Origin of the sequence: Staphylococcus microti (assembly GCF_000934465.1) — a bacterium.
Taxonomy (GTDB): Bacteria; Bacillota; Bacilli; order Staphylococcales; family Staphylococcaceae; genus Staphylococcus; species Staphylococcus microti.
This window is the reverse complement of sequence record NZ_JXWY01000016.1, coordinates 1-57,671: the sequence shown is the minus strand read 5'-3', so window position 1 is coordinate 57,671 and position 57,671 is coordinate 1. Positions and strand designations below refer to the sequence as shown.

Genomic DNA, 57,671 nt, shown 5'->3' with positions numbered 1-57,671 from the left:
CTGAGTACTCAAATTATCGGAATTAACGTTGACATATTGTCATTCAGTTTTCAATGTTCATAAATCAAAATTTTCATGGAGCGGGTGATGGGAATCGAACCCACAACATCAGCTTGGAAGGCTGAGGTTTTCCCATTAAACTACACCCGCATGTATTATATTAATTATTATGTTTTAACTTGTTGATGCGGCCGAGAGGACTTGAACCTCCACGGGATTTCTCCCACTAGGCCCTCAACCTAGCGCGTCTGCCATTCCGCCACGACCGCTTGGTAATTAAAACATCATTTTTCAGAACGATATTCATTATATCAGGCGCGATATTTAATGTCAACACTTTTTTAACATTTATTTAATGTTTGTAATGTGTTGTTAACATTTCGTTTTCGCAACGTACTCAACTATACCATGTCTCCAAACGAAAGTCAACATTTATTTCTCAAAATGTTTAACTCGTTTTGTCGACTTTTGTTATTATATAGAATCTCAAATTTAAAGTCAACAATAAACTTCCACTTATTTTTATTATATGAATAAAGCTAGGCACAAGTCCCTTTCTCAGCACTTGTACCTAGCTAAACACGCTTTCTGCCACACTACCTACTTATCCTTATTCGTAATATCCACAAGTTTACCACCGCACTTGCCACAACGCATACGCAATGTATTGACTTTTCGTATACGCATATATCGTGCATGGCAACTTTGACATTGATACACATAGTTGGCACGAGATTCATAACTTTGTATCGGTGTACAAAATCGTGGTGCCCCCACCTGTTGACTCAAGCATTTGAAATCTTTGTCTCTATGCTGATAGCCTTTACCATCAAGATGTAAGTAATAATGGCATAGTTCATGTTTAATAATATCAACAAGTGCCGCTTCGCCAAATGCAACGTATTGCTTTGGATTCACTTCTATATCATGGCTTCCGAGTAAGTAACGTCCACCGGTAGTACGCAATCTCGAATTAAAATAGGCACGATGTTGAAATGGTCTTTGAAAATATTCGAGCGCAATGCGTTCTGTCAACGCTTGTAACGCATTGTTATTCATGTGGATTGATCATTGTCAACGCCACTTTTTGCTTTTGTTCGTCTATGCCATCAATCCATACATCGACAATATCTCCTACATTCACTTTATCCATCGGGTGTTTCACAAATTGCTTAGACATTTTTGAAATATGCACGAGTCCATCTTGTTTCACGCCAATGTCAACAAAGGCGCCAAAGTCTACAACGTTACGCACTGTTCCTGTTAACTTCATCCCTTCACGCAAGTCTTCAATTGATAATATATCTGACTTGAGTTGTGGGGTTTCATAGTCATCACGTGGGTCTCTGTTCGGTGCTATCAGTGACTTTACAATATCTTCAAGTGTGGGTACACCGATATTTAATGTTTCTGCGTATTGAGCAATATTTAAATTTTCCAATGCAGATTTTAATGATTCTGTTCCAATATCATCAACTGTCATTCCTACTGCATCAAGTAACGCATGTGTGGCTTTATAACTTTCAGGATGTATCGCCGTGTTGTCGAGTGGGTCTACGCCATCAACGATACGTAAAAATCCGATACATTGTTCAAATGTTTTATCCCCTAAGCGTTTTACTTTTTTAATTTGTTGATGTTTTGTAAATGGTCCATTTTCTTCTCGGTGTTGCACAACGTTATCTGCAATTTGTTTCGATAACCCGGCAACATGTTGTAAAAGTGTACGCGATGCTGTATTAATATCTACGCCTACTTGGTTTACCGCTGTTTCGACTACAAAGTCCAATGCGTCTGATAACGCCTTTTGATTCACATCATGTTGGTACTGACCTACGCCAATTGATTTCGGATCAATTTTTACAAGTTCACTCAGTGGGTCTTGAATGCGTCGTCCAATGGATACGGCACTTCGCTCTTCTACTTGAAAGTCCGGAAATTCATGACGTGCAATTTCTGATGCGGAATATACCGATGCGCCCGCTTCATTGACGATGACATATTGTAAATCGAGTTGATGTGTTTGTATCATATTGGCTACAAATTGCTCGGTTTCACGACTTGCCGTACCGTTACCAATCGCCACTAAATCTACATTATAGTCTTTAACCATAGCTAAAAATGTTTCTTCTGCCGCTTTAACTTTCGACACGGGTGGATGTGGATACATCACTGATTTTGCCACAAATGTACCGTAAGGGTTGATGACCGCCAGTTTACATCCTGTTCTGAATGCCGGGTCTACCCCTAAAATTTGTTTCCCTTTTAATGGCTGTTGTAATAGCAAATTTTTCAAGTTTTCACTAAATACATCAATCGCTTGTGTTTCAGCACGTTCGGTCAAGTCGCTACGTATTTCGCGTTCAATAGATGGGAAAATCAAACGTTTCATCGCATCTTCAATCGCAGCGATGACAATGTCAGATAATGCATGTGTTCCTTTTACTTCAACACGTTGCACAATTTGAGATAATTTTGTTTTATCTGCTTCCACTTTGACAGATAACACTTTTTCTTTTTCGCCACGGTTCATGGCAAGAATACGATGGTTTGCAGCTCGTTTAATCGGTTCGCTATAATCATAGTACATCGCAAATACCGCTTTTTCATCTTCTGCTTTTTTCTTTTTCTGTGTCACAAGCGAACCGTTATGCCAAACTTCTTTTAAAATTTGCTTACGATATTGTGGATGGTCGGCAATTTTTTCAGCAATAATATCTTGTGCGCCGGCAATTGCCGCTTCAATCGTCGATACTTCATCTGATAAATAACATCTGGCTTGTGTCTCTAGTTCGCCCGGTGATTTTTGTGCCATAATCCATTCCGCAAATGGTTCTAACCCTTTTCTTTTCGCTTCTGTGGCACGTGTTTTTTTCTTTTGCTTATATGGACGATATAAATCTTCCACACGTTGCAATTTTGTTTGTGCTAAGATATCTTTTTTCAACGCATCCGTTAACATGCCTTGTTGCTCAATTGCATGAATAATTTCTTCTTTTCTCTTTTGAAGATTTTCCATATATTGGTAACGATCGTCAATTTGTTTAATCGCAACTTCATCTAATCCGCCTGTCGCTTCTTTACGATAACGTGCGATAAATGGCACTGTGTTTTTCTCACTTAATAATGTTAAAACTGCTTCTATTTGTTTTACTGAATATTGATATTCTTTATGTATTGCTTGAACAAGTGTATCTGTAGTCATGTATGTCACTGCCTTCCTTGTGTGATGTTGATAACGAAATGTACATATACATTAAATAGCAAAAGTGCGTCATAGCGCTCTGCGACATTAATAAATGATGGTCTATATCTACCATTCGATGCCCCACCAATCTCTATCCACAGCTCGCCTTTCCAAAAACAAGCACAATCCTCTCTATTCCTTACATCTCGTAAAGAATAAAAAGTCATTGTGCTATGCTTTCATTTATTTAATTATTGTTTCGCTGCTTGCTGCAACTTTTTAATTGCGGAACGTTGCAGACGTGAAACATGCATTTGACTAAGTCCCACACGTTCGCCTGTTTCTTTTTGGCTCAAGCCTTCAATAAACGTGCATTGAATAATTTCACGTTCTCTATCCGATAAAATAGGCAAAATGCGTTCGAGTATAATGCGCTGTTCTGTTAAGTCATAGTTATCATCTTGACTGCCCATTACATCTAATAATGTTACCGTGGAACCGTCTTTATCTGCTTCAATCGAATGATCCACACTCAATGCGTTGTAGCTTTGCCCCATTTCCATCGCTTCTAAGACTTCTTCGTCAGACACTTCAAGTCGATCAGCGATTTCTCGAATGGAAGGTGAACGTTCCAGTTCCGCCGTCAATTCATCAATCGTCTTTTTTATACGTGGCCCAATCTCTTTAATACGTCTTGGTACATGGACGCTCCATGTTTTATCGCGTAAATAACGCTTTATTTCCCCAATCACTGTTGGTACTAAAAAGGCTTCAAACTTACGATCAAAAGATAAATCAAAACGATTAATCGCACCTATTAAGCCAACCATCCCCACTTGCACAAGGTCTTCATGATGTGACTGCCCTTTTGAATATTTATAAGCCAGTGACTCAATCAAATTTTCATAATGTGTCACTAATTTTTCTTGTGCTTCGACATCTTGATTTTGTTGGTGCGCTAATATCCACGCATTGATTTGTTCAGGCGAAACATTATTCTGAGAGTTCGATGCTTTCGTCATGGGTTTGCACCTGCTCTTTTTTGATATACTTCGTCATACTAATCGTAACGCCCGTTTCTTTACTTACCGTTACTTCATCCATTAATGCTTCAATCAAAAACAGTCCGAGCCCGCCTTCACGTAAAAAGTCGATATTTTCGTTATTTTGGTACGGCCCCAATTGTTGTTTTGTTTCTTGATAATTAAAGCTATCCCCTTGATCAGATACAACGATTTTAATATGCGTCTCACATACTTCAAAGACGATTGTAATATACCCCTTCTCGTCATGATTTTTATATGCGTGTTTGACCGCATTCGTCACCGCTTCACTTACAGCAATTTTTGCATCTTCAATATCGTTATAAGACGCGTTTGCACGATTGAAAACCCCTGATAACGTCAAACGTATTAAGCTGACATACTCAGGCGCAGCAGGTAACCTCATCTCGATAACATCATGTTCATTTGGCATGGTTATTCGACCTCCGTTCCTTGATTCACATGCATTAAGTCATCTAATCCTGTAATGTCAAACAAACGCTTGATGCGATCGTTAACACCTAAGATATAAAGTGCTTTGTCATGTTGATTCAGTGCTTTGAGTGTTCCAACAAACAAACCTAACCCTGTTGAATCCATGTAGGTCAACTCTGTTAAATTCACATGGATGTCATGTGTTCCTTCTTGACGCATTGGCAACAGTACCGCTTCTAATTCTGGCACTGTCGCAACATCTAATTCTCCAGCAACAGTTACTTCATAATAATCATCGTGCGTTTCCGTTTCTATGTTAAGGTTCATTGTTTCATACACTCCTAAAATAGTCTCTGTTAATTATTTGTACCCTATTTTTGTACATCGTAATCTTTTCTTTCCCCATTATTGTGCTCTTTTAATAATCAGTATCGTTAAATCATCACGCTTACTCGTTTCTTGTAAACGTAACAAATCTTCATATAACAGCTGCACAATATCTTGTGGATGCATTTCTTTATATTTAAGAATAAAGTTTAACAGGTAGTTTTTATCAATAAAATGGCCTGATTCATCTCTTATTTCTGTCACACCATCTGTAAAAATAATAATCATATCATTCAATTCAATTTTGATTTCTTGTTGATCATAACGAATATTCGGACTTACGCCAAGCACTCTACCACGTACGGTAATCTCTTCAAACGTATCCGAAGCTGCCCGGAAGACATAGCCTGGTTCGTGACCAGCTGAGCTGCAGTACAAAATATGATTCAAATCTTCATACAAACCATAGAACATCGTCACAAACATATTTTGATTGACGTTCTTCTCAACTACACGGTTCAGGCGTTTCAAGCCATCATTTGGTAGTTGCGAATGGCCATATGAATCCATGCCAAACTTAATCATACTCATCGCAAGTGCTGCTGGGATGCCTTTACCGATAACGTCTGCTACGGCGAAACTCATCGTCCCATCTTTATGATCGATTAAGTTGAAATAGTCGCCACTCACACGCTGTGCGGCAACTGAAATAACGCCGATTTGAATACTATCAAACTGTGGAATATCTGTTTTCAACATCGTTTGTTGTAGGCTGGCAGCGAGCCCCATTTCTTTATCGTGTACTTCCATGCGATCTACTAACCGTTTGTAGTCAGAATAGTTGTAACCGAAGCTCTGAATGACGACTTCAAGCACATCTAAACTTTCCATAACATCTTGCTGACTGAATGATCGTTGTTCGAAATAAGCTTTATGAATATTGACAATTGCTTCAGGTGTAATACTTTCTTCTGGCAAGTTACTGGCAAATGTACGAGCTTTTTCTAATACTGCTTCTTTATTACGATTTTCTAAAAAACTGTCTATTAATTCATAATAGTAGTCTGTCTTTGATTGCGCCAATGTCAGTACTCCTTTTTCCAATCTTATTCCTGTCAAACATACAAAAGAGGGTGCACGAAATCCTATATCACACTGAAATTTCGTCGTCCACCCTCTTACGGTTTATTGACGGGCATAGGACAAAAACACATTTTATGCCATCCAAAACCTGTCATTTAAAACGCCACTATCGTTATATTTGTTGTGCTCAGTAACCGAATAATGGTGTCTCAACCTTATAAAATTACATATGTAAGCCTTTTTTAACGACGGAAAATTAATCGTGTCTAATATGTATGCAACGCGCACAATATCATTCGTCTTATCTTGACTGTATGACTTGTAAGCCTAGGCTAATACCTAATGCATTATTCACTTCTTTCATCTTCTCATCTGATAAAAAAGTCAGTTTTTCTTTTAAACGTTTCTTATCCACTGTTCGTATTTGTTCCAACAATATGACGGAATCTTTATCTAGCTTATACTTCTGCTTCTCGATTTCAACATGTGTTGGTATTTTCGCTTTATTAATACGGCCCGTAATAGCTGCTACGATCACAGTTGGACTATATTTGTTACCAGTGTCATTTTGAATGATTACGACGGGTCTAACTCCCCCTTGTTCAGAGCCCTGCACTGGCGATAAATCTGCTAAGTAAACATCACCGCGTTTCATCTAGTCGTCCTGAAGCTTTGAGAGTAAATGCGATTCATTACAATCGCACGCCTCACATTCTACAGAATACGCCTCTGTGGCTAGGGAGAGATTCAGGTCTGCCATTTGTGCATACCCTTCTTTTAATGACTGTTCTAAATTTTTAAATCTTACTTGATTGAATGCTGACATATTAAGACCCTCCATATCAATTCAACTCATCTAAAAATCCAAGTTAATCACTCACAATGATAGCAAAAAACGATAAAAACCACCATATTATTTTAACAATTCGTTTGAAACCTCTACGTCTTCCCCTGACACATAGACACGAGGAATGCGTCGACCAAAGTTACATAGCACTTCATAATTGATGGTACCTTGTTGTTCGGCAAGTGCTTCTACAGACTGTGGTGAATGTGCACGTGCTTCCATTACCACTACTTTATCCCCTTGTTTTACATGTGCAGGTACACGAATCGCTGTCTGATCCATGCTCACGCGTCCAACAACTTCACATTGGTTACCATTTACATTCATTGTTGCACCTTGCATGCTGCGCAAATAACCATCTGCATAACCGATTGGTAATACCGCAATTGTCATGCGTTCAGACGCTGTATATGTTTCGCCATAACCGATAGATTCACCCGCTTCTAACCGCTTCACTTGTGTAACCGTCGTTTCAACAGAAGCTGCTGGTGTCAGTCGTGCTGTTTCTTTTGCTTCAATAAATGGACTTGGATAGTAGCCATACAATGCAATACCCGGGCGGCACGCATTACAAATTTCAGGATTAAAGCGTAATGTCCCCGCTGAATTTTGAATATGAACATAGCTTGGACGTTCAGTAGATGATACGATTTGCTCGAAACGTTGATATTGTTGTTGTGCTGAGTCATTTTCTTCATCTGCTGAAGCAAAATGAGAAAATACGCCTTCAAAGATGAGTTGATCATACTGTGCAATAAGCGCAATAATCTCAGCATATGTGTCGCTATCTTTAATACCTAAGCGATTCATACCTGTATCCAATTTAATGTGTAACCATAATGACTTTTCATTTGAGTCATCCATATGTTCGATTGCTTCAACAAGCCATTCTTTCGACGGAACAGCAACCGCAACACGATGTTGAATCGCTTTATTAATATTTTCCGGCGGCATACTTGAAAGTATTAATATTTTTTGTTTAAAGCCGTGCATACGCAATTCGATGGCTTCATCAAGCGTTGCCACACAGACAAATGTTACGCCTAATTTAGCAAGATGGTTCGCAACGGTTACACTGCCTAGACCGTATGCATTTGCTTTTACTACTGGCATCATCATTTTATCTGGATGACACTTTGCCAATGCTTGATAGTTAGATGTGATCGCATCTAAGTTTACTGTTAATGTGGTATTTCTATAATATTTCTCAGACAAATTACTGTCACCTTCCTCGTTCTATATCCCTGTTCGTACAATACACCAACTTCTTATTGCTCTAAAATCACTTGGCTCATCGCATAATGTTCTGTATGCGTGATTGAGACGTGCACTTTAAAGCCGTCAAAATGAATCCATGGTTTCCCATGCGCATCATTACCACAATGGATGTCTTTAAAAGCAATCTCTTTGCCAATCCCCGTTCCTAAAGCTTTACTGAACGCTTCTTTAACGGTGAAACGGCCTGCTAAAAATTCCAAACGGCGTTGCGGGTGTGCGAGCGCTTCATATTGTTCGTATTCACCTTGACTTAAAATACGTGTGACAAACTTAGGCTGTTTTTCAACTAACGCACGTATTCGAGCGATTTCAACTAAATCGACACCTAAGCCATAAATCATCACATATCCTCCTCGTTGTTTGAATCTACGTTCTTTATTTTATCATAATTTAGCTCATTTATTTCAGTTGCTTCTTCACTTTCTCCATTCGTGTCATCGTCCAATATACCATTTTGAATAAATTGCTTAATCTTCATCGCTTGTTGTTTGTCGATGAGTTTTATTTCTGTATTGCCACCTGCTGTTGAAAAAGTTAACGTCGCAAGTTGATATTTACGCATAATAAATCCTTCTTCAATATCAATATTTTGAATGCGAAACAATGGGACTTTCGTTTCTTGAACAAAAATAAAGCCTTCTCTTACAACGATGCCTTCTTGTGCATATTGGTAACCGAACACATGGTAGGCGTATAGTGGTTTGAGCCAGACAAAAATAATGGCATATACAATCGCAAGTACAAGTGTCCCGCCACTTATCCACCATAATGCCTCTTTAAATGTAACGAAAAAACTGGCGATAAATGTGATTAGTGCGATGATAACGAGAATTGCTACAACGATCGCGTTTGCCAGACGCATCACTTTCACGCCTTCTGGTGCCATTTTATGAAACCTATGATTCATTGTCATTGTGATTCGCACCTCCTACATACCATGCTTGTAACGTGTTGACGTCTTTTCTATCCGCATATTCCAAACCAACATTCATATAATGTGAACCTTTTGCGAGTGTATAGTAAAAATGATCTAACTGTACACGTGACATCAATGGATGTGTTTTACGTTGCCATCCAAGTACTCTATCTTTTTTGAAATGTGTCGTCTTAAAACCAAATAGTCTCACACGTCGAATCGCTATTTCATCGTCCATGATTGTCCAACCTGATTTTTTAATTGCGATATAACTGATAAGTATGAGATACGTGATGACGACACCGACTGGAATCCATAACCACGGCCAGTAATAATAGTGTACGACTGCCGCACCGATGATTAATACGAGCGACTGAATCCAAAATCTTCTATGGAAACCACGCCACGGTAGCGTAGGTTGCACGTCATGCAAGTCCATATGTGGAATCATTGCTTGTAATACACGATGGGCTTCTCGCTGACGAATAAACGGTAAGACCATGACACGACCGTCTGCAAAATCATTATCTAAATCAATTTCCATATCGCTTGTAATCACGAAATCATAAGATGTAAAACCGAATAATGTACGCAAAAAGCTTTTATGTTCTATAACTGCTTGAATACGTCTCAATGGGACCGTTACATTTTTAACATTTAATAAACCGTAACGAATAGTTAAATAATCCCCTTGGCGTTTTAATGTGTAATTGAAATAACGCATAACCGTAATAATGATACCAATTAAATATGCCGTCAATACAATCACTGCAAGAATAACAACTGTGACAGATATCGCCGTTTTAACCACTTTTTCCAATTCTTCATAAATCCAACCCCAGTCCAAATAGTCTTGAACGGCTGTCAAAATTGGGCTGAGTGTTGCCAATGCGACAAAAATGGCACCGCTCGTCATTGCCATTAATAACAAGTTCTTTGTTGACAAGTGATACAGCAATTCTTCTCGTTCTTCTACGATTGGCTCAGCTGATGCGTCAGTGTCCCCTTGCTCATTCGTTGTCGCCACTTGATTGGTTTCTTTCAAATCTTGTCGCACTTTCTCAAGTTCAGCTTGTACCCATTCACTTTGCTGCTTCGTGATGGTTTCTAGTGCAATCCCATCACTCGGTGTTTGTATTTGTAAACGCACGCCACCGACAATCTGTTGAATGACATTTTGTGAAGTATCCATCGACTGTATGCGTGAAATATTTAATTCTTTACGTTCAAGATTAAATAAGCCAGATGTCACGATAAAATGCTGACCTTCTATCCAATAACGTGTGCGATACGTATTAACCGCATTCGTTATTAAGCTGATAACAAAGAATAACGTGACGAGACCGGGAAAAATATATTTAGTAGGATCTGTATAATCAAAGTCTTTCACCGCAAATAAAATAAAAAGCAAAATGGGGATAAAATTAGATTTTATCGCTGTAAAAATACCCATGACATAAGAAATCGGGTGGAGTCTTTGCGGACTATACATCACTATCGACCTCCTGTAAGTAACTTAAGCAGTGCTGCTCAATACGTGCCACATCTGCTTCATACAGCACAGGCAATGTCATATCATGACCGGCTGTTGTTAATGTTAACGTTTGTAATTGATAACGGCGTAACAATGGGCCATTTTTCCATCGAACAAACTGCAAACGTTCTACTTTAAGAATATCGTGACGACGAAACCAGAAATGACGTTTTACTTCGATTACGTTTTCGTACATTCGATAATATGTATAGTGATATTTAAAGTGTGGTCGTGTGACGCAATAAAGCAATAACATTACAAGCAGTGCAATGACGATATAAAAAAGCGGTTGCCACAACTCAAAATAATGAATGAGTACCAACCCAGCAATTAACGGTATTGCACCGATGATAAATAGAATGGTGTAATAGCGCCTTAAATAACGCTTGGCAATCTCAGGACTTCTATGAAATGTTTCTGACATCGTTGCCTACCCCTTTCAATATTTTGTTTACATTATAACACAAACATTTTTGGCGTTATACAGTCTTCCAAACATATAAAAAAAGGCAAGACAATACCCCGATTGTCTCACCTGTATAGCCATCATTATTTTTGATGATCTGCAAACGTACGACCTTTTTTCACTTTGCCATCACGTTTATTTTTGAAGTTTCCTTTTTTATTGAAACTTTGTTTATGGTTACGGCTGTTTTTGCCGTGGCGTTTATTACCGCCGCCTTTACGGTTACCACCTTTAGGTCCACGTGTTTTACGTGCAAGTGGTTTTTCAAATGTTAATTGTACTTCAACTTCATCATTTGATTCAACAAGCTCTTGTAAAAGTGCTGTCACAAGATCTGATGCTTCATATGTCTCAAGTAACTGCTTAGCAATGCTTTCAACACGTGGTTCTTTGTCGGCAGCCATCCATTTTTCTACCTTGTTTTTAATTTCATCTTCACGTGCTTGCAATACTTCTTTACGATGTGGTGGTCGTAATGCGCGCATTTGACGACGGTTCGCTTGTTCAATTTGACGGATATAGTCCATCTCAATTGGGTTTACGAAAGTTACCGCAATACCATGTTTACCCGCACGACCTGTACGTCCAATACGGTGCGTATAGCTTTCAGTATCTTGAGGAATATCAAAGTTATAAACGTGGCTTACACCCGAAATATCAAGACCACGTGCTGCAACGTCTGTCGCAACTAAAATATCAATTTGATCGTTCTTGAACTTTTTCAAGACTTCTAAACGCTTCGCTTGTGTGATGTCCCCATGAAGACCTTCAGCTTTGTAGCCTTTTGATAACAATGCACTTGTTAACTCATCAACACGACGTTTTGTACGTCCGAATACGATCGCAAGTTCTGGTTGATGCACGTCTAAGAAGTTTGTGAACGTTTCAAATTTCTCAAGTTCTTTCACAATTGTATAATATTCATCAATTTGTGGATCAGAAATTTCGTTATTCATTGTTTTAATAATTTTAGGTGATTTCATGAACTTTTGTACAAGTTCTTGAATCGCTTTAGGCATTGTTGCCGAGAATAGCATTGTTTGACGATTTTCTGATGGCAATTTATCCATAATATAACGCATATCGTCGATGAAGCCCATGTTCATCATTTCGTCTGCTTCGTCTAAAATTAATGTTTCGATTTGTTGTGGTTTCAACGTACGACGGTTCAAGTGATCAATTACACGTCCCGGTGTCCCAACAACGATTTGTGGACCACGTTTGAGTGATTTGATTTGACGGTCAATCGGCATACCACCGAATACTGTTACAACTTGAACTTTTTGTCCGCGACTGAATTCGCGTAATTGTTCTGCTACCTGCATCGCAAGCTCACGTGTTGGCGCTAAAATTAATGCGCGAACGCCTTCTTGACCGATAACTTTTTCAATAAGTGGGATACCAAATGCGCCTGTTTTTCCTGTCCCTGTTTGCGCTTGTCCCAATATGTCAATATTTTCGAGTGCGTATGGGATACTGTCTTTTTGGATGGGGGTTGGCTCAGTAAATCCCATTGCCTCGAGGGTTTCAGCTGTACGTTCTGAAACGCCTAATTCTGTAAATTTTTGCAAAGTAATTCTCCTTTTTATTTCGAAATTCTCATATAAGTTTGTCAAATAATTTTAATCTAACTTCTACATATTACCACCTAAGGACTAATATCGCAATAAATGGAAGTAAGTCTCTCACATTGATCAAGCCAAAAACAATAGGTTTTACCATTTTGTATTTCTTTGTCTATAACATGCGAAAGCTTACAGCAACGCAGAAAAAATGACCTTAACAGCTACCAACGCAGTCATTAAGATCATTTTTTATAAATATTTATTTTTAAACAGTAATCAATGCCTCTACAACTTCTTCTAATTTCATGCCACGAGAGCCTTTCACTAATACAACGTCTTCGCTTTCAAGCATGGCTGATAACGTCTCAATCAATTGGTCTTTAGAATCGAAATGTTTCGCTTGGCGCACGTATGGTGCACCCGCCTTATTTAACGCTTCTGATGCTTCTCCATATGTGAAGAGCACATCAATTGCCTTATCAGCTAAGTAGCGACCGACCTCTGCATGTAGCGTCGTTGATTGTGGTCCTAACTCTAAAACATCGCCAAACACGAGTATTTTACGTCCAGCCATTTGCGTTAAAGTATCAATCGCTGCTTTCATACTTGTCGGACTGGCATTGTACGCATCATTAATAACCACGGCACCATTTTGTGCTGTGAATCTTTGCATGCGCATACCTGTCAATTCAAGCTGTTGTAACTGTTGTCGAATCGTTTTATCATCGACACCCAACGCTTTTGCAACTGCAATGGCATAGGCAGCATTTTTCATATTATGCGCACCTAATACAGGAAGCTGATACGTTTCTTTACCATTTAATATGAAAGTGATACCTGATGCATCGTGTGCAGTCACTTCACATTGAATGGCATTCGTTTCGGCTGTGCCAATCGCTGTCGCATCCAATGACGCTACGCCTTCCACCAACTCAGCAAGTAGTGGTTCATCGCCATCATAGAACAAGCGACCATTCGTCTTCAAACCAGAAATAATTTCAAACTTTGCTTGCGCGATACCTGCACGAGATCCTAAATCTTGCATATGTGATTCGCCAATATTTGTAATAATTGCAAAGTCAGGTCGTGCAATGTCTGACAAAAGTTCAATCTCGCCAAAACCAGACATGCCCATTTCTAAAATGGAAACTTGCGTATCTGATGATAACGCTAAAATCGTTAACGGCATGCCGATTTCATTGTTGTAGTTACCTTGTGTTTTTTGCACTTTGTAGTTGGCTGACAAGACGTTTTCTAACATATCTTTTGTCGTCGTTTTGCCGTTTGATCCTGTCACAGCGATAACAGTCGGGTCTACTTCACGCAAATAAGCTGCTGCAAGTTGTTGTAATGCTTGCAACGTATCTTCTACATAAATTACAGGTCCTTCTGACGGCGCAGTCACTTCACTATGCTTATCAAAAAATGTTGCTGCCGCGCCATCTTGTAACGCTTGTGCACTAAAACGATGCCCGTCGACACGTTCCCCATTAAAAGGAATGAATAATTGTCCCGCTTCGATATGACGTGAATCGATTGTCACACCTTGAATCATGACGTCTAAGTAGCGGTCGTCTATTTCACATGTGATCCATTGTGCAAGTTGTCTCAAGCTGATGTTTATCATTGTTATAACCTCTACTCGTCAATACGATATTTGTTCAAATGCTTATCTGCATGGCGCTCTTTTGCAAGTTCAATTAATTTCGTAATCAATTCTGAATAAGGAATGCCCATGTTTTCCCAAAGTTTTGGATACATGCTGTATGCGGTAAAGCCTGGCATCGCATTTGTTTCATTGATATAGATTTGTTGATCTTCCGTTACAAAGAAGTCTGCACGTAATAATCCTGAACAATCTGTCGCTTTAAACGCTTCAATTGCCATATCACGTAACGTCATTTGTACCTCTTGATCCAACTCAGCAGGAATACTTAACTGTACTTTGCCGTCTTTATACTTCGCTTTATAGTCGTAGAAAGAAACGTCTTTAATAACTTCACCTGGCCATGTTGTTTCAGGGTAGTCATTACCTAATACTGCTACTTCTACTTCACGTGCATTGACACCTTGTTCAATCACTAACTTACGGTCGAATTGGAATGCTTCTTCAATCCCACGAATAAGTGCTTCTTCATCTTCACATTTGCTAATCCCTACACTTGAACCTAAGTTCGCTGGCTTAACAAATACTGGGAATTCTAATTTATCTTGTACTAATTTTAAAATATTATGTTGATATTTTTCATATTCGCTACGTAAAAAGCTCACATATGGTAATTGTGGTAAACCTCTATGCGCAAATAATTGTTTCATCACAAGTTTATCCATTGAACTTGCCGCTGCGAGTACACCGTTACCAACGTAAGGAATATCGAGTACTTCAAATAAACCTTGAATCGTCCCATCTTCACCATTTGGTCCGTGTAACAATGGGAATACTGCGTCATAGCGTCCACCTTGGCTTGACGTTGTTAACATTTCTGAAATTTGACCTTCTTCAACTTCTTCTAAACGTAACGCATCAATATCTGTTACTTCATCTGTAATGTTTTCTTGCTTTTTCCATTGTCCATCGTTTGTAATATAAATAATGTCTATTTGATATTGCGATTTATCAATTGCGTTCAATACATTCTGAGCTGTTAAGATCGAAACATCATGCTCGGCGCTCTTCCCACCGTATATAATACATAAAGCTTCTTTTGACATAGTTCCGCCTCCAAAATAATTTATACAAAACCATATTACCACGCCGTCTCTTTATTATGCATTTATTTTTGTACAATATTAGCAATTTTATTACATGTTATGTAAAATCGTTATATAATAAACCTTAAAGAAATTTTTTAGCATAAAGGAGATTGCAATGGCTTCTTCACGTCAACAAACGCAAAAATCATTTTTTCGCCGTTTGGATTGGAAACTCATTAGTTTAATTTTAATACTCTGCATCATCAGTGTCACAACGATTCATTCTGCAATGGGTGGTGGCCAATACAGCGTGGACTTCGGTGTCCGCCAAATATTTTATTACGTTTTAGGTGGCATCATTGCTTTTATGATTATGCTCGTATCGCCTAAAAAAATTCGTAAACACGTGAATATCGTCTACGGTATTTTCGTTGTTTTGTTAATTGGCTTGATCATCTTACCTGAATCAAGTTTTACACCGATTATTAACGGGGCGAAAAGTTGGTACCGCCTAGGACCTATCAGCATTCAGCCTTCAGAATTTATGAAAATCGTCTTAATATTAGCGGTATCCAAAGTCGTTGCACAGCACAATCGCTTCACATTTAACAAGTCACTGGAAACAGACTTCATGTTGCTCGTTAAAATATTTGGTGTGACAGTCATTCCAATGGGACTCATCTTATTACAAAACGACTTAGGTACCACACTCGTGTTACTCGCTATTATTGCAGGTATTGTCGTTGTCAGTGGTGTCACTTGGAAAATTCTAGCCCCATTGTTCGGCTCAGCCATTGTACTCGGTGGCGGATTAATATTATCGATCATTTACAATCCAAGCATTATTGAAAATATTTCCGGTATTAAAACATACCAGCTTGGCCGTATTAATTCTTGGTTAGACCCATATGCTTATAGCACAGGAGATGGCTTCCACTTAACCGAATCAATGAAAGCCATCGGTTCAGGTCAATTAATTGGGAAAGGGTTAAACAATGGTGAAGTGTACATTCCAGAAAACCATACAGACTTTATCTTCTCAGTTATCGGTGAAGAATTTGGTTTTGTCGGCGCGGTAATTGTACTCGGTATTTTCTTATTACTCTTACTGCACTTAATTCGACTTGCAAGTTCATCAGAAGACCTATTCAACAAATCATTTATTATCGGTTATACAAGTCTTCTATTATTCCATATCGTCCAAAATATCGGCATGACGATTCAATTACTACCGATTACAGGGATCCCGCTTCCGTTTATTAGTTACGGCGGAAGTTCGTTATGGAGCTTAATGGCAGGTATCGGTGTTATTCTGAGCATTCATTATCATGCACCTAAAAAATATGACGCAACAGCCATCCAGTCACGTACGACAAGATAACAAAAACCACTTCTTGCAGCTTGGTAAGAAGTGGTTTTTTATCGTTCTATGAAATTGTGTTACTTCAGTTTTTCCGGTGCGACAGTTGTGTTCGGCAGTGATCTCATGATATCCAATCGTGATTTCGTCTTTTTCACTGTAACCCCAATTGATGATAACATTTTCACCACATTGTATAACTTATCGTTAGGTTTTGCCATATTATCACCCCAAATAGTCAACCTATTACTGCCATCATACCGTAAAATCGACATCATTACTATGTTAAATTAAAATTAATTCTTTTTATTTTGAAATGTGTTTTAATCTTAATGCGTTTAATACAACAGATACTGAGCTAAATGCCATTGCTGTTCCTGCTAACCACGGTGCTAAAAAGCCCATTGCCGCAAACGGAATACCGATCATGTTGTAACAAAATGCGAAAAAGAGATTTTGTTTAATGTTACGGATTGTGAGATGACTCAATTTAAGCCCTTCTGCCACATGTTGTAAGTCGCCTTTCACAAGCGCAATATCGGCAGATTCTAATGCGATATCAGAGCCTGAACCCATCGCAACACCAATATTACTTTTCATTAAAGCTGGCGCGTCATTCAAGCCATCGCCAACCATCATGACTTGATGTCCTTTTTGTTGTAAATCATCGATCACTTGTGCTTTTTCTTCCGGTTTAACACCAGCAATCACATTTGTAAGACCGAGTTCACGACCAATCGCACGTGCTGTCGTTTCACTATCGCCACTCAACATAATCAACTCGTAGTTAGGCTGAAGTGTTGCCAGCACTTGTTGGGCCTCCACTTTCGGTTCATCACGTATACCTAACACTAATTCCAAATGGCCGTCCACTGTCATGGCAATCACCGTTGCACCTGATTGTTGTAAGTCCGTCACTGTTTGACGTGCCACTTCATCAACTGTTGCATGCTGTTCTACAAAGCTGATTGCACCGATAACGACTTGATGTCCTTCAATAACACCAGAAATACCATTACCTGTATGGGTCGCATAATCCTCAACCGGACGAATTTGTTCATGTTCAAAATAGCGAACGACCGCTTTGGATAATGGATGTTCGGATTGTTGTTCCAAACTTTTAATGTAGCTACCTACAACGTTATTGGCCGTTAAGCGATGTTCGGCAATCACTTTAGGGTCGCCCACTGTTAATGTGCCTGTTTTATCAAATACAATCGTATCAATATGATGCGTTTGTTCTAAAGCTTCTGCTGTTTTAAATAAAATGCCTGCTTCTGCCGCACGTCCAGATCCTACCATAATAGACGTAGGTGTTGCCAAGCCAAGCGCACATGGACATGCGATAACAATGACCGCAATAAAGATTTCCAATGCTTGTGATAACTCAAACGGTGTAATCCAAAAGTACCATACAAGAAATGCAAGGAATGCGAGTGCTACGACAACAGGTACAAAGACGTTTGACACTTTGTCTGCTAAACGTTGAATTTGTGGTTTATCGCCTTGTGCTGATTCAACGACTTGTATAATTTGATTTAACACCAAATCTTCGCCCGTATGCGTCACTTGTACTTTAATAAAGTTCTGTTGGTTTAATGTACTGCCGATAACGGTATCGCCTTTCACTTTATCAACCGGAATACTTTCACCTGTTAACATCGACTCGTCAACCGTTGACCAACCTTCAATAATCGTACCGTCTAGCGGAATTTGCTCTCCACTACGTACGCGGACAATATCGCCCACTTTTACCTCTTCAATTGCGACACGTTGAATCTCGCCATCTCGCTCCACTTCAGCATCACGAACTTGAAGCGCCGCCAATTTTTCAATAGCGTCACTCGCATGCCCTTTCGCACGTTTTTCAAAATATTTACCTAATAAGATAAGCGTAATAAGCACTGCACTCGTTTCAAAGTAAAGCGGCACGTGTCCCATGTCGTGAGCATGTGCAAACATTAAATAAATGCTATAAAAATATGCTGCAGAAGTCCCCATCGCAACAAGGACATCCATATTTGCACTTTTATTCGATAACGATTGGTACGCCCCTACATAAAATTGCCAACCTAAACCAAATTGGACAGGTGTTGCCAAAATTAATTGAAACCATGGATTCATAAATAAATCGGGCACTGGGACAAAACTTAAAAATGAAAAATGTCCAAACATCGTATACAGCAACGGTAACGATAAAATAAGTGCCGCAATAAATTTATACTTTTGTTGTTTTAGCTCACGTGCTTTTCGTGCTCGTGTTTGTTCTTGCGTTTCAATTGGATGTGCTTGAAAACCGATTTTAGCAATGCGCTCAAAAATCTCATCTTGGCTAATTTGAGCAGGGTCATAGCTGACAGTCCCTTTCTCCATCACAAGATTAACATTAGCAGATTCTATTCCCGCCTCTCGATTCAACGTACGCTCAATACGTGTCGCACAGGCTGCACAGTTCATACCAGATATTTTAAAAGTCTCTTTATTCATGATTATCCACTCCAATACCTACTAGGGGTATATTGTTGTTTTAAAGAAAGAGCGGGCTAAGAGGCTATTCATTTTTCAGGACATGCATGATTGATATCCTAGCCTCTTCAGTCACCCACTCATTGAATTGTTACTTCACATCATAACCTGCATCGTAAATGCGTTGTTTTACATCATCTAATGCTGCATCGTTTGTTACTTCAACATCCACTTTATTCTCAGCTGGAAAAGCTTCCACTGTCACAACATCTTTATTTTCTTTCACCGCTGTTTCTACCGCATGTTTGCAATGATCACAACTCATACCTTCTACTGCAATTGTATGTTTCGCCATATTAATTCTCTCCTTTATATGAATTGATAACAGCATAACCCGCATCATAAATTTCTTTTTCCAATGTATTAAGGTTCGCTGGGGTTTGATACCTCAATTTAACCTTCTGTGCATCCATATCAATCTCGACCGACTCAACACCGATCATATTCTGCAATCGTGTTGCCAGTTGGACTTTTTGTTCCTGCGTTTGCAAACCCGATATGAGTACCGTACTCTCCACTTCTTGTCCACCTCCTAATCTTTCATTAGCTTTTGGAATGTCACTAATAATTCATCCATCGCTTGTTGCTCATTGCCCGCCTCAACTTTGTGCATAATACACCCTTTCATATGGTGTTCTAATAACTTCGTCGCAACGCCATTAAGCGCTGAACGCGTCGCACGAATTTGCGTAAGCACATCATCACAATAAACATCTTCTTCTATCATACGATTAATCGCACGAACTTGACCTTCAATACGATTCAATCGAGATTGCAAGTTACGCTTAGTTACTTCTGAATGATTCGCATGCTCTATCATCTTATCACCCGCAATTTTTTAATTTCTGTTCGTTATACCTTTATAATATACCCCATATAGGTATATGTCAAATATAAAAATTTACTCATCATTTCTTACAAAAAGTGATACAATGTGAAAAAGATATAAAGAAACGGAGCTGAGCATATGAGCGAATTAATCATATCCTTTTTAACAGATGGCAATGCAATCGCCAATTATATTTTTATCGGTCTGTTTCTTCTGAATTTATCATTCGTCTTCACGATTATTTTCATGGAGAGACGGAGCGCTGAGTCCATCTGGGCATGGATACTCGTACTAGGTTTAATCCCAATCATCGGTTTCATCGTCTACCTATTATTCGGACGTCAAATACAACGTAAATCTCTGTTTAAACTAGATGAGTCTGATCGTATCGGTTTAGAACGCATTGTAAATGAACAGCTGCAAGAACTTAAAGATGGTACATTCCATCCGAACAATCCACATTTACAGTCATACAATCATATGATTCAAATGTTGCTATACAATAATGCAGCGTTCTATACAAACCACAATGAAATTGAATTAATTACAGACGGACATGAAAAATTTGATCGTTTGAAAGAAGACATTCGACAAGCTAAAAAATATGTTCATATTCAATATTACATTTTCCGTAATGATATGTTGGGCAGTGAAATTCTAGCACTCTTAGAACAAAAACTTGATGAAGGTCTTGAAGTGAAAATGTTATACGATGACATGGGCTCTCGTACATTGAAACTTCGTGATTTTAAAGCCTTTCGTGAAAAAGGTGGACAAGTCGAGTCGTTCTTCCCATCAAAATTACCACTGATTAACTTGCGTATGAACAATCGTAACCATCGTAAAATCGTCGTTATTGATGGCACAATCGGTTACGTAGGTGGCTTTAATGTCGGTAAAGAATACTTAGGTTTGTCTAAAAAATTCGGTTACTGGCGTGATACACACTTGCGCATTCAAGGAGAAGCCGTCAATGCTTTGCAATTGCGTTTTATTCTCGACTGGAATTCACAAGCACACCGTAACAACATTGAATATGACGACAAATACTTCCCAGAAAATCATGTGAATACCGAGCATAATACCGGCGTACAAATCGCATCAAGCGGTCCCGATGAGTCATGGGAACAAATCAAATACGGTTACCTTAAAATGATTTCAATGGCAAAAGAATCTATTTATATTCAAACACCGTATTTCATTCCAGACGGTGCCTATATGGATGCGTTAAAAATCGCAGCACTCGGTGGCGTAGATGTCAATGTGATGATTCCGAACAAACCGGATCACCCTTTCGTTTATTGGGCAACATACAAAAACGTCGCAAGCTTGTTAGAAGCGGGTGCACGCGTTTACATGTATGATAACGGCTTTTTACACGCTAAAACGATGACAATCGACGATGAAATTACCAGCGTCGGTACAACCAATATGGACCACCGTAGTTTTACATTGAACTTTGAAGTGAATGCCTTTATTTATAATGAAGATTTCGCTAAAAAAGTACGTCAAAGTTTTGAAAAAGATTTAGAAGTTTGTTCCGAACTTACACAAGAACGCTATGAACAACGTGGGCTATGGATTAAGTTCAAAGAAGCAATCAGTCAATTGTTGTCACCGATACTATAATCGTTATGAGGGTTAAAGAAGATGCAAACACATATTCAAGCAGCATATGACTATATGTCGAACGTGCATGCACAAGATACAACAGGACACGATATTGCACACGTCAAACGTGTCCATAAACTCGCCCAATCATTGGCAAAAGCTTATCCAGAAGCAAATCATTACGTCATTGAAATGGCAGCATTACTACATGACACGGTCGATGATAAACTAGTAAATCCAGATGACGCCTATCGGACACTCAACGCGTTTCTTGACGATTTAGGTGTCACAACCGAATATCAAGACGCCATTCGGTACATCATCCAACATATGAGCTTTCGCCAAACACACCATGTTGGAAAGCTACAAACGATTGAAGCACAAATTGTGCAAGATGCTGATCGTCTCGATGCACTCGGTGCAATCGGCATCGCACGTACTTTCCAATTCGCAGGCCATTTCAAAGAGCCGATGTGGACGAGCGAAGCAACATACGAGGTATTGCGTACACATTCGATTGCACTCGATACACTGTCGCCATCCGCGATTAAACATTTTTATGAAAAATTGCTCTTGCTAAAAGACTTAATGAACACACCTGAAGCACAAGAACTGGCTTTACAACGCCATCAATTTTTAGAGCAATTTTTAGACCAGTTCTTCGCAGAGTGGGATATTGCAGAACAATAAAAAATACTTCATCTTTTATGGTGGGATGGCATATGCTGTCTCACTTTTTTTGATAACTTCAAAGCAAACTTTCAAGTTGTAGGATAGCTTAACGGGAGGTTGCTTAAACGCAGGCGTACCTATTGTGTTGTGAGATATATTCAGAGTCATGATGTAATCGTTTCTATTACGAGACGCCTTGCAATGTTAGCCGAAGCGGGCAATAAAGAAACGATGGTACTGAAAAAGCGCACACCCCATCAAGATTGTACGCTTGGACATGCCCATCTATGACGCATATGAAATTATAAAAAAACGCCCGATTAAGTAATCATATCGACGATCACTTAATCGGGCGTTTCGCGTTATTTAATTATTTCTTTTTCTTCTTTTTGCTTACAACTTGTGTGTTTTTGCCTGTTTTGTTAGCTTCTTTCTTTTCTGCTTCCATCTTGTTGATTAAAACAGCCACTTCTTCTTTCGCTTTTTTGCTATAAACAACATTTGCGAAATAAGTTTGAATCACAAGGAATGCAGCTGATACAGACCAGTAAAGACCTAATGCCGCTGCAGATGTATATGAAATCCAGATGATCATAATTGGTGAGATAATCATCATCATATAACCCATTTGCTTTTGTTCTGCTGGCATGTTTGATAACGATACGTATGCTTGTAAGAAGTATAAAATACCGGCAATTAATGTAATCCAAATATCAGGTTTGTCTAGTTGGAACCACATAAAATCAGAGTATTTCGTAATGCCGCCGCCTGTTGGGTATCTTAAGACGAAGTAAAGACCCATGATGATAGGCATTTGAATAATCAATGGTAAACATCCAATCATGCTAGACATTGGATTCATACCATATTTTTTATACACTTGCATCATTTCTTGGTTGGCAGCCATTTTGTCTTCTTGTGTACGTGCACGTTTCACTTTTTCTTGTGCTGCTGTAATATCAGGTTTTGCAATTTGCATTTTTTCACGCATCATGTGCATGTTTTTGTAGTTAGATAACATCAATGGTAATAACACAATACGTACAACTAATACGATAATAATAATCGCAAGACCATAGTTATTATTAAGTTCATGACCTAGCCAATGAATCAAGCTGTCCATCGGTTGAACGAACGTATTGTAAAAGAAACCATCCCTATTTTCAGGCTTGCTATAATCACAGCCCGCTAAAAATACGGTAATACCTAAAAGCATTGTTAACAGTGCTTTGTTCTTCATTTTTCCACCTCTAAAGTATTATTCACATAAATGTCATTTTATCATATAACTTATTTAGGTGGAAACATTTCAAGGTAATAAAGTAAATTTATTTGAAATACTGTAAATAACGTGACACAGAGTTTTCAATATTTTCACTTTGTGTAATAGATGAAATTGTTGCGATACCGTCAGCGCCATTATTGACGATTGATGCGACATTTTCTTCTGTAATGCCCCCTATTGCTACAATGGGGATGACTTCATCATAACGACGCATACGACGAATCATTTCAATACCACCCGCTGCTTTAGCGTCGCTTTTCGACTGTGTTTTATAGACAGGTCCGACGCCGATATAGTCAACGTGCGTTAAATCAGATTGATCATATTCTTCAAAGTTGCTGACACTTAAGCCGATAATTTTATCTTTTGCTTGTGCATAAAAGCTTTGAACCGCTGCATCATCTTGTCCAACATGTATGCCGTCTGCATCTATTTCTAACGCTAAGGCAACATCGTCATTCACTATAAACGGCACATTGTACGCGCGACATAAACGTTGTAATGCCAATGCTTTTTGCTTTTTTGCTTCTCCAGTCAGCGCAGAAGGCCCTTTTTCACGAAATTGAAACATTGTAATACCAGCTTTTAATGCCGTTTCAAGAACGCTATCTAACGTGCCGTTTTTCACATCTTGTGTACCGGCAATAAAATATACACGTAGTTGTTTACGATCAAATGTCATCATTGTTCACTTCTCTCTTTTTATCTCTTGTTGATAACAAGCTGTTGTTGTTTGATTCAATTCATCTAAAAATACAGTCGCAAATGTTCCTGGCAAGTCACCACCTGCTGTTGATGCGGCACGTTCTGCAGAAATCGTATAGTACGAAATTGCTGACGCCAGTTTCTCTATAGATGGGTGCGTCTCTTTCAATAAGAAACTTGCCACCACCGCACCTAACAAACAACCCGTACCAGTCACCTTAGCGAGTAATGGTGTGCCATTTGCTAAAGCAACACTTTTATCATCTTGAACAATAACGTCTGTTTTACCTGTCATCACAATAGCGGCATTATATTTGCGGTGTGCCTGCTCTGCAATATCAATAGACACGTCTTCAACTGTACTATCTGTACCTTTCATCGTTGCGCGATCATCAACGAGCGCTAATATTTCTGACGCATTTCCTTTGATAACAGTGACATCAATTTCTTCTAAAAAACGACGACAAAAATCTTTTCTATATTGTGACGCGCCAACAGCTACTGGGTCAAAAACAATCGGTACGCCTTGCTTATTTGCCTCTGCTGCAATTTTTAACATATCTTCGCCACACTGCTCTGTCAGTGTACCAATATTAATAAGTAACGCTTGTGCCACTTTAAAGAAATCAGCCGCTTCTTCAGGTGCTTCACTCATTGCTGGGCTTGCACCTAAGCTAAGTAAGCCATTCGCAGTGAAATTTTTTACAACGTCATTCGTATAACATATAACGAGTGGTTGTGTATCACGTACTGTTGCTAAATAATCCATGTTTAATTCCATCCCTTAATTGCTTGATAAGCAAAGTGATTGACTGGACCTCTGCCACGTCCAATCTCTGGCGTATGTTGAATAGCTAAAGAAATAAAATCTTTTGCTTTAGCGACTGCATCATACACTGAGCGTCCTTTCGCGAGTTCAGCTGTAATGACCGCTGAAAACGTACATCCTGTCCCGTGCGTATGTGCGGTAGGGTAACGTTCATGTGTAAACGTATAATGACCTTCACGCGTAAACAAGTAATCTGTCGCATCTCCTTTAAGATGACCGCCTTTGATTACGACACCTTTCGCACCGACTTCATGAATAAAAAAGCGACCTGCTTGATGAATTTGGTCAACACTTTCTAGCTTAATGCCTGATATTTCTTCCGCTTCAGGCACATTCGGTGTTGCCACATCTGCATATGGCAGAAGTGTTTCTTTCAATTGCTTGCGTACGCTGTCTGCCATAAGAGAATCGCCACTTTTAGCGACCATAACAGGATCTATGACGTAAGGAATATCTATTTGTTTTAAATACTTTTCGATGATTGCCATCATTTCAGGTGTTGGAATCATACCCGTTTTCAATGCATGTGGCGGTTCATCATTAAATACACTTTCCAACTGTTCTTCTAACCAAGCAGGTTCCAGGTTATGAATATGTTGCACGCCGAGTGAATTTTGTGCCACGATGCTCGTGATGGCACTCATACCGTAAACACCACACGCATGAAAAGACTTTAAGTCCGCCATCGCACCTGCACCACCCGATGGATCTGTGCCTGCTATCGTTAACGCAATTTTTGGTTTCTGTATCATTTGATTACCTCCAAGTCATATTATTAATACACATAGACTACTCAGAGGCATCAAAATCAATTGTATTTTGATACATTTTTTCGAGCTACTTCCCTACGTTGGTATCATCCAAATCAGGTTCAAAGGGTTTGAAGTTGTCTTCATCTCAGCTAATAGCGCCCCTAGTAGTCATATATTATTAATTTACTTTAATGTAGCAAATTGCCCCTCCTTTTTCAAATGAATGCGTTAGCACCCATAAATATAATGCCCTATGTATGTGAGACGGGTCCACGCCTGACGCATTGTGCAACCCGCCTCTAAAATAATACAAAAATCGTTCTAATGAGTAATTAAGCGTGTTCTTGGAAATAATTAAGAGAGTGGTTTTTAACGTTCATTATTTGGTGGTGGAAGGTTTTGGATTAGGATTTAAAAATTAAAATTAGGCAAGGGTCTTTTCGCTCTGTTCGCTTGTGGGTGGGACTTCAAGCTTTTCAACAGATTCAACAACTATTTCTGTAACAAAGCGTTTTTCATCGTTCATTTGATAACGACGTGTTGTCAGATAGCCTTCAATAGAAAGTATATCGCCTTGTTCTGCTTCTTGTTCAATTTGTACTGCAATGGGACCAAATGCTTTACAATTGAAATAGTCAAAAATAGGACGATCATCTTTCCCTTTGAAACTACGTTCTACAGCTAGTGAAAATGAAATAAACTGGCTGCCTGGCTTTTCATAGTACTTAGGTGCTTTAGTGACAGTGCCGATTGCTTTAATTTGATTGATGGGCTTCACCTCCTGCCATCATCATAATCCTTTTGCGCTTTAAAATGCAATTCGAGTTTCGTCACTTTTTAACATCATAAAAGGCATGTTATTTAAACTTTTTACAACTTGACTGATAATGTTGTTCTTATTTAAGCTATAATGAAAGGTGTATATTAAAAAATCGTATAATTTAAAAAACTTAGGGGACGGTGGTTTCATGAAGACTTTTAAAGCTGTACGTTTTCAAATTGTATCCGAAAATAGCAGCGTGACAGAGTATGAGTTAATAGACGGTGTCATTATTAATAAAGAAGACCGTGGTACAGGTTGGCTACTAGAAGTGGTCATCTCTGATATTCATAAAGAAGAAATGACTGCTTATATGGAAGAGAATACGTTGTTAAATATACGTGTCGTCATCACACGTCCTTCCAATGATCCCGCACTATTCGATGCAACAATCAAACATATTACGCAGCTCCAAGATAAAATCTCAGTCATTTTTGAATGCCACATTTACACATTACGCCAAGTCTATGCAGAAAGCTTGTTAGAAGAACTTGTCAATGAAGGCCTAGAAGGTGAAGCATTGACGAAAACATTCAATCGCATGATGCAATCAAAACCTCGCTTAAAAGACGAACGCCAGTAAGTGCAAGTTACACTTCTGGCGTTTTTTTCATCTATTCAGGCGATTGTAATGCAAATGTCAATTCACAACTACAAGCGAGTTGTCCGTCTACTGTTGCTTTCGCTGTCCCTTTACCAATCGGCCCTTTAATTTTTGTAATTTCTACTTCTAATCTCAGTGTATCCCCAGGCACGACCTGTCTTTTGAAACGACATTTATCAATACCTGCAAATAATGCGAGCTTCCCTTTATTTTCTTCACTATTCAACATTGCGACTGCACCTGTTTGTGCAAGTGCTTCAGTGATAAGTACGCCCGGCATCACTGCGTAATCGGGGAAATGTCCTTGGAAAAATGGTTCGTTTCCTGAGACTTGTTTAATCCCAACACAGCGTTGCCCCGGTTCGTATTCAACCACTTTGTCGATCAACAAAAATGGTTGACGATGTGGGATGATTTTCTTAATGTCATTATAATCAAAAATAGTTTCCATTAAACTTTAACCTCCTCGCGCTGGCTAATACTGCCATACACGTCATTCTCAAACGAGCAATGTTTACGCATTTACACGCTCAATATCTGCACCGAGTGCTTTTAACTTACCGTGGAAGTCTACGTAGCCACGGTCAAGGTGTTTTAATTCTGTGACTGTCGTTTCACCTTCCGCAACAAGACCTGCTAAAATAAGCGCTGCTGCTGCACGTAAATCTGTCGCTTTTACTTGTGCACCTTGTAATTGGCTCTTCCCTTGAATTTTTGCGTTGCGACCTTCTACCGAAATATTTGCGTTCATACGTTTAAATTCTGCAACATGCATAAAACGATTTTCAAAAACTGTTTCTGTTACAATTTTATGCCCTTCTGCCGTTAACAACAATGCCATCATTTGTGACTGCATATCTGTAGGGAAACCCGGATGTGGAAGCGTCTTGACGTCCACAGGTTGTAACTCTTCAGGTGCCGTTACACGAATACCATCTTCATGATATTCAAGTTCTACACCCATCTCTTCTAGCTTATAGACTAAGCTCGTCATATGCTCTTTAATGGCACCTTTCACGAAGACATCACCACGTGTAATCGCAGCTGCAATCATTAATGTGCCGGCAACGATTCTATCAGGAATAATCGCATGTGCCACACCTTTCAATGTGTCTACACCATGGATTGTAATTGTGTCTGTCCCAGCGCCTTTCACATCGCCACCCATTTCGTTGATGTAGTTCGCTAAGTCTACAATTTCAGGTTCACGTGCAACATTTTCAAGTACAGTACGTCCTTTCGCTAAAGACGCTGCCATAATAATGTTTTGTGTCGCACCAACACTAGGGAAGTCCAAATGAATGTCACACCCTATTAAACCATTGGGTGCTGTTGCATGTATAAAGCCTGCTTCTTGATGAATTTCAGCACCTAACGCTTCAAATCCTTTTAAATGTTGCTCAATCGGACGTGAACCAATCGCACAGCCACCCGGTAATGCGACTTTCGCAACGCCTAATCGTGCAAGTAAAGGTCCCATTACAAGAATACTCGCACGCATTTTGCTGACATACTCATAAGGGGCTTCTTCGCTAAGTTGTTGCGTCGCATCTACTGTAACGACTTGCGTTGCTGGATCATATGCCACATCTGCATTCAAAACACTTAATACGTTATTAATTGTATCTACATCGCTTAACGGTGGCACGTTGTGCAATTCACTTTTTCCTTCACTCGCTAACAATGATGCCGTAATAATTGGTAAAACGGCATTTTTTGCACCTTCTACCGCTACTGTCCCTTTTAAAGTTTGACCGCCTCGTACAATAATTTTATCCATCTTCAAAAATCCTCCACTATCTCTCTAAACACTTTTCTTAGTTGCTCGATTCCATATTGCTGACTCGTGACGAAAGGATGCTTGTATCGTATCTCATCCCATCACTAAAATGCCCCTTCTCCTAATCGTTAAAACAAATATTTAATTTGCGTTGAAAACTGTAATAAATCAATTACAAAATTGCTGACACCGGTCCCAATCGCAATGGCTAAAAAGATGATAGCAACTTGCACTTGGACAGGGTATCCTTTTTTAAAAAATTGCTCTAGCCTCAGCGCATTTAATGCCCAGTAGGCAACACATATGCAAAGCACATGCATTATAATATGTGCAATCGCAAACTGACCTAAATATTCCATGACGTTGCTCCTTTACACACAAATCTACATTAATTTTACATGATTTTTTCATCAAATCATACTATTAGTACTTATATCTTGTAGAATACTTTTGAATATTTGAGAGAAGGCAAAAGAAGGTTTAGCGCATCTCACGCTAAACCTTCTTTGCTTGAAAATATTATTTGAATTTGGCTACTTCAATACGGTTTTCTGCACGTTTCAAAGCACGTTCAGCACGTTTCATATCCGTATCTTCTTTGTCGCCTTCAAGATAAAATGTTGCACGCTGTTTCGCCGACTTCGCACGTTCTAAATCAATGTCTTCTGCCGATTCCGCAGATTGAACTAAAATATTGATTTTTTCACGGCGAATTTCAGCAAATCCTTCAGTTACAGCTATATAATCAGATTTACCGTCTTTTGTCACTTTGATATGACCAATTTTTAATGGCGCAACCGTCGGAATGTGACCATGCATCACACCCATTTCGCCTGCTGTTGTTTGTAAGACAACGATTTCTGCATTGTCTTCGTTATAAACAGAACCATTAGGAGTGACGATATCTAAGGTTAATGTATTCATTATCCAAGCCTCCTAATTTGAATTATACTTCAACACCCATATCTTTTGCTTTGGCAATTACATCATCAATGCCGCCGACTAAACGGAAAGCATCTTCAGGGATATGGTCATATTTACCTTCCAAGATTGCTTTGAAGTCTTGAACTGTATTTTTAACCGGTACATATGAACCTGGTTGACCTGTAAATTGTTCTGCTACGTGGAAGTTTTGAGATAAGAAGAATTGAATACGACGTGCACGTTCAACTGTTTTCTTATCTTCATCAGACAATTCATCCATACCAAGAATTGCGATGATATCTTGTAATTCACGGTATTTTTGAAGTGTTGATTGTACTTGACGCGCGACTTCATAGTGCTCTTGACCTACGATTGTTGGTTCTAAAGCACGTGATGTAGAAGCCAATGGGTCTACCGCTGGGTAAATACCCATCTCACTTAATTTACGCTCTAAGTTTGTTGTTGCATCTAAGTGCGCGAACGCTGTTGCTGGCGCTGGGTCAGTATAGTCATCGGCAGGTACGAATACCGCTTGGATAGACGTTACAGAACCTTTCGTTGTAGATGTGATACGCTCTTGTAATTGACCCATCTCAGTTGCAAGTGTTGGTTGGTAACCTACGGCAGAAGGCATACGGCCTAATAACGCTGATACCTCTGAACCGGCTTGTGTGAAACGGAAGATGTTGTCGATGAACAATAATACGTCTTGACCTTGTTCATCACGGAAGTATTCTGCCATTGTAAGACCTGATAATGCAACACGCATACGTGCACCAGGCGGCTCGTTCATTTGACCGAATACCATCGCTGTTTTCGCGATAACGCCACTGTCTTTCATTTCATAGTAAAGGTCGTTACCTTCACGTGTACGCTCACCTACACCAGCGAATACCGAAATACCACCGTGTTCTTGAGCGATGTTGTTGATTAATTCTTGGATTAATACAGTTTTACCTACACCGGCACCACCGAATAGTCCGATTTTACCACCTTTAATATAAGGGGCTAATAAGTCAACAACTTTAATACCTGTTTCTAAAATTTCTACTTCTGTAGAGAGTTCATCAAATGTTGGTGCTTGACGATGAATTGGATCACGACGTACAGATGCATCAATTTCACCATCTAAGTCAATGTGTTCACCTAATACGTTAAATACACGACCTAATGTCGCATCACCTACTGGTACGCTGATTGGTGCTCCTGTGTCTTTGACTTCTGCACCACGTTGTACACCGTCAGTAGAGTCCATTGCAATTGTACGCACAACGTCATCACCTAAGTGTAGCGCAACTTCTAAAGTTAAACTCTCAGATTCGCCATCTCTAGGTACTTCAATCACAAGTGCATTATTAATATTTGGCATTTCGTCATGCTCAAAGCGCACATCGATGACTGGACCCATGACCTGAGTTACACGGCCTAATCCCATGTTTGTTCCTCCTTGTAATCAAATTATTCCAATGCTGCTGAACCACCAACAATTTCAGTAATTTGTTGCGTGATGGCTGCTTGACGCGCACGGTTGAATTCTAAAGATAAATCATCAATCATTTCAGTTGCATTATCAGAGGCATTCTTCATTGCATTCATACGTGATGCATGTTCACTTGCCTTCGCATCTAAAATTGTGCCGTAGATTAAGCTTTCAATATATTGTGGTAGTAATACCTGTAATATTGAATCTTTGTCCGGTTCGAATTCGTAAGATGCCATGTTGCCATGACCCACACTTGAATCCTCAGAAGATAATGGTAACAACTGTTTGCTTGTTGGTTTGTTTTCAATGACACTAATGTAATGGCTATAGTATACATGCAATTCGTCTATTTGTTCGCTGACATATAAATCAACGGCACGTTTCGCAATTGCTTGTACAGCCTTAAACGATGGTTGATCTGGAATGTCCGTTAAGGCATTCGCAACTTGATAACCGCGGTTTTGAAGGAATGACACACCGATTTGTCCGAGAACGATGATGCTGTATTCCTCTGGGCTTTGATGACGCGCTTCGATGTCGCGTATCATTTGCTTCAATACGTTTGCATTATAAGCACCTGCTAAGCCACGATCACTCGTTAAGACCATGTAACCGACGCGCTTTGTAGGACGTTTTACAAGCATCGGGTGTGTCGATGACGTATTGGTACCCGCAATTGCTGTAATCGCATCTTGCATTTTGTCCATGTACGGTCTAAATGTTTTAGCATTACGCTCTGCTTTACGCAATTTTGAGTTGGATACCATGTTCATAGCGCTCGTGATTTGTTTCATCTTTTTGGTTGATTTTATACGAGAATCTATTTCTTTTAAAGAAGCCACTATCTCACCACCTTCATCAATTAAATATCAATTATTGCTCTGTTCTTTTGAATCCTTTTTTGAATTCATTAATCGCCGCTTCAAATTTATCGTCAGCAGGTAAGTTACCTGTTTCGCGGATTTCAGTGAAGATGTCGTTTGCATTCACTTTTGTCCATTCGATAATTTCATCTTCAAAGCGTGTAATGTCTTCAACTGGAATATCATCAAGATAACCACGAGTTAACGCATAAATAATTAATACTTGATGTTCAACTGGTAGTGGTTTGTTTTGATCTTGTTTCAATACTTCAACTGTTCTCTTACCACGTTCAAGTTTACGTGATGTTGCTTCGTCTAAGTCAGAACCGAATTGCGCAAATGACTCAAGCTCACGGTATGACGCTAAGTCAAGACGTAGCGTACCTGCAACCTTCTTCATCGCTTTAATCTGTGCAGAACCACCTACACGAGATACTGATAAACCGGCGTTGATCGCTGGACGAATACCAGAGAAGAATAAGTCAGATTGTAAGAAGATCTGTCCATCTGTAATAGAGATTACGTTTGTTGGTACGTATGCAGAAATGTCCCCTGCTTGTGTCTCTACGAATGGCAATGCAGTGATAGATCCGCCACCTAATTCATCGTTAAGCTTTGCAGCACGCTCTAATAAACGACTATGTAGGTAGAATACATCACCTGGGTATGCTTCACGGCCTGGTGGACGACGTAATAATAATGATAACTCACGGTATGCAGCCGCTTGTTTTGTTAAATCATCATATACGATCAACACGTGTTTGCCGTTGAACATAAATTCTTCAGCGATAGATACACCTGCATATGGTGCGATGTATAACATTGGCGCTGGTTGTGCAGCAGACGCTGAAACAACGATTGTGTAATCAAGTGCACCTGCTTGACGTAATTTTTCAACTGATGCACGTACTGTTGATTCTTTTTGACCGATTGCAACGTAAACACAGATCATATCTTGATCTTTTTGGTTTAAAATTGTATCAATCGCAACAGTTGTTTTACCTGTTTGACGGTCACCGATGATTAACTCACGTTGACCACGACCGATTGGTACAAGCGCGTCAATGGCTTTAATACCTGTTTGTAAAGGCTCATCTACAGATTTACGTGCCATAACGCCTGTTGCTTTTTTCTCGATAGGGCGTGTTTTCGTCGTGTTTAATGGACCTTGGCCATCAATTGGTTGACCTAATGGGTTTACAACACGACCGATAAGTTCTTCACCAACAGGTACTTCCATGATACGACCTGTTCGTTTCACTTCGTCGCCTTCTTTGATTTCGTCGAATGGTCCTAAAATAACGACACCGACGTTTGTTTCTTCTAAGTTTTGAGCCAATCCAAGAACGCCGTTATGGAATTCTAATAATTCCCCCGCCATAACGTCGTTTAATCCGTGAACTAATGCAATACCGTCACCAATTTGAATAACTGTACCTACATCTGTTACTGACATCTCAGACTCATAGTTTTCAATTTGTGAGCGAAGTAATGCACTAATTTCTTCAGCTTTTATGGCCATCTATGTCACTCCTCTTTTATATCATAATTAATAAACTCTGCTAAATTGTTTAACAAGTTGATTCAAATCATTTTGGATACTGCCATCATAGACTTTCGTACCGATTTTCACACGCACGCCACCAATCAATTCTGGATTTACTGTGCTGTGCAGATTTAAATCTTTAAGACCCGTACGATCTAGTAACGCACGTTTCACTTGTTCTAATTCTTCGTCAGAAAGTGATGCTGCAGATTCAACGTAGGCATCCGCCAGTCCATGAAAAGCATAATAACTTTCTTCAAATGCACGATAAATCTCAGGCAACAAACGGAAATTACGTTGTGTTGCAATCACTTTTAACGTGTTCATCAAGTATGGATGTACACCTTGAAAGACTTGCGCAACCATGTCACGGCGTTCATTCGCTGTAATTTTTGGTTCGTAATCCATCGTTCCTAAAAGATTCTTTTCGTTGCGAACTGCTGTATGAATTTCTGTTAATTCATCGTAGACTTGCGTTAACACTTCCGCTTTCAAAGCAACATCGAAAAGTGCTTGGGCATATTTTTGAGCTACATTAGCCATTACTTATCCCCTACCTCTTTAATGTACTTTTCTACGAGTGCTTTCTGATCTTGTTCAGAAATTTCTTTGCGTAAAACTTTTGATGCAATTAATACTGAAAGCTCAGAAACTTGGTTATTGATTTCAGCTAATGCACGTTCTTTCTCACTATTGATTTCACTTTGCGCCGTTTCAATCATGCCATTCGCACGTTTGTTTGCTTCGTGGATGATTTCTTCTTGTTGGCGACGTGCTTGTAACTTCGCATCTTCAATAATTTTATGAACTTCATCTTGTGTTTCTTTTAAGATTTTTTGATTTTCTTCTTCAAGACGTTGCGCATTTAATTTTGCACGTTCAGCGTCATCAATATCTTGATTGATAGAACGCTCACGATCGTCCATCACTTGTTTTAATGGTCCCCATGCATATTTTCTCAATAGCACTAACAAAATTGTAAATGTGACTAATGTTGCGATAATGTCACCGATGTTAACGCCACTTGCTGATGCAAAGGTAAATAAGTTGGCAGTCACTATGCTGTACACTCCTTTCAATCATTTCATTCATTACATAAAACGAATGGCGAAGGTCTATGCTTGTTAGACTTCGCCGCAGACAATAGCACTTGATAGATCCAAGGCATTATCTCGATATCGTCATGACTCGAGCTACACTTACACGTTATTATTGGAATAATACGATGAATGTGATAACTACGCCGATGATTGGAAGTGCTTCAACTAAACCGATACCGATAAACATGATAGACATTAATTGCGTACGTGCTTCTGGTTGACGTGCAACACCTTCTACTGTTCTAGATACGATAAGACCGTTACCAATACCTGCACCTAATGCTGATAAACCGATTGCGATTGCTGCTGCGATTAAATTCATTATATATTTCCTCCTAAATGTTAAAAGTTAGATTAATTTTATTTAATGGTCGTCTGCCACTTTGTGTGACATGTATACCATTGATAACATGATAAAGATATACGCTTGGATTGAACCGATAAAAATTGAGAAACCTTGCCAAATAACAAGTCCAGGAATACCGATAATCCAGCCAATTGCTGTAGTGGTTACACCTGCCAATAGACCTAATAAAATCTCACCGGCATAGATGTTACCGTAAAGACGCAAACCAAGTGTTAATGTTGATGCGAATTCTTCAAAGATATTAATAGGTAGCAACGCTTTATATGGTGTTGCATAGTTTCTAGCGTATGCTTTTGGCCCACGCAACTTCACACCATAGTAGTGTGTAAGTAACACCATCATTGTCGCAAGTGTTAAAGTGACATGTGCGTCAGCGGTTGGTGATTTCCACCATAGCTCATGATCGACAACGACTGACATCGGTAATCCGAGCATATTTGCAACAAAGATAAATAGTATCAATGTCACCGCTAAGAAGTGGAATTGTCCCCCTGTCTTCCATGCCATGTTACTTTCGATAACCCCTCGTACAAAGTCGAATACCCATTCAATGAAGTTCTGTGCACCTTTTGGTCGTTTTTGAAGATTACGTGTACATGCAATCGCAATCACAAAGACAATGACTGCTGTAATCAAAAGCATCATGATTGTAGATAAGTTGAAGTTAATATCTACGCCAAGAAAGTGCCATGTTACAATAGGATCTTGGTGTTTCATTTTTTGGATTTCACCTCTTTTCAGTTTTAAAATAGCCCCTATCCCCTTTTAATTAAGGGACGAAAAACAATCAATGCGTATGAAATCATTAGCCCAATGAGTACACCGATAATATGTATTTGTGACTGGTGTAGCACCCACACAATACACGTGACTAATGCGACTAAATATCGCCAACCATTCCCAGTCGAAACTGGCCCTGCTGTTTGACGTTGTGCACGCCAAAGGTAATACTCAAAAATTGCTGTATTCACTATAGAAGCGAGTGTCCCAATGAGTAATCCGACAACAACAGTATGATGATATAGCATGTTCAGCACGACAAGCACTGCGATAATCATCAAGTAAATATTTAAGAATGGCTGTGATTTGTTATAGAAACGTTTCATTTTTGAGCCCCTTTTCTGCCTCAAGACACAAATGAGAAAGCCGTTCCACACATACAACTTTCATGATAATATAGGGGCAAAAGCGTGTCAATTGTGCAATGAAAAGGGCTTTCATACAATCACAATTTTGTCACAAATTCGCCACATATTACAGTTATTTACAATTCCACTTTAAATGGTGAAGGTTTTTCTTCTATTAAATCAAAGTAATATTTAATGTGTTCACAAATGCGTTGTGATGCTTGCCCATCACCGTATGGATTTTTTGCACGATGCATTTGTTCATACAACGTGCAATCTGTTAACAGTTGCATCATATGGTGATAAACGGCTGTTTCTTCTGTGCCTACTACTTTCAAGGTGCCCGCTGCCACGCCCTCTGGCCTCTCCGTCGTATCTCGCAACACGAGTACCGGCTTACCTAACGAAGGCGCTTCTTCTTGAACACCACCCGAATCTGTCATGATGAAATAAGCATGGTGCGCAAAGTTATGAAAATCAACGACCCCTAACGGCTCAATTAACTCAACGCGTGGTTGATTGTCTAAATGCTTATACGCAATCTCGCGCACTTTTGGGTTTTTATGCATTGGATAAACGACAACGACATCTTCCACTTCATCCACGACACGTCTTGCTGCTTTAAAAATGTGTGCCATCGGTTGACCGATATTTTCTCGGCGATGTGCCGTTAACAAAATAATACGTTTGCCTTGATGTTTCGCTAATATTTCCGACTGATATTGTGCATCAATCGTTGTGCGCATCGCATCAATTGCCGTATTGCCCGTCACAACGACTGCATGTTCCGGCTTGTTCTCGTTCAACAGATTTTGCCGTGCTTGAGCTGTCGGCGCAAAATGTAAGTCCGCCATATTACTCGTCATTTGTCGATTGATTTCTTCAGGAAACGGCGCGTACTTATTATACGTACGCAATCCTGCCTCCACATGACCGATACTCACTTCATTGTAAAAAGCAGCCAAACTACCCGCAAATGTCGTTGTTGTATCGCCATGTACTAAAATCATATCAGGCGCTTCATTTTGTATGACTTGTTCTAAACCTGTCAAAACACGTGACGTCACTTCAGACAACGTTTGTCCGGGCATCATAATATTTAAATCATAATCCGGTTCAATTCCAAACGTTTCTAAAACAGCATCTAACATTTCACGATGCTGCGCAGTTACAACGACAATTGGTTGCAACTGCGGATCTTTTTTTAGCTGTAAAACGAGTGGTGCCATTTTAATGGCTTCTGGCCGAGTTCCAAAAATGGTCATGATTTTTTTCATTTGCGCGATGCTCCTTGCAGAAACTATTTCGTACCGAATAAGCGGTCTCCAGCGTCACCAAGCCCTGGAATAATATAGGCATTGTCATCCAGCTTTTCATCTAATGCCGCGATAAAAATGTCCACATCTTCATGTGCTGCTTGTAACTTCTCAACACCTTCTGGCGCTGCAATTAAGCACATGAAACGGATGTGTTTCGCACCGCGTTTTTTCAATGCTGTAATTGCTTCAATCGCTGATGCCCCTGTTGCTAACATAGGATCTACAACGATGATTTCACGCTCTTCAATATCTTGTGGTAGCTTCACAAAATATTCAATTGCTTCTAAAGTTTCATGGTCACGGTATAAACCAACATGCCCGATACGTGCAGCAGGAACAAGGTTTAAAATACCTGTTGTCATACCTAAACCTGCACGTAAAATTGGAATAAACGCTAATTTTTTACCAGATAAGCGTTTAACCGTTGCTTTTGTTACTGGTGTTTCAATTTCTACATCTTCTAATTCCAAGTTACGAGTCACTTCGTAAGCCATTAACATACCGACTTCATCAACAAGTTCACGAAATGCCTTCGTCCCTGTGTTGACGTCACGAATGTAACTTAATTTGTGTTGAATTAAAGGATGATCAAGTACATGTACATTTCCCATTTTGAAAAGCCTCCAGTTTGTTATTTGTTATATAGAGGGAATTGCTCTGTCAATTTTTTCACACGTTCTTTGGCATCAGCAAGCACTTTTTCGTCTTCATGATTTTTCAGAACGTCGCTCATAATACGTGCCACTTCTTCAAATGCTTTTTCGTCAAAGCCACGTGTTGTTGCAGCCGGTGTACCAAGACGAATACCACTTGTGACGAAAGGTTTTTCTTCATCGAATGGAATCGTATTTTTATTGCATGTAATACCTACTTCGTCGAGGACTTTTTCAGCGACTTTACCAGTAATACCGACAGAACCTTTCACATCTACAGCGACTAAATGGTTGTCTGTGCCACCAGAGACGATGCGGAAGCCGTTCTCTTGAAGTGTTTTCGCAAGTGTTTGTGCATTTTTAATCACTTGTGTTTGGTATGCTTTGAACTCAGGTTGTAATGCTTCACCAAAGGCAACTGCTTTTGCAGCAATTACATGCTCTAATGGACCGCCTTGAATACCCGGGAAGATTGTTTTATCAATGTCTTTTTGGTATTCGGCTTTGCATAAAATCATACCACCACGTGGTCCACGCAATGTTTTGTGTGTTGTCGTTGTCACAAAGTCTGCATGTTCAACAGGATTTTGGTGTAAACCTGTCGCAACTAAACCAGCGATATGCGCCATATCTACCATCAGTTTCGCACCGACTTCATCAGCAATTTCTTTGAACTTTTTAAAGTCAATTTCACGCGAATATGCTGATGCACCTGCAACGATTAACTTCGGCTTATGTTCTTTCGCTAATTTACGCACTTCTTCATAATCAATGCGCTCGTCATCTTTCGTCACACCATATTCAACAAAGTTATACGTTTTACCACTGAAGTTAACTGGTGAACCATGTGTTAAATGACCACCATGGCTTAAGTTCATACCTAATACCGTATCCCCATGTTCTAATGCGACAAGGTATACCGCCATATTGGCTTGAGAGCCTGAATGTGGTTGTACGTTGACGTGTTCAGCGTTGAATAGCTTTTTCGCGCGTTCAATCGCAAGTGTTTCCGTTTCATCAACGAAGACACAACCACCGTAGTAACGACGACCCGGATACCCTTCTGCATATTTGTTCGTCATGACTGAGCCTTGTGCTTCCATAACCGCTTCAGACACAAAGTTTTCAGATGCAATTAACTCAATATTATTATTTTGTCGATTGAATTCCTTTTGAATCGCATCAAAAACAGCCTTATCTTGCTTTGCAATAAATGACATAGACCAATCCCTCTTTTCTAATCAAGTTGATATTTGGCACGTTCGCCACCAATCTTTTTCGGACGGCTCGTTGCAACTGTGACAACAGCATCACCTATCTGTTTAATCGAGCAGCGTACAGGTACGGCAACATGCTTCATGTGCATACCAATCAATGTTTGCCCAATGTCAATCCCTTTGTCGGCACGAATAAATTCAACAACAACAGGATCTTTCATATGACGGTACGCATATGTCGCAAGTGAACCACCTGCATGTGTATCAGGTACGACGGAAACGATTTCCATCGTGTATGGATTAAACGCTTCACGCTCAATGGTTAGCGCACGATTAATATGTTCGCATCCTTGAAACGCAAAAAATACGCCTGTTTCTGCTTGAACTTCTGCCAATGCCTCATAAAGTGCTTGCGCAACATTCAATGAGCCTGCTGTTCCAATTCGATCCCCTTGTACTTCAGAAGTGGAACAACCGATGACACACAGTTCCCCGTCTACAAAAAATGATTGTGACTTGAGTTCTTGTAATAACTGTTTGAAGTCTTCCATCATCATTACCTCCTTAAGATATGTATGACGTGCAACATACAGCCTATTTATAGAACTCTATACATGCTGTATGTTTACTATTATAACTCATTTTTTCTATGGCTCATACTAATTCTGTGCCAAGTTTTCGTTGTAATTGTTGTACGAAACGTGTCAGTTGTTGAAAAGTTGCTTCGTAGACCTCATAAGAGCCACCAAATGGATCCGATACTTCCATTTTTTCTCCAACATAGTCACTCAATGTAGCTACTGGCGTTGTTTCGCCATACATCATACGAATATGTTGTGCATGCGCAGATGTCATCGTCAAAATTAAATCTGCCTGTGCATCTTCATCCGTAAATGGCGTGGCACTTTCAGGTACTGGGTGTTCGTGCGTTTCTAATAAATGACGTGTATGGGTAGCAATCGGTGCCCCTGCCTGTGCCATAATGCCACGTGACACAATCTCATGTTGCGGCAAATAGCTTTTCGCAATACCTTCAGCCATCGGACTGCGACATGTATTACCCGTACATACGAAAATAATTTTCATGACCATTCCCCCTGAATATATTGATAGTTCGCGGCTTTCATCATACGGTTGTGCAACGCCTCCGCTTCATCATTATTCGGATAACCATAAATGTATGCACAATCAATCTCTGCCAATTGATCCAGCTGGTGCAACGCTGCATATAAGTTATGGTTCGCTTCTTGAATATCTGTATCTGTTTTGCTCAGAACCATCACATGTACCGCTTTTGGTACAAAATGCACGAAACTTTCAGGTAAAAGAAATGCAGTGCGTGACCAATCATGTTCTGCCGTATCAATGGATTGATTCAGTGTGTTAAAAATTTTCAATGGCGTTTCTGGTGCGTAATGTTTATATTTCATGCCCGGTGCAATCGGCTTGTCACTGTGATCAAACTGCGCCTCATCAATGCCATTCGGTAAAATATCATTTAACATACTGCGCGTAATCGTGCCGGGTCTCGCAATTCTAAACGGAAACGATGTACAGTCTAACACCGTACTTTCTAAACCAGCTTCACTTTGTGTCGATTGAATTATCCCATCAATACGACCGTTCAAATCGTGATACACATGTTCAAAAGTCGTTGGTGACGGTCGCCCACTCAAGTTGGCACTCGGTGCGGCAATTGGCAATGCAACTTCTTTCAACAATGCTCTTGCAACTGGGTGACTTGGCATACGAACGGCAACGGAGTTTAACCCCCCCGTCACACTGTCACATAGATACCCTTCTTTAAGCGGCAAAATAAATGTAATCGGCCCAGGCCAAAATGCTTCCATTAATTTTTCAGTCGTTTCCGATACATGTGTCACAAAATCATCTAACTGATCTGTATCATAAATATGGACGATTAGCGGGTTATCTGATGGGCGCCCTTTTGCTTCATAAATGCGTTGAACCGCTTGTTCATTCGTCGCATCTGCCCCTAATCCGTACACTGTTTCTGTTGGCAATGCAACCAAACCACCTTGTTGATAGGTCTCTATAATCTCTGATAAATTTGGATAATCTATTAGGTTGGACGTGTAATCACGTACATCCCATACAGTTGTTTTCACCAAGTTTAACACCTCTCCTCATTCTATATTTTACTGCAAAACAAAAGGTTATGCACAGACGAATCCATAAATCGCCTGCGACATAACCTTATTTTTCTGATGGTATTGCCTTCCACGTCATATAAAAAATACGTGGATGTCCGTTAATATCTGTCAGTACTTGTGGAGATAAGTGCGGATACATATGCTTCGCCATTTGTGCCAACGTCTCGCCTTGCTGATAACCGATTTCAAATACAACAGGTGCACCATTGTTCATCACTTTTGGCAAGTCTTGCAACAAACGTTCATAAATCGCATAACCGGCTTGTTCTACAAATAACGCAAGGTGCGGTTCATGGGCGACAACATCTTTCCCCATTTGATCTAACTCTTCCGTACCGATATATGGCGGATTACTAATCAATCCGTCTAAGCGTATATCACGTTCAATAAAAGGTGCCAATACGTCCCCTTGTAACCAATTTACAGCTACGTCAAGACGCTTAGCATTATGACGTGCGACCGCAAGTGCTTCTGATGAAATATCAGTTGCCCAGACGTCTAAAGTAGGACGTTCTTGCTTCACCGTTAATGCGATGATACCGGATCCTGTGCCAATATCTGCAACAACACCCGATTGCGGACATACTTGTAAAAATTGTGCAACGACTTCTTCTGTCTCAGGGCGTGGAATCAACACACGTGCGTCGACATCGTAATCACGACCATAAAATGTTGCCTTACCTGTAATATACTGTACGGGCTCGCCTGCTAAAAAGCGTGATAATCCTTGATCTAGGCGTTGTGCATCCATATCCAGCATCGCCAAGTCACCATCACATAACAACGTAACACGTGTCCAGTCTAACAAATCAAGCAGCAACCATTCGACGGCTGCTGCTTCAAGTCCTGCTTCAGTGGCACGATTTTTAGCCTCTGTCAGCCACTGTCTATAACTCACCGCTATTAAGCTCTTTCAATTTTTCAGTTTGTTCGTGCATAGTTAACGCATCGATAACTTCATCCAACTTACCTTCCATAATTTGGTCTAACTTTTGTAATGTTAAACCGATACGGTGGTCTGTTACACGACTTTGTGGATAGTTATACGTACGGATACGTTCTGAACGATCCCCCGTACCAACAGCTGACTTACGTTGTGCCGCATATTTTTGTTGTTCTTCTTGTAACTTCATATCATATAAACGCGCTTTTAAAACTTTCATCGCTTTTTCACGGTTTTGAATTTGTGATTTTTCAGATGATGTCGCAATGACACCCGTTGGTAAGTGGGTAATACGTACGGCAGAGTCTGTTGTATTGACGTGCTGACCCCCTGCACCACTTGAACGGTACGTATCAATTTGTAAATCTTCTTTGCGAATCTCGATTTCAACATCTTCTACTTCTGGTAAGACCGCAACCGTTGCTGTTGACGTATGAATACGACCGCCAGATTCAGTTTCTGGCACACGTTGTACACGGTGCGCACCATTTTCAAACTTCAATTTACTGTACGCATCTTGTCCAGATACTGAGAAACTGATTTCTTTATAACCGCCATGATCACTTTCTGTCGCTTCTACGATTTCAGTTTTTAAGCTGTGAGACTCTGCAAATTTTGAATACATGCGGAATAAGTCTCCTGCGAAAATTGCTGCTTCATCGCCACCTGCTGCTGCACGGATTTCAACGATAACGTCCTTCTCATCATTCGGGTCTTTTGGAATCAGTAAGATTTTAAGTTGTTCTTCCAACTCTGGAATACGTGCTTTTAATTCATCAGCATCTTGTTTTAACATGTCAATCTCGTCTTGATCATCTGTTTCCGCCATCATCAATTCAATTTCTTCGCTGTCTTCTTTCACTTGTTTATATTGACGATACACATCGACCGTTTTTTGAAGATCTGATTGTTCTTTAGAATACTGACGTAATTTATTCGAATCGCTAACGATATCAGGATCACTTAACAATTCGTTTAACTGTTCGTACCTTTCCTCTACAATATCTAGTTGATCAAACATTATTGATTTTCCTCCTCTAGCTTGTCACTTGGCATCACAACATGGTGTGCACGACATCTCGGTTCATAACTTTCATTCGCACCGACTAAAATAATCGGATCGTCCACTTTTGCTGGCTTGCCATTAATCAAACGTTGTGTACGGCTAGATGATGCCCCACATACCGCACAAACTGCTTGTAACTTCGTGATATGTTCACTGACCGCTAACATTTCTGGCACAGGGTCAAACGGCTCGCCTTTAAAATCCATATCTAACCCCGCCGTAATGACACGATAGCCTTGCTCCGCGAGTGACGTTGCCACATCTACAATGTCTCGGTCAAAAAATTGAATTTCGTCAATACCGACGATATCCACGCCTTTTAAGTCATACTGTGCTATCTCTTCGGCACGTGCAATATTAATTGCCTCTATTGCATTACCATTATGTGATACAATCTTCTCTTTATGGTATCGATCGTCGATGACTGGTTTAAAGACGACCACTTTTTGTTTCGCATATACGCCTCGGCGCAAACGGCGAATCAGTTCTTCTGATTTCCCGCTAAACATACTGCCAGTAATACATTCTATCCATCCGGAATGATACGCTTCATACATGACTTCTATCCACCTTTTTAAAACAAATCACTTTATTATATCATAACTTTTTACGCATTATAATTTATCTTTTATCAAAACATGGTGTTCTATTGTTTGATTTGAACGACTTTTTATTTTAAATATTCACGCTGTACATTGAATCATTAAAAAAAGCATCCTCAAGTGATATGAGAATGCTTGAACGTTCATTAGTTGTTTGATTTGAGACCAAATTTTTTGTTGAAACGTTCCACACGACCGTCTGCCGCAGCAAACTTTTGACGTCCTGTGTAGAATGGATGTGAATCAGAAGAAATATCTAAACGAATTACTGGATATTCGTTACCGTCTTCCCATTCCATTGTTTCACTTGTAGTCTTTGTTGATCCACTTAAAAACTTAAAGTTAGTAGTTGTATCTAAAAAGATAACTTTACGATATTCTGGATGAATTCCTTGTTTCATTCTTTTCAGCTCCTTTGCCCTGAACCATCTGGAACAGAGTTATTTGTGAGTTTTTACCCAATACTTAGTTATTATAAAGGGTGTGTATTCAAAAAGCAACCCTATACACGATTATTTATTTTGTGAACTACTCACCACTTTGCTAAACATAGCGTTTTTAACGCTTGAAGTGGGAGCTTCTTGGGAATAGAGTGTACTTAATAGTTTATTTTTTCACTATCAGTGGTATCTCTTATTTACCAAGCTATCCCCGTAGTTCCTACGGTTTCTTATTCTAACTAAATTAAATAATTGGGCGCCCCGTTTTCGTACTTTCTATCGCGCTCTTCTGTAATTCTTCAAAAAATTCTTCGTTAGACTTCGTACGCTTCAATTTGCGCATGAAACGTTCAGTAAAGTCTGGTGCATTAGAGAACATATTTCGCAATTGCCATAAACTGTCCAATTCATTTTTCGGAATCAGCAACTCTTCTTTACGTGTAGAACTGCGCACAATATCAATCGCTGGGAAGATTCTACGCTCTGACAGACGACGATCTAAGTGTAACTCCATGTTACCTGTTCCTTTAAACTCTTCATAAATCATATCATCCATACGTGAACCTGTATCAACAAGTGCTGTCGCTAAAATTGTCAAACTGCCCCCTGCTTCAATATTACGTGCCGCACCAAAAAACGCTTTAGGACCGTGTAATGATGCCGGATCTAAACCACCTGACAACGTTCTACCACTTGGCGGCACAACAAGGTTATACGCACGAGCAAGTCGTGTAATCGAGTCCATCAAAATAATGACATCTTCGCCGATTTCAACGAGACGCTTCGCACGTTCTAATAGTAACTCCGCTACCTTCACATGGTGTTTCGGATGTTCGTCAAATGTTGAATGCACAACCTCTGCTTCGTCAACAGAACGCTCTAAGTCTGTTACCTCTTCAGGTCGCTCGCCGACAAGTAAAATAAAGAGTTTGGCTTTCGGCTTGTTCGTAACAATCGCATTCGCAATTTCTTTTAATAATGACGTCTTACCCGCTTTAGGTGGTGCAACAATTAACCCACGTTGCCCGAGACCAATCGGTGTTACTAAATCCATAACACGCGTTGAATAGTTTTGAGGGGTTGTTTCCAATTTGATACGTTCATCTGGATAAAGGGGTGTTAAAGCTTGAAAGTGTGGTCGTTTCTTTACTTCTTCGGCATTATGGTCATTAACAAAATCCACTTGTAATAAACCATAATATTTTTCATTTTCTTTAGGTTTACGTACTTTCCCTGTTACCTTATCGCCAAGCTTAATTTCGAAACGTCGAATTTGGCTAGCAGAAATATAAATATCTTTTTCACCTTTGGAATAGTTAACCGTTCTTAAAAAACCGTATCCGTCTGGTTGGATATCATCTAAGATACCTTCCATATAATAGTTGCCGTCTTTTTCCATTTGTGCTTCCATAATCGCTAAAACAAGTTCTTTTTTGTTTAACTTGCTGTAGTTGACCAGCTTCAATGCCTTGGCTTTTTCTGTCAGGGCTTTCGTCGTATTGTTCTTGTATAACTCATGGAATGATTCATACTGTGGTGAAGTTCTCTCCCTAGTATCCCTTGTAGACATGTAACACACTCATTTCATTTTTAATTTTTATTCAACTATGTAAAATAACATACAATAGCCTACGAAATATGGCAAACAAAATTTTGGAAATCTTTGACATAAATCACTCAAATAAGACATTTTGTAATTATTTTCTCACTTCTATTATACGGGATTTTGTGTCTTATTTGTGTACATTTTTTATAAAAAATAATAAAGGCAAGACAAAATTTCTATCTATACCAGATAAAATTGTCCTACCTTTACCATAGCGCAGTGTTATATCGTTACGCCTAACGATAAAAACCTGCAATTGCTTTTACTTCTAAAAATTCATCAATACCGTAGTCGCCCCATTCACGACCAATACCAGATTGTTTATAACCACCAAATGGCAAATCTGGTAAACGCGGTGCTTCATTGACGACGATTAAGCCTGCTTCAATTTCACGTGCAAGTCTTCTCAATGTTTCTTGATCTTGACCAAAGAGATAACCGGCTAAACCATATTTAGTATCATTCGCAATTTCAATCGCTTCATCAAGGTCTTTATATGTGATAACTGACATTACTGGACCGAAGATTTCTTCTTGTGCAATCGTCATTTTGTTATCCACATCTGCAAAAATCGTCGGTTTTACAAAATAACCAGTTGTTAAGCCATCTGGTTTCCCTAAGCCACCATGTACAAGTGTCGCACCTTCATCAATCCCTTTTTGAATATAACTTTGAACTTGTTTGTATTGTTTCTCACTTACAATTGGTCCAACTTCTGTTTCAGCTAATTGCGGATCTCCTACTTTCACGTTTGACATTGCTGTAACAGCTTTTTCTAAAAAGGCATCTTTTAAGCTTTCTGGCACAAGTGTACGCGTTCCGGCTGAACATGCTTGTCCGGTATTATTAACAACAGCACCTACAGCAGCTTGAACGGCTTCATCTAAATCCGCATCATCTAAAATAATAAACGGCGATTTACCACCTAATTCCAATGATACTTTTTTGAAATCTTTGCTCGCTTGTTCCATAATTTTTGAACCTGTCGGACCAGATCCTGTGAACGAAACCATGCGGATGTCTGGATGTTGACTTAACGGTGTGCCTACACCTTCGCCATCACCATTGACAAGATTGAATACACCTTTTGGTACACCCGCTTCTTCAAAAATTTCTGCTAGAATAATGGCAGCAAATGGTGTTATCTCTGACGGTTTCAACACGACGGGTGACCCTGCCGCAAATGCCGCAGCTATTTTCAATGATGTTTGGTTCGTCGGGAAGTTCCATGGTGTCACTAAACCTGCCACACCAATTGCTTCTTTCACGATGAGGTTATCGCCACGGCGTTCCTCAAACTCAAATGTTTCTAATGCATCGTAAGCAGCTTGAAAGTGCATAAGCCCTCGCTCATACTGTACTTGATCAGACTTTGTTACAGGTGAGCCTAACTCTAATGTCATAACATCAATAAGGTCTTGTTTGCGTGCTTTATAGCCTTCTACAATACGACCTAACATTGCACGACGTTCTTCAACAGGCGTATGTCGGAACGTAACATAAACATCTTTCGCTGCTTGAACCGCTTTGTCTACATCAGCCTTGTTACCTTTTGCGATTTGTCCGAATACTTCTTCGGTTGCTGGGTTAATGACGTCAATCGTCTCGCCACTTTCACTTTCCACCCATGCACCGTTAATGTATTGCTTCGTCTTGTTTAACATAAATAGACACCCCTTTTTATAAATCATAGTTTTATTATAACCTTTTTTAATTACGATGAAACTTCAACTGCTCGTGCCTATGTCCAAAATCAAAAATGAGACATTGCAACCTTTTTACAAGATTTCAATGTCTCAAATGATAAATTATTTTCTATGCAACTTCTTAGTTCGCTTCACGTTTCAGCTCCATATGTGTATGAGCCCAATCTTCTAAAGGTTTGAGCGCTACTGCTAACGCACTCCCTTTTTCCGTTAAGTGATAGCAAACGGAAGGTGGATTTTCTGAGATAACTTCCTTCGTGAGCAACTGTGCGTCTGCTAACTCAGAAAGCTTTAAAGATAACGCACGATTTGTAATAGGCTGTAAATCACGTTTCATATCTGAAAAATGGGCATTTTTATCCGGACATTTTTCTAAATAATGTAAAATAAGCCCATTCCAACTGCGTCCTAAAATTTTAAATGTTTCTTCAATATATGGACATACTTCCATGATGATCGCCTCACTTAATAAACTGTCGTGGCACCCATCTAAACGATTAGACTTGCTGTTCCGTCCAAATATCAGCACCTAAACCTTTTAATGTTTCCACAATGTTAGAATAGCCACGGTAAATATGGCGTACGTTGTAAATCGTTGTGACACCTTCTGCAATTAAACCTGCAATAATTAAACATGCACCTGCACGCAAATCACTCGCATATACTTCTGCACCTACTAATTGTGACGGCTTAATCGTTGCTGTCCCTTGATCAGCAGTAATAGCTGCATTCATATTTTGTAATTCTGCAACATGTTTAAAACGCTCAGGATAAATTGTCTCAGTGACAAAGCTTGGTCCGTCTGCAAGGAATAGTAATGGTGTAATCGGTTGTTGTAAATCCGTCGCAAATCCCGGATACACTAGTGTTTTAATATCTACATTTTTGTATGGTGCCGCAGCTTTGACCACCATATAATCATCGCCTGTTTCAATTTTAACACCAAGTTCTTTCAACTTAACAGTTAACGGCTCAACATGTTCCGGAATAATGTTATCAATCATCATTTCTTCGCCACTTGCCGCCGCAATACACATGTATGTACCAGCTTCAATACGATCTGGAATAATGCTATGTCTGCTGCCTGATAAAGTTGAAACGCCTGTAATTTTAATCGTACTCGTACCAGCACCTGAAATTTTAGCGCCCATGCTATTTAAGAAGTTCGCAACATCAACCACTTCTGGTTCTTTCGCTGCATTTTCAATAATTGTTTGCCCTTCTGCACGTGTCGCAGCTAACATAATATTGATCGTCGCACCAACACTGACAATATCTAAATAAATATTCGCCCCAACTAAGCGCTCAGCTTCTAATTTCATAGATGTTGGATTCGACTCATCAATCTTCGCACCTAACGCTTTGAATCCTTTAATATGTTGATCAATCGGTCGTGGCCCTAATGGACAGCCCCCTGGTAAACCGATGACACATTTGTTAAAGCGCCCGAGCATTGCCCCCATCATATAGTATGACGCACGTAACGATTCTACTTTGTTGTTCGGAAGCGGTGCATTTTCAATATGTGTCGGATCAATATTCAACGTCCCATCTGCTAAATCTGTTTTTATGTTCAAGTCCTCAAGTAAACTAACTAATGTCTTTACATCAGATATTTCTGGCAAGCCATCTAATGTGACAGGAGATTCAGCCATTAATGCAGCAGGTATAATAGCAACCGAACTATTTTTGGCACCACTGATTTCAACCTTCCCCTTTAACTTTTGGCCACCTCTAATTTTAATTACTTCTTGTGCCATGCTTCAGAACTCCTTTTCCATCTCTTATATAACCCTAGAATACCATATTTATTCACATTGTAATGTAAAAACTTTCAAATTGTAAAATGTATTATTTACAACAAAATTATCTAATTCATTAAATTATTAATTTGCTTGTGTTGTAAGGAAAGCATTCTCATTTCAAACAGCCCGATAAAGCATAAAAACACTGTTTAATTTGTTCACTACGCAATCCTAAACGATGGATATTATTTAGCTACTTCTGAACATCAAAGTTACGCGCTTATACAAAAAGCCACAAATCGACAAAAGCTGGGAAACAATATCCAAAGATAAGGTTTCCCAGCCTTTATATGTTTTAAACTTTATTTTACACTTTTTAACATCAACAATTAAGCTTTGAAGTTGTCTGCTTTGTTTGAAGTACCAAACTCGCGGATTTTACCAACAACTGTTTCTTTAATTGCTTCGCGTGCAGGTCCTAAGTATTTACGTGGATCGTATACTTCTGTGTCTGCAGCTAATACTTCGCGAACGCGTTTCGCTGAAGCGATTTGGTTTTCAGTGTTTACGTTAATTTTAGCTGTACCTAATGAGATTGATTTTTTAATATCATGTGTTGGGATACCAGTACCACCGTGTAATACTAATGGTAAACCAGTTGATAAACCAATTTCTTCCATTTCTTTGAAACCTAAGTTTGGTTCACCTTTGTAAGGTCCGTGTACAGAACCTAACGCTGGTGCTAATGTATCAATACCAGTTTCTTTAACTAAGTTTTGACATTCGATTGGATCTGCATAGATTACACCGTCAGCAACTACGTCGTCTTCTTGACCGCCAACAGTACCTAATTCTGCTTCTACTGAAACACCGCGCTCATGTGCGTATTCAACTACTTTTTTAGTAATTTTAACGTTATCTTCGTATGGTTCATGTGAAGCGTCGATCATAACAGATGTGAAACCTGCATCGATTGCTTCTTTACATTTTTCGAAGCTTGAACCGTGGTCTAAGTGAATTGCCACTGGTACTGTAATATTGTAATCGTGCATTAAACCTTCTACCATTTTAACAACTGTGTAGAAACCACCCATGTAACGACCAGCACCTTCAGAAACACCTAAAATAACTGGTGCATTTTCTTCTTGTGATGCTTGTAAAATAGCTTGCGTGAATTCTAAGTTGTTTAAGTTGTATTGACCTACTGCATAGCCATTTTCTTTCGCGTCGATTAACATTTCTTTCATTGAAACTAAAGGCATGTAAGTTCCTCCTTGAGTGCTTTTGCACTAATTTTTATAAATACAGTATAGCAAAATCTAGGCGTGAATGCATACGAAATCAACTTGAAAATAGGCGTTTTTGTGAAAAAAATCTCATTTTAAAAATGTAAGCGTAGCCATTTTTTTGTCATTGCTAATTATTCATAATTTCTATAGAATAAACGCATATCTTTAACCATAAATGATTTATTTTGAGGAGATGAATCTTCGTGTCAAAAATGCTAACTACTCAATTAACGGGTGTCTTTAATCGCTTAGATGCACAATCTCTTGATATACAAATGGCTGCACAAAGTTTGATTCAAGCGATTGGTGGTGAAGGCCATATTTACGTAAAAGGTTATGGCGATGTTAAGGCTTTTGAAGATTATATACTACATAGTGAAGAAAAGTTTAAATCGAGTCGTGCACTTGCGTCATTATCGTCATTTGATGCATTAGATTCTACTGACCGCATCTTATTATTCGGTGCACATTATACGAAAGAGATGGCGGAAGATGTCTCACAACTGATTGCAGACGGTTTAGACGTCGTTGTCATTACAAATAAGCCAACGGATATTGACATCCCCGATCATCTCGTACACTTTATTGATCTATGTACACCGCGTCCACTCGTCTTTACCGAAGATTACGATAAAGTCGTCGTTCCCCATATGATTTCATTGAACTACATTTATTATGAAATCTACACGCAAATGATTGAAATGATTCGAGACTTAGACCTCTAAAACAAAAAAGTAACGTATCCATGTATTTTTTACACACGATACGTTACTTTTTTTAATGCGTTAATTTTTACGCGCTACGCTTACACGATATTGAATTAATGTACAACTTCTTGTCCACGTTTATTCCATGTAAAGATAAAGCTGATTGTTGCAAGGATACTTACAACTAATAATAAGATAAAGCCTGCATCCCATCCCATGTTATCTACAACGATACCCATGATGATGTTTGCCATCACAGCACCACCTAAATAACCGAATAATCCAGTTAATCCAGCGGCTGTACCGGCTGCTTTTTTCGGTACATAGTCTAACGCTTGTAAACCGATTAACATAACCGGACCATAAATTAAGAAACCGATTGTTACTAATGCCAGGTTATCTACAAGTGGATGTCCTGCTGGGTTTAACCAATAAACCGCAACGGCAATCGTTACACCGATCATAAAGATAAAGCCTGCTGGTCCACGACGCCCTTTGAATACTTTGTCTGATAACCAACCACATAGCAATGTACCTGGAATACCAGCCCATTCGTATAGGAAGTACGCCCAGCTTGAGCCTTTTACATCAAAATGTTTGACGTCACTTAAGTAAAGTGGTGCCCAGTCAAGTACACCGTAACGAACGAAGTATACAAAGATATTTGCAATGGCAATAATCCAAACCCATTTATTGTTTAATACGTATTTGAATAAAATTTCTTTTGTTGTTAATTCTGTTTCAAATGTTGTTTTGTCTTTCGTTGGGTAGTCATTGCGATAAACTTCAATCGGTGGTAAACCAACTGATTGCGGCGTATCACGAATGAGGAAGTATGAAATAATAGCTACGACAATCGCTACAACTGCTGGGAAAATAAAAATCCCTTCGTAACCTTTCATATAGTCAAACCCTAAGACAGACATTAAATAGACACCGAAAATAGCAAATGGTGCCATCAAACCGCCACCAACGTTATGTGCAACGTTCCAAATTGCGGTCTTACTACCACGCTCACTCACGCTAAACCAGTGTACGAGAACACGACCTGAAGGCGGCCAACCCATACCTTGGAACCAGCCGTTCAAAAATAGCATGATAAACATAATTGTGATGCCTGATGTAAATGCTGGAACAAATCCCATTAATAAATTGACAATCGCTGTCAAAATTAAACCTAATACTAAGAAAATACGTGCGTTACTTCGGTCACTTACCGTTCCCATAACAAACTTACTAATACCGTAAGCAATGGAAATTGCTGATAACGCAAAACCTAAACCAGTTGTCGAAAAACCTTGCTCCGTTAAGTACGGCATAGCGATTGAGAAGTTTTTACGCAATAAATAATAACCTGCATAACCAATAAAAATCCCCATAAACACTTGAAAACGTAATTTTTTATACGTTTCATCAACATGTTGGTCTGCTACTGGTTGTGCAGGTTTTGGTGGTTTCAAAAAGTTGAACATGTACAAAAAGCCTCCAATCATGATGTTATATTATAAAAAATAAGTCATATAGATTTTAAAGACTGATAAATTGTTTGTCAATATCAATCACGCTATTTTTGCAAACGATTACACTTTTATCGTTTAAAAATTACTTTTTTATACAAAAATACTGGAAACACTGCTATATAAACATTGTTTCCAGTATGATAACGACTATTTATTTTGTAATGTCACACATGCTTCAATAAAGTTTTTGAAGATGGGTTGTGGACGATTTGGACGTGATAAAAATTCTGGGTGGAACTGACACGCAATAAAGAATGGGTGGTCTGCTAACTCAACCATTTCTACTAAGCGACCGTCTGGGCTTGTACCTGAGAAGATCATACCCGCTTCTTCTAAACGCTCACGATACTCATTATTGAATTCATAACGGTGACGGTGACGTTCTTCAATTGACGTTTGACCGTAGATTTTTTCAGCTAATGTACCCGTTTTAATGTCACAAGGATATAAACCTAAACGCAATGTACCACCAAGATCTTCAATATCTTTTTGTTCCGGTAATAAGTCAATGACTGGGTACGGTGTATTTGGATCTAACTCTGCTGAATGTGCGTCTTGTAAACCAACAACGTGACGTGCATATTCAACTGTCGCAAGTTGCATACCTAAGCAAATACCGAAGAATGGCACTTTGTTTTCACGCGCATATTTAATTGCTGAAATTTTACCTTCACTCGCACGGAAACCGAAACCACCTGGCACTAAAATACCATCAACATCGTGGAAGTATGATGCTGCATTTTCGTCAGTCACTTCACTTGAGTCAATCCAACGAATTTCGATATCTTTCATAAACTGATAACCAGCATGTTTCAATGCTTCAGCAACTGATAAATACGCATCTTGTAACGCTACGTATTTACCGACTAATGCGATTGTTACTTTACCTTCTAAGTTGTTCACGACATCTAATAAATGTTTCCACTCATCTAATTGTGTGTCACGCTCAACTTCTAAACCTAAGCGTTCAATAACGATATCGTCCATATCTTGACGACTTAATTGTAATGGAATTTCATATAATGACTCTGCGTCACGACATTCGATAACACTCTTCTTATCAATATCACAGAATAACGCAATTTTGTCTTTCAAATCTTGTGTCATTTCATATTCTGTACGCACAACGATAAGGTCTGGTTGAATGCCTAAACCACGTAATTCTTTAACACTATGTTGTGTCGGCTTTGTTTTCATTTCGCCTGCTGCTTTAATGTATGGCAATAACGTACAGTGAACGTACATAACATTCTCTCTACCTAAATCGCTACGAATTTGACGAATCGCTTCGATGAACGGTAAAGATTCGATGTCCCCTGTTGTTCCACCAATTTCAGTGATGACAACATCTGCATTCGTACTTTCTCCAGCTAGCAATAAGCGTGACTTAATCTCGTTTGTAATATGTGGAATGACTTGAACAGTTCCACCTAAATAATCGCCACGACGCTCTTTTTGTAGTACGTGTGAATACACTTTACCTGCTGTTACGTTTGAGTATTTGTTTAAGTTAATATCAATAAAACGCTCGTAGTGACCTAAGTCTAAGTCTGTTTCTGCACCGTCATCTGTCACGAATACTTCCCCGTGTTGATACGGACTCATTGTACCCGGATCGACGTTCAAATAAGGGTCAAACTTTTGAATCGTCACTTTAAGTCCTCTATCTTTTAATAAACGTCCAAGTGATGCAGCAGTAATCCCTTTACCGAGTGATGATACGACGCCACCCGTTACAAATATAAATTTAGTCATGTAAAAATCCTCCTCAACAGTTATCAGTACTTGCATTACGCCCTACCAAAGTAATGGGTTGACTCAACCACGCTTAAAATAAAAAAAGTTCCCTCTCACAATGGTTATTTGCAAGGGGGAACGTTACGTCTACTGTGCTATCACACAGCTCTATCAATAGTAGAAGTGAATTACGTTCAACTTCTGACGTATCGGTTTATTCAATCGTCCTAATTAAAGGAGCCCGAATAAAATTTTATCACTTTGACATGAAAAGTCAATAAACTTCCGAAACGAATTATTAATTTTTTTGTCGTGGCATAGAACCGCTGTCCTACGCTTCTTCTAATTCATCGTCTTCTAGTTCATCGTCATCTTCGTATGTTTCGTCGATGTCTGCTTCATCTTCTTCTACAACGAGATCCGACTCTTCAATCTCATCTTCAACACGTTCATCTTCAGGATCATCTAACTCTTCTTGGTCATCCGTGCGATTTGGAATATTCACATCGCCTTCTGAATCATCTTCGCCAAGTAACGTTAAGTTTTGATCTTCTTCGTCATCTTCATCTAAAATATCAAATTTTTGAATTGTTGGTGCAATCTTTTCTTCAATATCGTCTACTGAATACCAGTCACGGAGACCCCATACGTTGTCACCGACACTTAAAAAGCGACCATCTGTATTTAAATCTGTGTAAAATTGAACGACACGATTTTCAATTTCTGCATCTTCGTAATGACCGATGCGTTTAAATGAATCGATAATGTCGTACAAGTTCATTGTTTCGTTTTGTTCGCTAAGCAATGTATAAGCCATGTCGATAAATGATTTTTCATCCATCATTTCTTGTGTGTAATCTTGTAATTTCATCAGCATATCTTCCTTTCAAAGATTCGCATTTATTCTATCCAGATATTGTGTAAGTAACACAGCATTCTCATAATGTGTCACGTTTATAACTATAACAAAAATAGATTATAAATGACTGTCACGCTTTTCGCAATGTTTTACAAAGTACTTTTTATTTTTCTTTTGTTTAGTAGTTGACATACTTTTCAAATGTACGATAATCTTCCGTCACTAACGTCTCAACAAAATTGCTTTTTTCAAACAGCGGTTTCAACTGATGATTCGGTCCGAAAAGCGTCACTTCGATTGCCGTCACACCTTCAAATTGTTTGCGTACATACGTCGCAAGTTGTCTCAAAGCATTTTGTGCGACGCCTGTTGCTTGATACGCTTCATACACATACACCGAACGAATAATGAGACGTTGCGCAAATTGCTCAAGTGCGATAAAACCGACTTTCGTGCCATTCAACATTAAATCAACGACATCAATTGTGCCAGCTTTTGAATTGTCATTGTATTGCAGTTTAAGTGACGAAACGTACTTCGCATCTAAATCTAAATAGTACAAACGCTCTTTGCCAATCGGACCTTCTTCTTTTGTTGCCGCATGCATAAAGCCCGCACGTTCATACACATTCCACGCCGCTTCATTTTCTGCATCCACGACTAAATACAAATGGTTAAAGTCTGGAAAAATATCTTGAACATATTGCGGTAAAATCATCATCATTTTCGTTCCATAACCATGTCCTTGAAAACGCTCATTGACAGATAACGAACGCACATAAACAACCTCTTTCGGCGTATCATAGCCTTCATGCTGATAATGTTTGTGCAACACGAAAAAGCCAATCACTTCTTGTTCGTCATTCAATACAACATTCGCCACACGATTCTCATCCGTTAATGCGTCATCCAACACTTCTAACGGTAGCGATGAATAAATACGTTGGCGCTCACTTAACTCAAAATGTGCTAATGCGTCTCGGTATTGCGTGTCATATAATTGTATAGTAATATCATCAAAGCGCTTACTTTTTGTCATTGAAAACATCCATCCCTTTTATGTTTTTCATGCTTTTATAGTTATCATACACTATTTTAGCTGATTCTAAACAACTAAACGGGGATAATTTTTAACTTAGTTTAGGCAGAAGTCGCTCTCCTCTATAGGTGGGTGATGAATGCCGTCCAGTATAGTGGTTACTTTTGGTAACTTGAAAATCGATATACATGGCGAATTGCCTTTTTGTTTTACTTGTGTTATTTTCATTCTACATAAGCGTTAATATTACAATGGCATTAGATACAAATAGTCATTTATAATACCTTCTTCACTATCCTCTTATTTTGGCAACGAAATAGCGTAGACAAGTAATTGATAATGAAATATCTAATCACTTTAGTTGCGTGGCATTATGATAAAGACCCTATACACATTATGTTCAAAGTTTTCCCCAATCAAGCGAATAATCATAAATAGATAGGTGGTGTATCTAATGGAACGATTGAAAGCGTACAAATTTAGACTATATC

General features: G+C 39.2%; 63 protein-coding genes, 2 tRNA genes, 1 pseudogene and 1 riboswitch. Of the genes and pseudogenes, 7 read left to right on the top strand and 59 right to left on the bottom strand.

Annotated elements, in window-relative coordinates; all coding sequences use genetic code 11:
• Positions 1–76: 76 nt before the first annotated feature.
• The 18 genes from TP70_RS02970 to TP70_RS02885 form a co-directional block, all read right to left on the bottom strand.
• A tRNA-Gly gene (locus tag TP70_RS02970) sits at positions 77–150 on the bottom strand.
• A 36-nt stretch (positions 151–186) separates the two neighbouring features.
• A tRNA-Leu gene (locus tag TP70_RS02965) sits at positions 187–269 on the bottom strand.
• A gap of 331 nt (positions 270–600) precedes the next feature.
• A complete protein-coding gene (locus TP70_RS02960; RefSeq protein ID WP_044359217.1) occupies positions 601–1,059 on the bottom strand; it encodes a SprT family protein in 459 nt (152 codons plus the stop codon).
• Complete coding sequence (locus TP70_RS02955) at positions 1,052–3,205, bottom strand: Tex family protein (protein ID WP_044359215.1); 2,154 nt, start codon at positions 3,203–3,205, stop codon at positions 1,052–1,054. The genes TP70_RS02960 and TP70_RS02955 overlap by 8 nt, the downstream gene beginning before the upstream one ends.
• A 233-nt stretch (positions 3,206–3,438) precedes the next feature.
• Positions 3,439–4,209: an RNA polymerase sigma factor SigB gene (sigB, locus tag TP70_RS02950; RefSeq protein WP_044359214.1), complete on the bottom strand. Its 771-nt coding sequence runs from the start codon at positions 4,207–4,209 to the stop codon at positions 3,439–3,441.
• Positions 4,181–4,663: an anti-sigma B factor RsbW gene (rsbW, locus tag TP70_RS02945; protein WP_044359213.1), complete on the bottom strand. Its 483-nt coding sequence runs from the start codon at positions 4,661–4,663 to the stop codon at positions 4,181–4,183. The genes sigB and rsbW overlap by 29 nt, the downstream gene beginning before the upstream one ends.
• 2 nt (positions 4,664–4,665) lie before the next feature.
• Positions 4,666–4,992 (bottom strand): anti-sigma factor antagonist, encoded by a 327-nt coding sequence (locus tag TP70_RS02940; protein WP_044359211.1) that lies wholly within the window; start codon positions 4,990–4,992, stop codon positions 4,666–4,668.
• A gap of 78 nt (positions 4,993–5,070) precedes the next feature.
• Positions 5,071–6,075, bottom strand: a complete 1,005-nt coding sequence (locus TP70_RS02935; RefSeq protein ID WP_044359209.1) for a SpoIIE family protein phosphatase — start codon at positions 6,073–6,075, stop codon at positions 5,071–5,073.
• A 301-nt stretch (positions 6,076–6,376) separates the two neighbouring features.
• Positions 6,377–6,730, bottom strand: a complete 354-nt coding sequence (locus tag TP70_RS02930) for a type II toxin-antitoxin system PemK/MazF family toxin (RefSeq protein ID WP_044359207.1) — start codon at positions 6,728–6,730, stop codon at positions 6,377–6,379.
• Positions 6,731–6,901, bottom strand: coding sequence for a type II toxin-antitoxin system antitoxin MazE (gene mazE / locus TP70_RS02925; protein WP_044359206.1), 171 nt, complete (start codon positions 6,899–6,901; stop codon positions 6,731–6,733). It abuts the gene before it with no gap.
• 87 nt (positions 6,902–6,988) lie between these two features.
• Complete coding sequence (gene alr, locus TP70_RS02920) at positions 6,989–8,137, bottom strand: alanine racemase (RefSeq protein WP_044359204.1); 1,149 nt, start codon at positions 8,135–8,137, stop codon at positions 6,989–6,991.
• A 53-nt stretch (positions 8,138–8,190) separates the two neighbouring features.
• On the bottom strand, positions 8,191–8,541 hold the full coding sequence (gene acpS, locus TP70_RS02915; RefSeq protein ID WP_044359202.1) for a holo-ACP synthase: 351 nt from the start codon (positions 8,539–8,541) through the stop codon (positions 8,191–8,193).
• Complete coding sequence (locus tag TP70_RS02910; protein ID WP_052502868.1) at positions 8,541–9,113, bottom strand: PH domain-containing protein; 573 nt, start codon at positions 9,111–9,113, stop codon at positions 8,541–8,543. The genes acpS and TP70_RS02910 overlap by 1 nt, the downstream gene beginning before the upstream one ends.
• The gene (locus TP70_RS02905) at positions 9,097–10,608 is read right to left on the bottom strand and encodes a PH domain-containing protein (RefSeq protein WP_044359200.1); all 1,512 of its coding nucleotides are present in this window, start codon (positions 10,606–10,608) and stop codon (positions 9,097–9,099) included. Before TP70_RS02905 ends, TP70_RS02910 begins: the two co-directional genes overlap by 17 nt.
• Entirely contained in the window at positions 10,601–11,074 is a 474-nt protein-coding gene (locus tag TP70_RS02900) for a PH domain-containing protein (RefSeq protein ID WP_044359198.1), read from the bottom strand. Before TP70_RS02900 ends, TP70_RS02905 begins: the two co-directional genes overlap by 8 nt.
• 125 nt (positions 11,075–11,199) lie before the next feature.
• Positions 11,200–12,687: a degradosome RNA helicase CshA gene (gene cshA, locus TP70_RS02895; RefSeq protein ID WP_044359196.1), complete on the bottom strand. Its 1,488-nt coding sequence runs from the start codon at positions 12,685–12,687 to the stop codon at positions 11,200–11,202.
• Positions 12,688–12,946: 259 nt separating this feature from the next.
• Positions 12,947–14,308 carry a UDP-N-acetylmuramoyl-tripeptide--D-alanyl-D-alanine ligase gene (locus TP70_RS02890; protein ID WP_044359195.1) on the bottom strand — a complete coding sequence of 454 codons (1,362 nt, stop codon included), beginning with the start codon at positions 14,306–14,308 and terminating at the stop codon, positions 12,947–12,949.
• A gap of 11 nt (positions 14,309–14,319) precedes the next feature.
• On the bottom strand, positions 14,320–15,393 hold the full coding sequence (locus TP70_RS02885) for a D-alanine--D-alanine ligase (RefSeq protein WP_044359193.1): 1,074 nt from the start codon (positions 15,391–15,393) through the stop codon (positions 14,320–14,322).
• A 157-nt stretch (positions 15,394–15,550) separates the two neighbouring features.
• Between TP70_RS02885 and TP70_RS02880 the strand changes: the two genes are divergently transcribed.
• Positions 15,551–16,756, top strand: coding sequence for an FtsW/RodA/SpoVE family cell cycle protein (locus TP70_RS02880; protein WP_044359192.1), 1,206 nt, complete (start codon positions 15,551–15,553; stop codon positions 16,754–16,756).
• 59 nt (positions 16,757–16,815) lie between these two features.
• Here TP70_RS02880 and TP70_RS12365 read toward each other — a convergent pair whose 3' ends face one another.
• From TP70_RS12365 to csoR, 5 genes are all read right to left on the bottom strand, one after another.
• Positions 16,816–16,956 carry an Lmo0850 family protein gene (locus tag TP70_RS12365; RefSeq protein WP_169743596.1) on the bottom strand — a complete coding sequence of 47 codons (141 nt, stop codon included), beginning with the start codon at positions 16,954–16,956 and terminating at the stop codon, positions 16,816–16,818.
• An 85-nt stretch (positions 16,957–17,041) separates the two neighbouring features.
• The gene (locus tag TP70_RS02875; RefSeq protein WP_103369522.1) at positions 17,042–19,225 is read right to left on the bottom strand and encodes a heavy metal translocating P-type ATPase; all 2,184 of its coding nucleotides are present in this window, start codon (positions 19,223–19,225) and stop codon (positions 17,042–17,044) included.
• Positions 19,226–19,352: 127 nt separating this feature from the next.
• Positions 19,353–19,556 (bottom strand): cation transporter, encoded by a 204-nt coding sequence (locus TP70_RS02870; protein WP_044359190.1) that lies wholly within the window; start codon positions 19,554–19,556, stop codon positions 19,353–19,355.
• A gap of 1 nt (position 19,557) precedes the next feature.
• Positions 19,558–19,779, bottom strand: coding sequence for a putative copper chaperone CsoZ (gene csoZ, locus TP70_RS02865; protein WP_044359188.1), 222 nt, complete (start codon positions 19,777–19,779; stop codon positions 19,558–19,560).
• Between the two features lie 14 nt (positions 19,780–19,793).
• Entirely contained in the window at positions 19,794–20,081 is a 288-nt protein-coding gene (csoR, locus tag TP70_RS02860) for a copper-sensing transcriptional repressor CsoR (RefSeq protein ID WP_044359186.1), read from the bottom strand.
• A 147-nt stretch (positions 20,082–20,228) separates the two neighbouring features.
• On the opposite strand from csoR, the gene cls reads away from it, so the two are divergent.
• From cls to TP70_RS12195, 3 genes are all read left to right on the top strand, one after another.
• Complete coding sequence (cls, locus tag TP70_RS02855) at positions 20,229–21,719, top strand: cardiolipin synthase (RefSeq protein WP_044359184.1); 1,491 nt, start codon at positions 20,229–20,231, stop codon at positions 21,717–21,719.
• Between the two features lie 21 nt (positions 21,720–21,740).
• Positions 21,741–22,391 (top strand): HD domain-containing protein, encoded by a 651-nt coding sequence (locus tag TP70_RS02850; protein WP_044359183.1) that lies wholly within the window; start codon positions 21,741–21,743, stop codon positions 22,389–22,391.
• Between the two features lie 129 nt (positions 22,392–22,520).
• A complete protein-coding gene (locus tag TP70_RS12195) occupies positions 22,521–22,664 on the top strand; it encodes a hypothetical protein (protein WP_156962257.1) in 144 nt (47 codons plus the stop codon).
• A gap of 79 nt (positions 22,665–22,743) precedes the next feature.
• On the opposite strand, the gene yidC is transcribed toward TP70_RS12195, so the two are convergent.
• From yidC to TP70_RS02825, 5 genes are all read right to left on the bottom strand, one after another.
• Positions 22,744–23,613 carry a membrane protein insertase YidC gene (gene yidC, locus TP70_RS02845; RefSeq protein ID WP_044359182.1) on the bottom strand — a complete coding sequence of 290 codons (870 nt, stop codon included), beginning with the start codon at positions 23,611–23,613 and terminating at the stop codon, positions 22,744–22,746.
• 88 nt (positions 23,614–23,701) lie between these two features.
• The gene (gene thiE, locus TP70_RS02840; RefSeq protein ID WP_044359222.1) at positions 23,702–24,340 is read right to left on the bottom strand and encodes a thiamine phosphate synthase; all 639 of its coding nucleotides are present in this window, start codon (positions 24,338–24,340) and stop codon (positions 23,702–23,704) included.
• A 6-nt stretch (positions 24,341–24,346) separates the two neighbouring features.
• Positions 24,347–25,132, bottom strand: a complete 786-nt coding sequence (thiM, locus tag TP70_RS02835) for a hydroxyethylthiazole kinase (RefSeq protein ID WP_044359181.1) — start codon at positions 25,130–25,132, stop codon at positions 24,347–24,349.
• 2 nt (positions 25,133–25,134) lie between these two features.
• Positions 25,135–25,941: a bifunctional hydroxymethylpyrimidine kinase/phosphomethylpyrimidine kinase gene (gene thiD / locus TP70_RS02830; protein WP_044359220.1), complete on the bottom strand. Its 807-nt coding sequence runs from the start codon at positions 25,939–25,941 to the stop codon at positions 25,135–25,137.
• A gap of 76 nt (positions 25,942–26,017) precedes the next feature.
• Positions 26,018–26,117: riboswitch (TPP riboswitch) on the bottom strand.
• A gap of 251 nt (positions 26,118–26,368) precedes the next feature.
• A complete protein-coding gene (locus tag TP70_RS02825; RefSeq protein WP_044359180.1) occupies positions 26,369–26,722 on the bottom strand; it encodes a single-stranded DNA-binding protein in 354 nt (117 codons plus the stop codon).
• Positions 26,723–26,912: 190 nt separating this feature from the next.
• On the opposite strand from TP70_RS02825, the gene TP70_RS02820 reads away from it, so the two are divergent.
• The gene (locus tag TP70_RS02820; RefSeq protein WP_044359178.1) at positions 26,913–27,347 is read left to right on the top strand and encodes a YwpF-like family protein; all 435 of its coding nucleotides are present in this window, start codon (positions 26,913–26,915) and stop codon (positions 27,345–27,347) included.
• A 31-nt stretch (positions 27,348–27,378) separates the two neighbouring features.
• Here the strand turns inward: TP70_RS02820 and fabZ are convergent, their stop codons facing one another.
• From fabZ to fdaB, 27 genes are all read right to left on the bottom strand, one after another.
• Positions 27,379–27,819 (bottom strand): 3-hydroxyacyl-ACP dehydratase FabZ, encoded by a 441-nt coding sequence (gene fabZ, locus TP70_RS02815; protein ID WP_044359177.1) that lies wholly within the window; start codon positions 27,817–27,819, stop codon positions 27,379–27,381.
• 63 nt (positions 27,820–27,882) lie between these two features.
• Positions 27,883–29,148: a UDP-N-acetylglucosamine 1-carboxyvinyltransferase gene (gene murA / locus TP70_RS02810; protein ID WP_044359176.1), complete on the bottom strand. Its 1,266-nt coding sequence runs from the start codon at positions 29,146–29,148 to the stop codon at positions 27,883–27,885.
• A 128-nt stretch (positions 29,149–29,276) separates the two neighbouring features.
• The gene (locus TP70_RS02805; RefSeq protein ID WP_044359175.1) at positions 29,277–29,507 is read right to left on the bottom strand and encodes a DUF1146 family protein; all 231 of its coding nucleotides are present in this window, start codon (positions 29,505–29,507) and stop codon (positions 29,277–29,279) included.
• 160 nt (positions 29,508–29,667) lie between these two features.
• Complete coding sequence (locus TP70_RS02800) at positions 29,668–30,072, bottom strand: F0F1 ATP synthase subunit epsilon (protein ID WP_044359174.1); 405 nt, start codon at positions 30,070–30,072, stop codon at positions 29,668–29,670.
• 22 nt (positions 30,073–30,094) lie between these two features.
• Entirely contained in the window at positions 30,095–31,507 is a 1,413-nt protein-coding gene (atpD, locus tag TP70_RS02795) for a F0F1 ATP synthase subunit beta (protein WP_044359173.1), read from the bottom strand.
• Positions 31,508–31,530: 23 nt separating this feature from the next.
• Complete coding sequence (atpG, locus tag TP70_RS02790; RefSeq protein WP_044359172.1) at positions 31,531–32,397, bottom strand: ATP synthase F1 subunit gamma; 867 nt, start codon at positions 32,395–32,397, stop codon at positions 31,531–31,533.
• Positions 32,398–32,428: 31 nt separating this feature from the next.
• Positions 32,429–33,940: a F0F1 ATP synthase subunit alpha gene (gene atpA, locus TP70_RS02785; RefSeq protein WP_044359171.1), complete on the bottom strand. Its 1,512-nt coding sequence runs from the start codon at positions 33,938–33,940 to the stop codon at positions 32,429–32,431.
• Between the two features lie 27 nt (positions 33,941–33,967).
• Positions 33,968–34,507 (bottom strand): F0F1 ATP synthase subunit delta, encoded by a 540-nt coding sequence (locus TP70_RS02780; RefSeq protein WP_044359169.1) that lies wholly within the window; start codon positions 34,505–34,507, stop codon positions 33,968–33,970.
• On the bottom strand, positions 34,507–35,022 hold the full coding sequence (locus TP70_RS02775) for a F0F1 ATP synthase subunit B (RefSeq protein ID WP_044359167.1): 516 nt from the start codon (positions 35,020–35,022) through the stop codon (positions 34,507–34,509). Before TP70_RS02775 ends, TP70_RS02780 begins: the two co-directional genes overlap by 1 nt.
• Before the next feature lie 151 nt (positions 35,023–35,173).
• Positions 35,174–35,386, bottom strand: a complete 213-nt coding sequence (gene atpE, locus TP70_RS02770) for a F0F1 ATP synthase subunit C (RefSeq protein WP_044359165.1) — start codon at positions 35,384–35,386, stop codon at positions 35,174–35,176.
• A gap of 42 nt (positions 35,387–35,428) precedes the next feature.
• A complete protein-coding gene (atpB, locus tag TP70_RS02765; protein WP_044359163.1) occupies positions 35,429–36,148 on the bottom strand; it encodes a F0F1 ATP synthase subunit A in 720 nt (239 codons plus the stop codon).
• 38 nt (positions 36,149–36,186) lie between these two features.
• A complete protein-coding gene (locus tag TP70_RS02760) occupies positions 36,187–36,537 on the bottom strand; it encodes an ATP synthase subunit I (RefSeq protein WP_044359161.1) in 351 nt (116 codons plus the stop codon).
• Positions 36,538–36,695: 158 nt separating this feature from the next.
• Complete coding sequence (gene wecB, locus TP70_RS02755; protein WP_044359159.1) at positions 36,696–37,835, bottom strand: non-hydrolyzing UDP-N-acetylglucosamine 2-epimerase; 1,140 nt, start codon at positions 37,833–37,835, stop codon at positions 36,696–36,698.
• A 23-nt stretch (positions 37,836–37,858) separates the two neighbouring features.
• Positions 37,859–38,488 carry a uracil phosphoribosyltransferase gene (upp, locus tag TP70_RS02750; protein WP_044359157.1) on the bottom strand — a complete coding sequence of 210 codons (630 nt, stop codon included), beginning with the start codon at positions 38,486–38,488 and terminating at the stop codon, positions 37,859–37,861.
• A 20-nt stretch (positions 38,489–38,508) separates the two neighbouring features.
• A complete protein-coding gene (locus TP70_RS02745) occupies positions 38,509–39,750 on the bottom strand; it encodes a serine hydroxymethyltransferase (protein WP_044359156.1) in 1,242 nt (413 codons plus the stop codon).
• Between the two features lie 17 nt (positions 39,751–39,767).
• Entirely contained in the window at positions 39,768–40,298 is a 531-nt protein-coding gene (locus tag TP70_RS02740; protein ID WP_044359154.1) for a TIGR01440 family protein, read from the bottom strand.
• Positions 40,299–40,401: 103 nt separating this feature from the next.
• Positions 40,402–40,833, bottom strand: coding sequence for a low molecular weight protein arginine phosphatase (locus TP70_RS02735; RefSeq protein ID WP_044359152.1), 432 nt, complete (start codon positions 40,831–40,833; stop codon positions 40,402–40,404).
• Positions 40,830–41,879, bottom strand: a complete 1,050-nt coding sequence (locus TP70_RS02730; RefSeq protein ID WP_084207633.1) for an L-threonylcarbamoyladenylate synthase — start codon at positions 41,877–41,879, stop codon at positions 40,830–40,832. Before TP70_RS02730 ends, TP70_RS02735 begins: the two co-directional genes overlap by 4 nt.
• Before the next feature lie 85 nt (positions 41,880–41,964).
• Positions 41,965–42,819, bottom strand: coding sequence for a peptide chain release factor N(5)-glutamine methyltransferase (gene prmC / locus TP70_RS02725; protein ID WP_044359151.1), 855 nt, complete (start codon positions 42,817–42,819; stop codon positions 41,965–41,967).
• A complete protein-coding gene (gene prfA, locus TP70_RS02720; protein WP_044359149.1) occupies positions 42,809–43,885 on the bottom strand; it encodes a peptide chain release factor 1 in 1,077 nt (358 codons plus the stop codon). The genes prmC and prfA overlap by 11 nt, the downstream gene beginning before the upstream one ends.
• On the bottom strand, positions 43,885–44,487 hold the full coding sequence (locus TP70_RS02715; RefSeq protein ID WP_044359148.1) for a thymidine kinase: 603 nt from the start codon (positions 44,485–44,487) through the stop codon (positions 43,885–43,887). Before TP70_RS02715 ends, prfA begins: the two co-directional genes overlap by 1 nt.
• 191 nt (positions 44,488–44,678) lie before the next feature.
• Positions 44,679–44,933 (bottom strand): type B 50S ribosomal protein L31, encoded by a 255-nt coding sequence (locus tag TP70_RS02710; RefSeq protein ID WP_044359146.1) that lies wholly within the window; start codon positions 44,931–44,933, stop codon positions 44,679–44,681.
• 283 nt (positions 44,934–45,216) lie between these two features.
• Positions 45,217–46,542: a transcription termination factor Rho gene (gene rho / locus TP70_RS02705; protein ID WP_044359145.1), complete on the bottom strand. Its 1,326-nt coding sequence runs from the start codon at positions 46,540–46,542 to the stop codon at positions 45,217–45,219.
• 272 nt (positions 46,543–46,814) lie between these two features.
• Positions 46,815–48,242 (bottom strand): aldehyde dehydrogenase family protein, encoded by a 1,428-nt coding sequence (locus TP70_RS02700; RefSeq protein ID WP_044359143.1) that lies wholly within the window; start codon positions 48,240–48,242, stop codon positions 46,815–46,817.
• Positions 48,243–48,405: 163 nt separating this feature from the next.
• Entirely contained in the window at positions 48,406–48,735 is a 330-nt protein-coding gene (locus tag TP70_RS02695) for a winged helix-turn-helix transcriptional regulator (protein ID WP_044359141.1), read from the bottom strand.
• Positions 48,736–48,781: 46 nt separating this feature from the next.
• Positions 48,782–50,044 carry a UDP-N-acetylglucosamine 1-carboxyvinyltransferase gene (locus TP70_RS02690; protein ID WP_044359139.1) on the bottom strand — a complete coding sequence of 421 codons (1,263 nt, stop codon included), beginning with the start codon at positions 50,042–50,044 and terminating at the stop codon, positions 48,782–48,784.
• A gap of 374 nt (positions 50,045–50,418) precedes the next feature.
• Entirely contained in the window at positions 50,419–51,291 is an 873-nt protein-coding gene (gene fdaB, locus TP70_RS02685) for a class IIb fructose-bisphosphate aldolase FdaB (protein ID WP_044359137.1), read from the bottom strand.
• A 230-nt stretch (positions 51,292–51,521) separates the two neighbouring features.
• Between fdaB and TP70_RS02680 the strand changes: the two genes are divergently transcribed.
• Positions 51,522–52,043, top strand: coding sequence for a DUF2529 family protein (locus TP70_RS02680; protein WP_044359135.1), 522 nt, complete (start codon positions 51,522–51,524; stop codon positions 52,041–52,043).
• Between the two features lie 95 nt (positions 52,044–52,138).
• On the opposite strand, the gene glpT is transcribed toward TP70_RS02680, so the two are convergent.
• The 4 genes from glpT to TP70_RS02660 all read right to left on the bottom strand — a co-directional run bounded on the left by glpT (position 52,139) and on the right by TP70_RS02660 (position 57,180).
• Positions 52,139–53,497, bottom strand: coding sequence for a glycerol-3-phosphate transporter (gene glpT, locus TP70_RS02675; RefSeq protein ID WP_044359134.1), 1,359 nt, complete (start codon positions 53,495–53,497; stop codon positions 52,139–52,141).
• 195 nt (positions 53,498–53,692) lie between these two features.
• Positions 53,693–55,300, bottom strand: a complete 1,608-nt coding sequence (locus TP70_RS02670; protein WP_044359133.1) for a CTP synthase — start codon at positions 55,298–55,300, stop codon at positions 53,693–53,695.
• A 313-nt stretch (positions 55,301–55,613) separates the two neighbouring features.
• A complete protein-coding gene (rpoE, locus tag TP70_RS02665; protein ID WP_044359132.1) occupies positions 55,614–56,153 on the bottom strand; it encodes a DNA-directed RNA polymerase subunit delta in 540 nt (179 codons plus the stop codon).
• A 166-nt stretch (positions 56,154–56,319) separates the two neighbouring features.
• Positions 56,320–57,180, bottom strand: coding sequence for a GNAT family N-acetyltransferase (locus tag TP70_RS02660; protein ID WP_044359131.1), 861 nt, complete (start codon positions 57,178–57,180; stop codon positions 56,320–56,322).
• Positions 57,181–57,482: 302 nt separating this feature from the next.
• Here TP70_RS02660 and TP70_RS12640 point away from each other — a divergent pair.
• Positions 57,483–57,594 (top strand): annotated as a pseudogene (locus TP70_RS12640) (IS200/IS605 family transposase); the annotation flags it as partial.
• Positions 57,595–57,671 lie beyond the last annotated feature (77 nt).

Bases quoted from the DNA above. Each gene is read 5' to 3' on its own strand.
- TP70_RS02850 (WP_044359183.1), top strand. From the start codon at position 21,741: ATGCAAACACATATTCAAGCAGCATATGACTATATGTCGAACGTGCAT.
- TP70_RS02715 (WP_044359148.1), bottom strand. From the start codon at position 44,487: ATGTATGAAGCGTATCATTCCGGATGGATAGAATGTATTACTGGCAGT.
- cls (WP_044359184.1), top strand. From the start codon at position 20,229: ATGAGCGAATTAATCATATCCTTTTTAACAGATGGCAATGCAATCGCC.
- atpE (WP_044359165.1), bottom strand. From the start codon at position 35,386: ATGAATTTAATCGCAGCAGCAATCGCAATCGGTTTATCAGCATTAGGT.
- TP70_RS02800 (WP_044359174.1), bottom strand. From the start codon at position 30,072: ATGAATACATTAACCTTAGATATCGTCACTCCTAATGGTTCTGTTTAT.
- upp (WP_044359157.1), bottom strand. From the start codon at position 38,488: ATGGGAAATGTACATGTACTTGATCATCCTTTAATTCAACACAAATTA.
- fdaB (WP_044359137.1), bottom strand. From the start codon at position 51,291: ATGCCTTTAGTTTCAATGAAAGAAATGTTAATCGACGCGAAAGAAAAT.
- TP70_RS02940 (WP_044359211.1), bottom strand. From the start codon at position 4,992: ATGAACCTTAACATAGAAACGGAAACGCACGATGATTATTATGAAGTA.
- TP70_RS02885 (WP_044359193.1), bottom strand. From the start codon at position 15,393: ATGTCAAAAGAAGCTTTATGTATTATATACGGTGGGAAGAGCGCCGAG.
- TP70_RS02930 (WP_044359207.1), bottom strand. From the start codon at position 6,730: ATGAAACGCGGTGATGTTTACTTAGCAGATTTATCGCCAGTGCAGGGC.
- fabZ (WP_044359177.1), bottom strand. From the start codon at position 27,819: ATGGAAACTATTTTTGATTATAATGACATTAAGAAAATCATCCCACAT.
- atpA (WP_044359171.1), bottom strand. From the start codon at position 33,940: ATGGCCATAAAAGCTGAAGAAATTAGTGCATTACTTCGCTCACAAATT.
- TP70_RS02760 (WP_044359161.1), bottom strand. From the start codon at position 36,537: ATGAAACGTTTCTATAACAAATCACAGCCATTCTTAAATATTTACTTG.
- TP70_RS12365 (WP_169743596.1), bottom strand. From the start codon at position 16,956: ATGGCAAAACCTAACGATAAGTTATACAATGTGGTGAAAATGTTATCA.
- rho (WP_044359145.1), bottom strand. From the start codon at position 46,542: ATGTCTACAAGGGATACTAGGGAGAGAACTTCACCACAGTATGAATCA.
- TP70_RS02880 (WP_044359192.1), top strand. From the start codon at position 15,551: ATGGCTTCTTCACGTCAACAAACGCAAAAATCATTTTTTCGCCGTTTG.
- TP70_RS02780 (WP_044359169.1), bottom strand. From the start codon at position 34,507: ATGGCTAATGTAGCTCAAAAATATGCCCAAGCACTTTTCGATGTTGCT.
- TP70_RS02690 (WP_044359139.1), bottom strand. From the start codon at position 50,044: ATGGCACAAGAAGTAATTAAAATTAGAGGTGGCCAAAAGTTAAAGGGG.
- TP70_RS02745 (WP_044359156.1), bottom strand. From the start codon at position 39,750: ATGTCATTTATTGCAAAGCAAGATAAGGCTGTTTTTGATGCGATTCAA.
- rpoE (WP_044359132.1), bottom strand. From the start codon at position 56,153: ATGAAATTACAAGATTACACACAAGAAATGATGGATGAAAAATCATTT.
- mazE (WP_044359206.1), bottom strand. From the start codon at position 6,901: ATGTCAGCATTCAATCAAGTAAGATTTAAAAATTTAGAACAGTCATTA.
- TP70_RS02960 (WP_044359217.1), bottom strand. From the start codon at position 1,059: ATGAATAACAATGCGTTACAAGCGTTGACAGAACGCATTGCGCTCGAA.
- glpT (WP_044359134.1), bottom strand. From the start codon at position 53,497: ATGTTCAACTTTTTGAAACCACCAAAACCTGCACAACCAGTAGCAGAC.
- TP70_RS02660 (WP_044359131.1), bottom strand. From the start codon at position 57,180: ATGACAAAAAGTAAGCGCTTTGATGATATTACTATACAATTATATGAC.
- atpB (WP_044359163.1), bottom strand. From the start codon at position 36,148: ATGAAACACCAAGATCCTATTGTAACATGGCACTTTCTTGGCGTAGAT.
- TP70_RS02710 (WP_044359146.1), bottom strand. From the start codon at position 44,933: ATGAAACAAGGAATTCATCCAGAATATCGTAAAGTTATCTTTTTAGAT.
- prfA (WP_044359149.1), bottom strand. From the start codon at position 43,885: ATGTTTGATCAACTAGATATTGTAGAGGAAAGGTACGAACAGTTAAAC.
- TP70_RS02910 (WP_052502868.1), bottom strand. From the start codon at position 9,113: ATGACAATGAATCATAGGTTTCATAAAATGGCACCAGAAGGCGTGAAA.
- TP70_RS02670 (WP_044359133.1), bottom strand. From the start codon at position 55,300: ATGACTAAATTTATATTTGTAACGGGTGGCGTCGTATCATCACTCGGT.
- TP70_RS02735 (WP_044359152.1), bottom strand. From the start codon at position 40,833: ATGAAAATTATTTTCGTATGTACGGGTAATACATGTCGCAGTCCGATG.
- TP70_RS02905 (WP_044359200.1), bottom strand. From the start codon at position 10,608: ATGTATAGTCCGCAAAGACTCCACCCGATTTCTTATGTCATGGGTATT.
- wecB (WP_044359159.1), bottom strand. From the start codon at position 37,835: ATGAAAAAAATCATGACCATTTTTGGAACTCGGCCAGAAGCCATTAAA.
- thiE (WP_044359222.1), bottom strand. From the start codon at position 24,340: ATGACATTTGATCGTAAACAACTACGTGTATATTTTATTGCCGGTACA.
- sigB (WP_044359214.1), bottom strand. From the start codon at position 4,209: ATGACGAAAGCATCGAACTCTCAGAATAATGTTTCGCCTGAACAAATC.
- TP70_RS02890 (WP_044359195.1), bottom strand. From the start codon at position 14,308: ATGATAAACATCAGCTTGAGACAACTTGCACAATGGATCACATGTGAA.
- TP70_RS02805 (WP_044359175.1), bottom strand. From the start codon at position 29,507: ATGGAATATTTAGGTCAGTTTGCGATTGCACATATTATAATGCATGTG.
- rsbW (WP_044359213.1), bottom strand. From the start codon at position 4,663: ATGCCAAATGAACATGATGTTATCGAGATGAGGTTACCTGCTGCGCCT.
- TP70_RS02955 (WP_044359215.1), bottom strand. From the start codon at position 3,205: ATGACTACAGATACACTTGTTCAAGCAATACATAAAGAATATCAATAT.
- acpS (WP_044359202.1), bottom strand. From the start codon at position 8,541: ATGATTTATGGCTTAGGTGTCGATTTAGTTGAAATCGCTCGAATACGT.
- murA (WP_044359176.1), bottom strand. From the start codon at position 29,148: ATGGATAAAATTATTGTACGAGGCGGTCAAACTTTAAAAGGGACAGTA.
- TP70_RS02695 (WP_044359141.1), bottom strand. From the start codon at position 48,735: ATGGAAGTATGTCCATATATTGAAGAAACATTTAAAATTTTAGGACGC.
- atpD (WP_044359173.1), bottom strand. From the start codon at position 31,507: ATGGGATTAGGCCGTGTAACTCAGGTCATGGGTCCAGTCATCGATGTG.
- TP70_RS02820 (WP_044359178.1), top strand. From the start codon at position 26,913: ATGAAGACTTTTAAAGCTGTACGTTTTCAAATTGTATCCGAAAATAGC.
- TP70_RS02740 (WP_044359154.1), bottom strand. From the start codon at position 40,298: ATGGAAGACTTCAAACAGTTATTACAAGAACTCAAGTCACAATCATTT.
- thiM (WP_044359181.1), bottom strand. From the start codon at position 25,132: ATGGATTATTTAGCAACAGTACGTGATACACAACCACTCGTTATATGT.
- csoR (WP_044359186.1), bottom strand. From the start codon at position 20,081: ATGATAGAGCATGCGAATCATTCAGAAGTAACTAAGCGTAACTTGCAA.
- yidC (WP_044359182.1), bottom strand. From the start codon at position 23,613: ATGAAGAACAAAGCACTGTTAACAATGCTTTTAGGTATTACCGTATTT.
- TP70_RS02700 (WP_044359143.1), bottom strand. From the start codon at position 48,242: ATGTTAAACAAGACGAAGCAATACATTAACGGTGCATGGGTGGAAAGT.
- TP70_RS02900 (WP_044359198.1), bottom strand. From the start codon at position 11,074: ATGTCAGAAACATTTCATAGAAGTCCTGAGATTGCCAAGCGTTATTTA.
- TP70_RS02870 (WP_044359190.1), bottom strand. From the start codon at position 19,556: ATGGCGAAACATACAATTGCAGTAGAAGGTATGAGTTGTGATCATTGC.